The 57671-nt window shown below is 57.3% G+C and carries 57 protein-coding genes, 1 rRNA gene and 1 pseudogene; 29 read left to right on the top strand and 30 right to left on the bottom strand.

Annotated elements, in window-relative coordinates:
• Nucleotides 1-23 precede the first annotated feature (23 nt).
• The 15 genes from HF027_RS13755 to HF027_RS13685 all read right to left on the bottom strand — a co-directional run bounded on the left by HF027_RS13755 (nt 24) and on the right by HF027_RS13685 (nt 13604).
• On the bottom strand, nt 24-605 hold the full coding sequence (locus HF027_RS13755) for a hypothetical protein (RefSeq protein WP_168016607.1): 582 nt from the start codon (nt 603-605) through the stop codon (nt 24-26).
• Nucleotides 606-1146: 541 nt separating this feature from the next.
• Complete coding sequence (locus HF027_RS13750; protein ID WP_168016605.1) at nt 1147-1362, bottom strand: hypothetical protein; 216 nt, start codon at nt 1360-1362, stop codon at nt 1147-1149.
• 1 nt (nt 1363) lies between these two features.
• Nucleotides 1364-3241, bottom strand: coding sequence for a tape measure protein (locus HF027_RS13745; protein ID WP_168016603.1), 1878 nt, complete (start codon nt 3239-3241; stop codon nt 1364-1366).
• 18 nt (nt 3242-3259) lie between these two features.
• The gene (locus HF027_RS13740; RefSeq protein WP_168016601.1) at nt 3260-3652 is read right to left on the bottom strand and encodes a hypothetical protein; all 393 of its coding nucleotides are present in this window, start codon (nt 3650-3652) and stop codon (nt 3260-3262) included.
• A 12-nt stretch (nt 3653-3664) separates the two neighbouring features.
• Complete coding sequence (locus HF027_RS13735; RefSeq protein WP_168016599.1) at nt 3665-5197, bottom strand: terminase large subunit domain-containing protein; 1533 nt, start codon at nt 5195-5197, stop codon at nt 3665-3667.
• Between the two features lie 99 nt (nt 5198-5296).
• Nucleotides 5297-6307, bottom strand: coding sequence for a major capsid protein (locus tag HF027_RS13730; RefSeq protein ID WP_168016597.1), 1011 nt, complete (start codon nt 6305-6307; stop codon nt 5297-5299).
• 30 nt (nt 6308-6337) lie between these two features.
• On the bottom strand, nt 6338-6667 hold the full coding sequence (locus HF027_RS13725; RefSeq protein WP_168016595.1) for a hypothetical protein: 330 nt from the start codon (nt 6665-6667) through the stop codon (nt 6338-6340).
• Between the two features lie 5 nt (nt 6668-6672).
• Complete coding sequence (locus tag HF027_RS13720) at nt 6673-7038, bottom strand: hypothetical protein (RefSeq protein WP_168016593.1); 366 nt, start codon at nt 7036-7038, stop codon at nt 6673-6675.
• A 15-nt stretch (nt 7039-7053) separates the two neighbouring features.
• A complete protein-coding gene (locus tag HF027_RS13715) occupies nt 7054-7392 on the bottom strand; it encodes a hypothetical protein (RefSeq protein WP_168016591.1) in 339 nt (112 codons plus the stop codon).
• On the bottom strand, nt 7382-8701 hold the full coding sequence (locus HF027_RS13710) for a phage portal protein family protein (protein WP_168016589.1): 1320 nt from the start codon (nt 8699-8701) through the stop codon (nt 7382-7384). Before HF027_RS13710 ends, HF027_RS13715 begins: the two co-directional genes overlap by 11 nt.
• Nucleotides 8702-8978: 277 nt before the next feature.
• Entirely contained in the window at nt 8979-9338 is a 360-nt protein-coding gene (locus tag HF027_RS13705; RefSeq protein ID WP_168016587.1) for a hypothetical protein, read from the bottom strand.
• 615 nt (nt 9339-9953) lie between these two features.
• Entirely contained in the window at nt 9954-10157 is a 204-nt protein-coding gene (locus tag HF027_RS13700; protein WP_168016585.1) for a hypothetical protein, read from the bottom strand.
• A 49-nt stretch (nt 10158-10206) separates the two neighbouring features.
• Nucleotides 10207-11010 (bottom strand): hypothetical protein, encoded by an 804-nt coding sequence (locus HF027_RS13695; protein WP_168016583.1) that lies wholly within the window; start codon nt 11008-11010, stop codon nt 10207-10209.
• A gap of 161 nt (nt 11011-11171) precedes the next feature.
• Entirely contained in the window at nt 11172-11678 is a 507-nt protein-coding gene (locus HF027_RS13690) for a hypothetical protein (protein ID WP_168016581.1), read from the bottom strand.
• A gap of 663 nt (nt 11679-12341) precedes the next feature.
• Complete coding sequence (locus tag HF027_RS13685) at nt 12342-13604, bottom strand: site-specific integrase (RefSeq protein ID WP_168016579.1); 1263 nt, start codon at nt 13602-13604, stop codon at nt 12342-12344.
• 99 nt (nt 13605-13703) lie between these two features.
• Here HF027_RS13685 and HF027_RS15650 point away from each other — a divergent pair.
• Nucleotides 13704-13823, top strand: a pseudogene (locus HF027_RS15650) (nucleoid-associated protein YejK); the annotation flags it as partial.
• Between the two features lie 88 nt (nt 13824-13911).
• Here the strand turns inward: HF027_RS15650 and trxC are convergent.
• Nucleotides 13912-14370, bottom strand: a complete 459-nt coding sequence (gene trxC / locus HF027_RS13675) for a thioredoxin TrxC (RefSeq protein ID WP_168016577.1) — start codon at nt 14368-14370, stop codon at nt 13912-13914.
• Between the two features lie 151 nt (nt 14371-14521).
• Between trxC and HF027_RS13670 the strand changes: the two genes are divergently transcribed.
• From HF027_RS13670 to HF027_RS13620, 11 genes are all read left to right on the top strand, one after another.
• On the top strand, nt 14522-16309 hold the full coding sequence (locus HF027_RS13670) for an ABC transporter transmembrane domain-containing protein (protein ID WP_168016575.1): 1788 nt from the start codon (nt 14522-14524) through the stop codon (nt 16307-16309).
• A gap of 144 nt (nt 16310-16453) precedes the next feature.
• Nucleotides 16454-17236, top strand: coding sequence for a diguanylate cyclase (locus tag HF027_RS13665; RefSeq protein ID WP_168016573.1), 783 nt, complete (start codon nt 16454-16456; stop codon nt 17234-17236).
• A gap of 194 nt (nt 17237-17430) precedes the next feature.
• The gene (locus HF027_RS13660) at nt 17431-18342 is read left to right on the top strand and encodes an N-acetylmuramoyl-L-alanine amidase (RefSeq protein ID WP_168016571.1); all 912 of its coding nucleotides are present in this window, start codon (nt 17431-17433) and stop codon (nt 18340-18342) included.
• Nucleotides 18343-18394: 52 nt separating this feature from the next.
• Nucleotides 18395-18991 carry a GNAT family N-acetyltransferase gene (locus HF027_RS13655; RefSeq protein ID WP_168016569.1) on the top strand — a complete coding sequence of 199 codons (597 nt, stop codon included), beginning with the start codon at nt 18395-18397 and terminating at the stop codon, nt 18989-18991.
• The gene (locus tag HF027_RS13650) at nt 18988-19896 is read left to right on the top strand and encodes a carbon-nitrogen hydrolase family protein (RefSeq protein ID WP_168016567.1); all 909 of its coding nucleotides are present in this window, start codon (nt 18988-18990) and stop codon (nt 19894-19896) included. Before HF027_RS13655 ends, HF027_RS13650 begins: the two co-directional genes overlap by 4 nt.
• Nucleotides 19897-20019: 123 nt before the next feature.
• Nucleotides 20020-21738 carry a proline--tRNA ligase gene (locus tag HF027_RS13645; RefSeq protein ID WP_168016565.1) on the top strand — a complete coding sequence of 573 codons (1719 nt, stop codon included), beginning with the start codon at nt 20020-20022 and terminating at the stop codon, nt 21736-21738.
• A 34-nt stretch (nt 21739-21772) separates the two neighbouring features.
• The gene (locus HF027_RS13640; RefSeq protein ID WP_245184829.1) at nt 21773-22345 is read left to right on the top strand and encodes a transglycosylase SLT domain-containing protein; all 573 of its coding nucleotides are present in this window, start codon (nt 21773-21775) and stop codon (nt 22343-22345) included.
• A 190-nt stretch (nt 22346-22535) separates the two neighbouring features.
• Nucleotides 22536-23156: a cupredoxin domain-containing protein gene (locus HF027_RS13635; RefSeq protein WP_245184818.1), complete on the top strand. Its 621-nt coding sequence runs from the start codon at nt 22536-22538 to the stop codon at nt 23154-23156.
• 7 nt (nt 23157-23163) lie between these two features.
• On the top strand, nt 23164-25479 hold the full coding sequence (locus tag HF027_RS13630; protein ID WP_168016561.1) for a bifunctional diguanylate cyclase/phosphodiesterase: 2316 nt from the start codon (nt 23164-23166) through the stop codon (nt 25477-25479).
• Nucleotides 25480-25496: 17 nt separating this feature from the next.
• The gene (locus HF027_RS13625; protein WP_168016559.1) at nt 25497-26423 is read left to right on the top strand and encodes a DUF3034 family protein; all 927 of its coding nucleotides are present in this window, start codon (nt 25497-25499) and stop codon (nt 26421-26423) included.
• Between the two features lie 107 nt (nt 26424-26530).
• Nucleotides 26531-27022 (top strand): group I truncated hemoglobin, encoded by a 492-nt coding sequence (locus tag HF027_RS13620; RefSeq protein ID WP_168016557.1) that lies wholly within the window; start codon nt 26531-26533, stop codon nt 27020-27022.
• Nucleotides 27023-27254: 232 nt separating this feature from the next.
• Here HF027_RS13620 and ccoM read toward each other — a convergent pair whose 3' ends face one another.
• The 3 genes from ccoM to rfaH form a co-directional block, all read right to left on the bottom strand.
• Nucleotides 27255-27377 (bottom strand): cytochrome c oxidase subunit CcoM, encoded by a 123-nt coding sequence (gene ccoM / locus HF027_RS15775; RefSeq protein ID WP_280730186.1) that lies wholly within the window; start codon nt 27375-27377, stop codon nt 27255-27257.
• A gap of 187 nt (nt 27378-27564) precedes the next feature.
• Entirely contained in the window at nt 27565-28071 is a 507-nt protein-coding gene (locus HF027_RS13615; protein ID WP_168016555.1) for an FKBP-type peptidyl-prolyl cis-trans isomerase, read from the bottom strand.
• Between the two features lie 39 nt (nt 28072-28110).
• Nucleotides 28111-28653 carry a transcription/translation regulatory transformer protein RfaH gene (rfaH, locus tag HF027_RS13610; RefSeq protein ID WP_168016553.1) on the bottom strand — a complete coding sequence of 181 codons (543 nt, stop codon included), beginning with the start codon at nt 28651-28653 and terminating at the stop codon, nt 28111-28113.
• A 252-nt stretch (nt 28654-28905) separates the two neighbouring features.
• Here rfaH and HF027_RS13605 point away from each other — a divergent pair, with 252 nt between their 5' ends.
• A complete protein-coding gene (locus HF027_RS13605) occupies nt 28906-30273 on the top strand; it encodes an AmpG family muropeptide MFS transporter (RefSeq protein WP_168016551.1) in 1368 nt (455 codons plus the stop codon).
• 123 nt (nt 30274-30396) lie between these two features.
• On the opposite strand, the gene HF027_RS13600 is transcribed toward HF027_RS13605, so the two are convergent.
• Nucleotides 30397-32223, bottom strand: a complete 1827-nt coding sequence (locus tag HF027_RS13600) for an SEC-C domain-containing protein (RefSeq protein WP_168016549.1) — start codon at nt 32221-32223, stop codon at nt 30397-30399.
• A 141-nt stretch (nt 32224-32364) separates the two neighbouring features.
• Nucleotides 32365-33261, bottom strand: coding sequence for a homocysteine S-methyltransferase family protein (locus HF027_RS13595; RefSeq protein ID WP_168016547.1), 897 nt, complete (start codon nt 33259-33261; stop codon nt 32365-32367).
• Between the two features lie 255 nt (nt 33262-33516).
• On the opposite strand from HF027_RS13595, the gene HF027_RS13590 reads away from it, so the two are divergent.
• The gene (locus HF027_RS13590) at nt 33517-35454 is read left to right on the top strand and encodes a hypothetical protein (protein ID WP_245184804.1); all 1938 of its coding nucleotides are present in this window, start codon (nt 33517-33519) and stop codon (nt 35452-35454) included.
• A gap of 31 nt (nt 35455-35485) precedes the next feature.
• Here the strand turns inward: HF027_RS13590 and HF027_RS13585 are convergent, their stop codons facing one another.
• Nucleotides 35486-36733, bottom strand: coding sequence for an ABC1 kinase family protein (locus tag HF027_RS13585; protein WP_168016543.1), 1248 nt, complete (start codon nt 36731-36733; stop codon nt 35486-35488).
• A gap of 135 nt (nt 36734-36868) precedes the next feature.
• Between HF027_RS13585 and HF027_RS13580 the strand changes: the two genes are divergently transcribed.
• Together HF027_RS13580 and HF027_RS13575 are read left to right on the top strand one after the other, a co-directional pair.
• Nucleotides 36869-38911: a DNA topoisomerase III gene (locus tag HF027_RS13580; RefSeq protein WP_168016541.1), complete on the top strand. Its 2043-nt coding sequence runs from the start codon at nt 36869-36871 to the stop codon at nt 38909-38911.
• Nucleotides 38908-39882, top strand: coding sequence for a ketopantoate reductase family protein (locus HF027_RS13575; protein WP_168016539.1), 975 nt, complete (start codon nt 38908-38910; stop codon nt 39880-39882). Before HF027_RS13580 ends, HF027_RS13575 begins: the two co-directional genes overlap by 4 nt.
• A gap of 34 nt (nt 39883-39916) precedes the next feature.
• On the opposite strand, the gene HF027_RS13570 is transcribed toward HF027_RS13575, so the two are convergent.
• A complete protein-coding gene (locus HF027_RS13570) occupies nt 39917-40810 on the bottom strand; it encodes a prenyltransferase (protein WP_168016537.1) in 894 nt (297 codons plus the stop codon).
• Nucleotides 40811-41303: 493 nt separating this feature from the next.
• Between HF027_RS13570 and HF027_RS13565 the strand changes: the two genes are divergently transcribed.
• From HF027_RS13565 to slyA, 6 genes are all read left to right on the top strand, one after another.
• Nucleotides 41304-41786, top strand: a complete 483-nt coding sequence (locus tag HF027_RS13565) for a DUF411 domain-containing protein (RefSeq protein WP_342448745.1) — start codon at nt 41304-41306, stop codon at nt 41784-41786.
• A gap of 350 nt (nt 41787-42136) precedes the next feature.
• Complete coding sequence (locus HF027_RS13560; RefSeq protein ID WP_136254251.1) at nt 42137-42745, top strand: CBS domain-containing protein; 609 nt, start codon at nt 42137-42139, stop codon at nt 42743-42745.
• Nucleotides 42746-42851: 106 nt separating this feature from the next.
• A complete protein-coding gene (locus HF027_RS13555; protein ID WP_168016535.1) occupies nt 42852-43835 on the top strand; it encodes a cation diffusion facilitator family transporter in 984 nt (327 codons plus the stop codon).
• Nucleotides 43836-43901: 66 nt separating this feature from the next.
• Nucleotides 43902-44300 carry a fluoride efflux transporter CrcB gene (crcB, locus tag HF027_RS13550; protein WP_168016533.1) on the top strand — a complete coding sequence of 133 codons (399 nt, stop codon included), beginning with the start codon at nt 43902-43904 and terminating at the stop codon, nt 44298-44300.
• A 197-nt stretch (nt 44301-44497) separates the two neighbouring features.
• Nucleotides 44498-45688, top strand: coding sequence for a DUF5924 family protein (locus HF027_RS13545; protein WP_168016531.1), 1191 nt, complete (start codon nt 44498-44500; stop codon nt 45686-45688).
• 83 nt (nt 45689-45771) lie between these two features.
• On the top strand, nt 45772-46218 hold the full coding sequence (gene slyA, locus HF027_RS13540) for a transcriptional regulator SlyA (protein ID WP_136254247.1): 447 nt from the start codon (nt 45772-45774) through the stop codon (nt 46216-46218).
• Nucleotides 46219-46245: 27 nt separating this feature from the next.
• On the opposite strand, the gene HF027_RS13535 is transcribed toward slyA, so the two are convergent.
• Entirely contained in the window at nt 46246-46788 is a 543-nt protein-coding gene (locus tag HF027_RS13535) for a preprotein translocase subunit YajC (protein WP_168016529.1), read from the bottom strand.
• A 204-nt stretch (nt 46789-46992) separates the two neighbouring features.
• On the opposite strand from HF027_RS13535, the gene HF027_RS13530 reads away from it, so the two are divergent.
• Nucleotides 46993-47445, top strand: coding sequence for a universal stress protein (locus HF027_RS13530; protein ID WP_168016527.1), 453 nt, complete (start codon nt 46993-46995; stop codon nt 47443-47445).
• A 93-nt stretch (nt 47446-47538) separates the two neighbouring features.
• Here HF027_RS13530 and HF027_RS13525 read toward each other — a convergent pair whose 3' ends face one another.
• On the bottom strand, nt 47539-49497 hold the full coding sequence (locus HF027_RS13525) for an ATP-binding cassette domain-containing protein (RefSeq protein WP_168016526.1): 1959 nt from the start codon (nt 49495-49497) through the stop codon (nt 47539-47541).
• Nucleotides 49498-49693: 196 nt separating this feature from the next.
• Between HF027_RS13525 and HF027_RS13520 the strand changes: the two genes are divergently transcribed.
• Together HF027_RS13520 and HF027_RS13515 are read left to right on the top strand one after the other, a co-directional pair.
• Nucleotides 49694-50557, top strand: a complete 864-nt coding sequence (locus HF027_RS13520) for a TatD family hydrolase (RefSeq protein WP_245184803.1) — start codon at nt 49694-49696, stop codon at nt 50555-50557.
• A gap of 1 nt (nt 50558) precedes the next feature.
• Entirely contained in the window at nt 50559-51086 is a 528-nt protein-coding gene (locus HF027_RS13515; RefSeq protein WP_168016525.1) for a hypothetical protein, read from the top strand.
• Between the two features lie 33 nt (nt 51087-51119).
• Here the strand turns inward: HF027_RS13515 and HF027_RS13510 are convergent, their stop codons facing one another.
• Complete coding sequence (locus HF027_RS13510; RefSeq protein WP_168016524.1) at nt 51120-51686, bottom strand: elongation factor P hydroxylase; 567 nt, start codon at nt 51684-51686, stop codon at nt 51120-51122.
• A 183-nt stretch (nt 51687-51869) separates the two neighbouring features.
• Here HF027_RS13510 and HF027_RS13505 point away from each other — a divergent pair, with 183 nt between their 5' ends.
• The 3 genes from HF027_RS13505 to HF027_RS13495 all read left to right on the top strand — a co-directional run bounded on the left by HF027_RS13505 (nt 51870) and on the right by HF027_RS13495 (nt 55128).
• Nucleotides 51870-53264, top strand: coding sequence for an MATE family efflux transporter (locus tag HF027_RS13505; RefSeq protein WP_245184836.1), 1395 nt, complete (start codon nt 51870-51872; stop codon nt 53262-53264).
• An 82-nt stretch (nt 53265-53346) separates the two neighbouring features.
• On the top strand, nt 53347-54354 hold the full coding sequence (locus tag HF027_RS13500) for a DUF3080 family protein (RefSeq protein WP_245184802.1): 1008 nt from the start codon (nt 53347-53349) through the stop codon (nt 54352-54354).
• Nucleotides 54355-54441: 87 nt separating this feature from the next.
• Nucleotides 54442-55128 carry a hypothetical protein gene (locus tag HF027_RS13495; RefSeq protein ID WP_168016521.1) on the top strand — a complete coding sequence of 229 codons (687 nt, stop codon included), beginning with the start codon at nt 54442-54444 and terminating at the stop codon, nt 55126-55128.
• Nucleotides 55129-55167: 39 nt separating this feature from the next.
• Here HF027_RS13495 and tusA read toward each other — a convergent pair whose 3' ends face one another.
• A complete protein-coding gene (gene tusA / locus HF027_RS13490; protein WP_168016520.1) occupies nt 55168-55419 on the bottom strand; it encodes a sulfurtransferase TusA in 252 nt (83 codons plus the stop codon).
• A gap of 57 nt (nt 55420-55476) precedes the next feature.
• Here tusA and HF027_RS13485 point away from each other — a divergent pair, with 57 nt between their 5' ends.
• Nucleotides 55477-55761 (top strand): antibiotic biosynthesis monooxygenase family protein, encoded by a 285-nt coding sequence (locus HF027_RS13485; RefSeq protein WP_168016519.1) that lies wholly within the window; start codon nt 55477-55479, stop codon nt 55759-55761.
• A 71-nt stretch (nt 55762-55832) separates the two neighbouring features.
• Here HF027_RS13485 and rlmM read toward each other — a convergent pair whose 3' ends face one another.
• The 3 genes from rlmM to rrf form a co-directional block, all read right to left on the bottom strand.
• Nucleotides 55833-56900, bottom strand: a complete 1068-nt coding sequence (gene rlmM / locus HF027_RS13480) for a 23S rRNA (cytidine(2498)-2'-O)-methyltransferase RlmM (RefSeq protein ID WP_168016518.1) — start codon at nt 56898-56900, stop codon at nt 55833-55835.
• Between the two features lie 81 nt (nt 56901-56981).
• A complete protein-coding gene (locus tag HF027_RS13475; RefSeq protein ID WP_168016517.1) occupies nt 56982-57419 on the bottom strand; it encodes a DUF2721 domain-containing protein in 438 nt (145 codons plus the stop codon).
• 157 nt (nt 57420-57576) lie between these two features.
• Nucleotides 57577-57671: ribosomal RNA gene (rrf, locus tag HF027_RS13470) — 5S ribosomal RNA — on the bottom strand; the annotation flags it as partial.

The raw sequence follows: 57671 nt of genomic DNA, 5'->3' as shown, positions 1-57671 counted from the left end.
TCCTCTACGCATATACCCCCCTATTATTTTTTTAAGGCATCGCTCAAACTACGGTAACGCAGGATTTGGAATAGTGCTTGCCGAGCAAAATCATCAAAGCAAGGAAGAGGATCGGGCTTCTTATTTCTCATAATGAACCCGTTGTTATAATTGGAGCCCCCTCTACCTTTCATCAGAATAGGCATTAGCTCATCTGTTTTAGCCTCAACATATGCCAACCATGCCGTTTCCGCACTAGCATCAGCATAACCGTCAAATAAAACCTCACGCCTCTTTTTTAGAGAAACCAAAGCGTCATATACATTATCTGGATAATCACGCACCAATAGGTAATTAAAATCCATTGACACCCAATAATAAGCTATAGCCTTTTGAAAAGACTCTTCTGAGCAATCTTCGGCCAAACAGTCAGCAAACTTTAAAAAAGCCTCAGGCAAACCTATCTCTTTGTCATCACCTGAAACTATCAAAAAGAAATTATTGAGATTGGCCTTCATCTCCAAGGCCTCAACAACCTTTAAATAAACCCCCCTTACCTGATTATACTTTTCATCTCTAGTATAATGGCCAACCATCTGACTAATTTTTAATTCTTGATAAGTCACTGCTAAACCTCCGTATTTATACATGAAAACTACAGCATAGCAGAAAACCCTAATGATGCTTTGCAGTGATTAAACGATCTATTCAAGACATTAGGAGGGACTACCCCGCACGATGCCCCCTATCAAAACTAATTTCCATAATCTATATATATTGACAACTCTAAAAACCTATGAAGGAAAGCTCTCAACTACCGTTGAAAGTGACGCTAAAAAACTCAAGATAAGAACTAATAATCATGAATTTCAAACAGCAGTATGAAGATTTGATAGGTTACTGGCAGTGATTCACCAAGATATAGGCATGAAATATTCATTGTAATTATTGATAGATAATCGAAGCTGGATTACTTGAGACTATAGAGATTGAAGGATTTATGAAGGGAATTAGCAGGACTTTTTGAGGGGCAAACCCAACAGCATTATATAGTCACCTTCCATGGCACTATGTAAAACTATCCTTATTTACTATACAACGAGACTATGCAGCACTCACCAATAAACTACCAACTACAAAGGTGGTCAATAATCAACCAACAGGTAGTTATTCATCAAGGTAGTCAGTGCTGATATTAGAATGGACTTCCAAGGCTGTAACACGCTTCTTAAGGTATTCAATATCTTGTTCAATCACCAATTGATCGCTTTGTTTCCAATGAGTCACTAGAACAGGTTCTTCCTTGGGTTCTTCAAGATATACATGGCTTACAAAAGAAACGCTAAGAATGAGTAACAATGCAAGGGTAATCTTTTGAATCATTTCACTTCTCCCCAGCACTGTCGTTCATACTTGCACTACGCAACATGCCATTAATATGATCTTCAATCGCTCCAAGGATTTCATCAGGCTGCTTTGAACCATCAATATTAAAGGTCATTGTATTATTCTGATTAACAGTCGTGTAAGGCTGTCCGTTCCTATTGGTGACTGGCCCGAAAGGCAATGCTGTAGGATCACTAATACCACCTTGAGAGTTCAGGAGCGGTGCAATAGCTTCCCTGTTCACTCTATTGATGGATTCATTAACGCCACCTAGCAACGCCTGTACACCACTAATATCTACTGTAGGCGTATGGATACGATTACTTTGGAAGTTAACAGAGGATAGTTCCATGGCTTTGGGAAGGAGGATGTTCACCTTACTGATAACAGCATTGATAAAGGTTTCTGCAATCCGTTCAAACTGGTTCACTAGCATGGTGCTAATTCCTGAAAGCTTATCTCTCCAAGAGCTATCACTTCTGATTAGATCAATCGTATCGGCTACGTCATTGATAAACTCTGCAAGGTTATTCAGAACATACGCCAGAGTAACGACACCAGTAGAGACTTTCACACCATCCATAGAATCAAAGACGTTACCGATGCTACCAAGGACATTACCAAACGCGCTTAGAGACTCCCTTGTAGGCTTTGAAATTCCTTTGAAGGCTTCGCCTATCTCCTCAAAGATTGGTGATGCTGCCTTAAGCATTTCTTGAAGACCTTGATAGAAGTCTTTGAAGTAAGCATTGATACCAGATTGGTTAGCAACAATGTTAGCAAAGGTGGCATTGTTCACTGCCCTATTCTGCTCTGCCTGGGTAGACTGTCTACGCTGTTCCAGGGCACCACCGACATTGGCTCTATTCATAAATAGCGTACCAAGTGCAGGAAGGATGTTCTCTGCTTGGATACCCTCTTGAGAGCCCTGACGCTTCATGAACTCTTCAAGGGAAATCCCCATAGCATCAGCCAGAAGGTTTCTTGAGATACCCCGCTCTGCCAACTGGTTCAATTCATCGCCTTGTACCCTACCAGCAGCAGCGATTTGTCCGATAGCAAGTTGGATACCTGCCAAGTCATGTTGATTCAGACCCATAGCAGTACCGTAAGCCTGAAGACCCGTGTAAATCTTCATAGCCTCATCTTCGATAGCACTACCCTTCAGGTTATTGGCAAGGGACTTGTAACCTTCTGCCAGTGGCATGAACCTTTGCCCGAAGTAGTTAGCCATGCTGGCGAGTTCTCTAAGCCTTTCATTAGCTGCCTGAGTCGATCCCTCCAAAGCTGTGAAGCCTGATCTCACGCTTTCAAAACGCTGATACTGTTGGTTCGACATGAAGGAACCGCCAGCAAGGGCAGCAGCACCCATGGCAGCGGGATGAACAAGCCTTGAGGCAATACCAGCGGTAGCACCTGCCTTGTAATGACCACCAGCAGAAACGCCACCAGAGCCTTTAACAGGCTGATTAAGAGCCCTTGCTGTAGATTGAACTCTACCTAGAGTGCTACGCGAATGCTCCTTATTGATCCCACGGATATGCCTTTTCTGCTCTGAATACTGGTGGGTAATCTCCCTAAGCATTCGAGAACGGCGCTCATGAGAGATATTGCCACGATGGAATTCTTGGTTAATGCGCCGATAATCATTACGCATCTGCCAAAGCTGACCACGGTGCTTGTTTACTCTTTTCTCGATGGCACTGAAGCCTTGAAGGGTACTCTTATTGTTGCTCTGAAGCTGCTTTTGAAACCTCCTACCAGACTCATTAAGATTGCGGTTAACTTGCTGTAGTTTCTTTTCATATTGACGGAGCTTTTTGAAATCTACGCGAAACCCAAGCTCGCTATAGAGAGAACCTATTTTAATACTCACATTAATTACCTCTTATTATTATGGAAAAGTGGGCTCTGTAATATCCGGCTCTGTACCAGCCGCATACTTCACAGCCAACATCTTCATATGCTTTGGGCCACGCCCCGGACTTGTAAAATCCATGTCTCCTTGAATCTGATAAAAGTCACCATCGTAGAAGATGATAATTTCAGCATCCTCGGGAGGAGTCTCAGGGAAGTCCAAAGGAGGTCTAAAGTAAATCTTCTTATAACCCTTGGTGTAATAGGTGGTGGATTCACTGAAGGTCAGCATCTCACCATCTTTGAAAGGCTGGATATTTACCTTTTTAAAGAGAGGATCAGTAACGATTTCTTCATAACGACCGTTTACATAACCACCATAGGAAGCATAGAAAGCCACCATGGTTCTATAGAATGACTTATTTGGCATTGTATTTATTCCTTATGAAAGAAGGGTTTTACCAAAGAGATTGTTAAGGCGAGGATTGCTCTTGGATAGCTTGATGGTAGGAATGAGGCGACCGTTTACGAGTGTTTCCCAAGCATCGGCCAAAGTATCCATAACATCATCATGGTGGCCGTTATTCTTATCACCATCGAAGTTCTCAAGCTCTGCATAATTGGAATCTGAGAAAGCCCCTTTGACGATGAAGACGTTTCCAGACTGGCAAGCAATAAGAAAGTTCTCAGCCCTTGCAAGCTTGCTCTTTCGTGCCTTGGTGATGATCGGCTTATTGCCTTGTGAAAGAAGCTTGGTACGTTTCTGTTCAGCAACCGATTTCCCCGCAGCACCGGAATCTTGAGGAATGGTTGTATATACTTCCTGACCATCCTCACGGGCTGTCTTCATCATCAGGTTATCTACCAGTGCAGAACGTTCCCGTATTGACTTCATGCCAAGTATATAAAAGCTGCCTGTCTCCCTGTCGTATGAGCAAAGTGTTCCCCTTGTCCAATCAGGATCAGCGTACCTACCACCCTTCTCAGGATCAGGCTTTGACGCTGCTAAATCCCAGCTTCTAACAGTGGGCAAACCTAAAGGGACTTCTGAAGGCTCGATCTCTTTAATATCTTCACGATTGAAATGCCCTGCCCCGCTATTTGAAGCAAACCAGTTGCCAAGCAACAAACGTTCCCTTTCAAGGCGTTTCATGTTCTCAAGCTTGAAGATGTATTCAGGCTGATCTTTCACCACTGCCGGATTGTCATAGACGTTTGCAGCATAATATACGAAGGAATAAGCACCCTTAGCAGCGTTCTTACCGTATACCTCTTCAATCTCTTTACGGGATTTAAAGAACTGAAATTCGCCTTGAATCTGTAGGAGGTAGGTAGTCACACCATCCATCTCAGGATTCGGGAGACCATCCTCTAAGAGATAACCACCATCAACAAGCCACTTACAAAGCGGAGAATTCCTGTCAGGGTTACAGGTCATTCTAAGTTGTTTCCTTTTAGATCCCTTACCACGAAGCCTTGAAGTGATATACCAAATATCATCAATGTTCTTAATCTGTGCTGCTTCATCAATCAAGGCCGAATGAATCTGTGAACCTTGAAAGTCATTCTGATTAGCCTTGAGGTAATGACATTTAACGAATGAACCGTTAGGGAAGCGCCATTGATTGTTAACCTGATTGGAGGATGCCCCGACATTATCAAACATGCGGCACCCCTCTTCCCAGATTGAGCCAGGGGCTTTGATCTGAACAAGGGATTCACGAAGAAGAAGACTGTTGTAATTCTTGTCTTCTATACAGTCGATCATTAGTTTTAAAAGTGATAGGTGCGACTTTCCAGAGGATGCAGCACCACCCCATAGGATTATGTCGTTGGTTTCATCCTGAAGATAAAGCTCTTGCTTCTTACTCAGTGGAGCGAATATCTCAACCTCTTCAAAAAGGGTTTCTTGATCGTGATGGAAGGTGAAATCTCTTTCCTTGGCATTCCCCCTATTCTGCTTTGTAGCTGCCATTTATTATCTCCTGCTTTATTTTTGGCAATAAAAAAGGCTGACCAGCGATTGCCAGCCAGCCCTCTATAGGTGCTTAATAGTATTTAGTAAGCCTTATATTTACGGGGTGAAATCAACTTTGATCGAGCTTGCCACGCTTTCGAGGATCGGCAGGCTGTTGGTTTCAGTCTCAACAGAGATAAAACGATCACGGTCATCACGAACCTGACGAGAGAAAGCACGCTGACCACCTTGAGACAGGCCGGTAAGGGTGTTCTCAGGACCGAAGAACATACGACCAAGGCGAGAGCGCGGAACAAACAGACCTTCACCAGCAGCGAGGATAGAATCGCTAGAACCGTCCGGCAGGGTAAAGCTATCGGAATAGTTAACGATGGTGGTGCTTCCGAAATTGAAGGCTTGATAGCCTGCCGCAACCTCACCGATTTCACCCAGCAGCGGATTAGTACCGCCCCAAGCGTTCATCTGCATAGCACGTTCAAAGTCAGGATTTCCAAGCAGCCATTCATACAGGTCATCACCTGCGAACAGAACGAAACCACGAGCAGAACCGCTCACAAGGCCGCTCTTGGCTTCTCGCTGCATCTGACGGAACAGTGCCAGGGTATCCCCATCGGCAGCATGGGCAAGGGTCTTGGTGCCCTGAGAAACGCCAAGCTCTGAGGTAAGGTCATAGGTGCCGAAATTGGAGGTAACAAGCTGAGCATTGAACAACATCTTGGCTTGTTGGTACTCATGGTGATAATCAACCATCTCTGAATGATCACCCAGCACTTCCGCAACGGCAGCGGCAACGGTCTTTTCAGACTCAGAATCAAATGCACGGATACCGCCAAGCTGATCACGGGTGATGGTATCTTCCATCGGATAATGGGGAATCTTCAGAACGTGCTGATCAAAAGATTTATCATCAGAGGTGTTCTTGTCAGCGGTACTACGCTTCTTGTCGTTCAGAACCTTCAGCGCCCCTTCACGAACGTCGAAGGTAATATAGTCGCTATTCACGGTACGGGTTTGGAAGAAGCCCATAGAGCCGATCAGGGAAGGTTTGGCGGGAATCTTGTTGATCGCGTCTGTGCGATCCATAATCTTGTCGTTATCTACCAGCATGATATTTTATCCTTATATTGTTATGAATTGTTACTTGTTCACTACCACGATGCCCACGCCTTCAAGCCAACCTTGAACGTCAGCCTGTACAGCATCGTTGTAATTGAGTTTTTGATGATCGACGCTTGAAGGATTGCCACGGGTCATCACACGAACTGGGCCAGCGGTCCCATCGGTCTCTTCAGCCAGGATGCCGATTACCTCTGTTGAGGTACTGGATACTTGAGCAGAGGCACTTTCCAGAATATCGCCAGCAGAACCAGCAACAGTAACGTTCACTGCATCAAACTGAATATCGTAGTCGTTGGCATGTACCAGGAAGGTATCGCCCTTCGGGCCAATAGTGTTAATTTTAGTCATTGGAATTACTCTCCATATCGTTCATTTAGAATTGTCATCAGATAGTCTTCACCATCATTTTCTTCAGCTTCATTTTCTGAAGGCTTTACTTCGATCTCTGATTCCTGCTTGAAATACTCTTGGGAATCATTGACCGCATTTAATTCATGTTCCTTAGCCTCGATGATTTCCATTACGTCTTTGAACTCTGGAACCTCATAGAGCTTTCGGAAGATGTGAATATATTCAGCAACAAGGTCGTCGTCATACAGAAAGCTTTTCAGTTTCTCGTTAAGCTCTTTCTCTGAAATAACTTCCTTATTCTCTTCCTCTTTCGGTGCTTCTTTTTCTTTAGGCTTACGAGCTTGCCTAAGCTTCTCAAAAATGCCCATCAGACCCCCTATTTATTAGTTGAAAATCTTGTCAAGGTCGTTCCAATCCTTACGGTCAGTGTTCAGGATGATTGGAATAGCCGTATATTTTTGAGCGTTTCTTCTATTGATAAGCTCTTGAAGACGATTCTCTAGCTGCTCAACACTTGCCCTCGTCTCACTGGCATCACCGATTTCCCAGCGTGAAGGCTGTAAAGCAACCTGATTAATGATCACCTCAAGGGCTGCAATAGAAGCATCTAGAACGTTGTTGCCATTTTCTGTAAGAAGGAAGGTAATAACAGAGTCTTCAAGGTATTGCTCATCAGTATCCGTATCACCGATGTTAAGCCTTACTTGTTCTTCAGGTGTCATTGTTAGCGCCCTCCTGTTGCTGTTGTTCTCGAATGCTCCTTACAACATCCCCTGTGACGCCACTACCAGCAGCAGCAGAAGGAGCGTTAACCTTTTCAAGAATCCAACGATTGAGTTCACCAGTAGGCTCCACAAAGCCAGACATACCAAGTGCCTTCATACCTTCAACGAACTCTTCAAAGGAAGGCTCTGAAATGTCTTCAAAGAGGATTTCAGGGAGGCGTTCATCAGTAAGGCCATTGAGGCTAAAAGCAAGCTTCACAGCCTTCATAAATTCCGCTGCAATGATGCTATGGACACCACGAAGGAAGTTCTCTAGAAGGACAGATTTCGTTGAGCTAAGGCCATATGAACCGGAACCTGAATTATCTTGCCCCAAGGAAAGCACGCTTGCCTGCAAACATTGGAATAGCTCGCGATTGCAACGGCTGATAGAGGTCTCTAGATCATAGCCCTGACGGTCAACACCCTTGATAGGCTCAACGTTAAAGAGTTTGCTATTACCATCTGTCGTGTCGCTGGGCAGGCATACGAAGGAAGACCTGCCCTGTCCCATCAATTCTGCCTGTTTGATAAGATTGTCTACCAGGATGGCTTGATCGCTCTGAGGTTCTGAGAAGTACGCTTGTAGGTACTCTTGCGGGATTTCAACCTTCATGACGCCAGCGAGGCTTTTACTGGCGCCCACCAAGCCAAGCTCTCGATATGTACTCTTCTCACGCCATGTTGAATAACATCCCCGAAGCAAGGACTTCCCAAGGGGGTTGTCCGGGTCAGCTTGGAACTGAAAAGCAAGCACCTTTGAACCATCAACCTCTTTCGGGGCGGTTGCTAAATTCTGAATCAGACCATCGTTATCAGGAGTGTTTAGAACAAGCTTCTTCAGCTCACCACGGTCGTACAAATACTTATTGACTGACTGAAGACTGATAGGTGAAAGGGTCTTGAATACCTGATAGCCGTTCTTTCGCTCAAAGGTGACTTCCTGAAGGCTTGTACCGTACTCCACCAAGGACAATATATTGTTCATCGTCCTGTTGAAGTTGTAAGGCTCAAGGTTCTTCAGGGATTTGTTTAGGGCCTCTACTACTTCCTTCTCTTTCTTGGTTGCTCTGATATGAGGCTTCAGGTAGAAAGGTCGATTCAGCACAGATTTGATAAATGATACTGAGCCACTGATAACGCTGTCTTCAAGCATGGATCGGTAGGTTTTGAACTGATTTTCAATTCTTAGATCATCTTTCCCCATCGCTTGAATGCTGTTATGAATCTCGACAGGGTAAGAATATTGTTTTGAATACTTTGTCATGAACTATCTTCCTTTTCGTATTTTTGTAAGTTATTAGTAAGCTGCTTTCTCCACCTATCGAACGGCATTCCCCAAGCACCACCGTGGTTGATATACTTTTGGCTGTGTTTATAGAGGTATAAAAGGTCATCAGGATGATTCTCTATCATGTACCTGAGGTAATCCCGAAGGTCTTCAGAAACGGGATCAGTAAGGATGCGGTTCTTAAATACGTGGGGAGGGATTTCCGAAAGCTTGCTATAAGGCTTGTTAGGTGGTCTTCCTCGCTTCTGTGTCATTAGAAAACGCTCTCCCTGTCATTGTTAAAATCTTCCTCGATGGCTTGAATCATAAGCCGAATACCTTTAGCGAGTTTTTCGTTATAGAGATCAGAGAGGCTGTAATACATGAGAGCTTGGCGCATGGATTGGCAGTAATACGCTTGCCAGTGCTTGTGAGCCAAGTAAGGACAATCAAAAGGCTGCTCAAAGCGTGGTTCGTTATATTCCCCATGAAAAATTACAGCGTAATAAGTACCGTTGTCCTCATATACTCCCATTGGAAGGGATTCGTCTTTGTAAATATCGAATGCGTTATTCAGATAGCCAGGAACCTGAGTAGGAAGCTCTTCATAGCTGAATTTGGGAAGTGCTGTCATGATCACCCCTCCCCTTTGTATCGCATTGATTGGCAATTTACGCAGTTGCAAGACTGAACATAGCGGACTGGCTTTTTATAACCGCATCCTTTACAGGGTTTCTCACCGATATAGAAAGACAACCCCAGTTGCAGGCTCTGTTGGCGAGTGATATAGATATTTCTTTTCGCATCGTTGGCAGCGTTTTTAGGCATAACATAGTTCTCCATTGGTTATTAGATTTATTGTGATGGGGTAAACCCATCCAGATTGGCTCTTAAAAAGTGGTGCCCTACGTCTGGAGGAACGATCATCGGAACACCACCATGCCTACTCAACGACCGCTGCCTAAGGCGATGTGAGTTCTTTTAAGGCTATAAAGCCTATCTGGATAGATTCTTTAATAAGGAAGAGATGGGCAACATACATCCTAACCAAGCTCACTACCTAAAAGGAAAAGGTAATGTCGGAGACGCACGAAAGGATTACTTAAATATATTGCCCAGCAGAAATGCTAACCTGCCCATTCTTATGGGGTTAACACTTCGCCCCAAGAACCGTTCTGGCTTTTAATTAAAAGATTCTTGGTATTGAAAGAAGGCACCATTTACAATAGCCCGCTCTCTCAAATTCTTTTTAACCGCCAATCAAGCGATTCATAATTATCTTTTTAGCTTTCGCCCCACCATGTTCTGAGTAAAGGTCGTATACATCTGGGACATTTTTTAACTGTGGATTAAGTCTTATCCATTTAAGAAAGTTCTGTTTCTTTTTGTTCCGCTGATACCATCCGGCTCTATATTCTTTCCTATACTTCTCGTATGCTTCTTCTGAATTCATGAGTGCCCCCACTTCTAAGTCAATTTTAATGAGGGCTACTAACCCCCTTTTATGTATTATCCAAATACTTGTTTACTCTGATAGAACCACCATGGTTAGCCTCGACAATCTCTCGGATCTGTTTTTTGCTTCTCATGCCGCCTTTGATAAGGTTTGCAGATAATTCTATAGCTTTGTCATAAATAATCAGGTCTTCATTATCAAGAACGTCTCGAATACCCTTACCGAATTCTTCTCTCCACCACGAAGCACCCTTACCACTCAGAACCTCGGGGACCATGTTCCTAATGTCTTTTTGGGCCTTCTCGGCACGATCTCTGTTGCCGCCATCGCCAGATACCACGGCACGGTAAATGGCTTTATCATGGGCAGAAAGACTTTCAGAGCGGATAACACGAACCTTCCAAAGCTTCATGACGATCTTTTCAACATCAAGGAAGTACTCTCGAATTTGATCCCCTTCTTTGGTGTTAGCCTGCATTGCTAGTTTTGCAGCAACACGCCTTGAGAGTAGGTAATTATTTCTGGGGCGACCTTTTGTCTCTTCAAAGAATATTTCAATCTGACCTTTAGCGCTTTTTTCCGCGAAAGTATTTTCATCAAGTTCAGGCTTAATATAGCTTTCCGCCCAATCCCTAAACCTCTTATACGGCCTCCCGATCTTCACCCAAAGCCTACGGGCATCAATCTGAGGATTTGTATCGTCATCACCCTGGACTTTAAGAACACGACGAGTGTTGATTATACGTTCCGCTTGCTCATAAGTGAGGTCGCATATCTCAACGAGGTTCTTTGTAGAAACATTTTCAAGGTTAAGTTTAAGACTACGGCCATTTTGTGCTTTCTTTGTCATTGTGTACTACTCCTATTTTTGAACGCACTCTAAGAGGCACATCCAGATCACCGACAAAACTCCCGTACACATGGGCAGTGCTGGCAAATAGAATGCGCTCAAAGATAAGCATTTTGTTTTATAATTACAGTCTGTGCTGACTGGACTTACTTAGGGAGGGGTTATGCTGGTTCTTCGCAACCTGAACCTATTGCAGCCGCTAGAGCTTTAATTAAAGACTCTTCGCGGTCTTGATAATTACCTGTGATCTCACCAGTCTTAGGATCAATATGAGCTACTAAGCTATCTTCAAATCGCTTATGCTCTACAGCTTTTTCATGTGATCCAGTTTCATACATCAATACAGCAAATCTTAGCTTGTCACGTCTTGTTGACCAGACAAGAGCTGGGTTGATCATCAACCGCTTAACACCATGAATATCGAAGACATCCTTTACCACACCTTCTCTCTTGAGCTTCGATAGGTGTCTACTGGTGTTCCCTTGATCCCAACCATTTTCTTTTATGATGCTTGATAGACTTACTTGTAAGCAGTTATCGTTTTTATCTACTGATTGCAACAATTCCACTAGTAGATTACCTGCCCCTTTAGGCATACCGATAATAAAGCGGAGTAAATCATCATCCATAGTCCGATAACTGACACTTTGCTTTCCTTTCCAATTCAATTTTGACACCTCCTGTTAGGCCACTGTTTTCTCCATATGTAATTTTTTACATGTATAAATTTAGCTGAAACCCGCATGACACGGGGCTTTCAGAGGTTTAAGGCTTCAAACAGCCTCTTTTATAAAAGAGCTGATCTTTAAGATTGCGTACAAACTATTTTGTTAGACACCTCCTTTGATAACATTTATCATTCCCAGTGGGCTGGACACAGAAAATCCCGGACCTTGATCTTAAACAGACCAATCCGGTGATGAGGCTTAATAATAAATTCCTGTACTCTATGGTCTTATTTGAACATGATTTGCTTGATTTGTCAAGTCTTATTTATCTTTACTGCTTTTAGATAAAAGAATAGCTTATATTAATATTATACCACTCTAATTCCTTACCTGTCAATACTTAATTATCTTTATCATGTGATAAAGGTTCTCAACAACATTGGTGGATACTGCTTAATGTTTTGTAACTTACTTGCTGTAAGCAATTCCTTACAAAGAAGATAAGCACAGTACACCAGCAACACTGAAAAGAAGGGAGGGGATTATATCATCCATCCCTCCCCACTCGAAAATAACCTTTCAAGCTCTAAAGCATCATGTTAACTATCGTGTCTAGCGACAGCATCTTAACAGCACCTTTAGAATAACCTCTACCTATCGTGTTCAATCATCAAGCACTGAAGGTATTTTCTTAACAGTCTCTACCAGAGACAAAGGTGATAGGGATTTCCCATATCTATCTAGTGATATGGTGCCTGTAGAGTGCCCTAGTAGTGCTGAGATAAGATGAGATTCTACACCTTCTTGTTTCAAAGCATTAGCACCAGTATGCCTAAACGAGTGCATTGAAAGGTTTCTACCATTGCTTATACCAAGCTTTCTAAGCGTCTTAGTAAACCAAGATGATACTTGTGTACCATAACCATGCCCTTCCGTGTAATTGAGCATGGGGAATATATGACCCTCTTGTTGATTCACATATTCGATAAACCCCAGCTTTATCAAGTCTTCGTGTAGAGGCATCAACCTTTCACTATTAAGATTCTTGATCCTTTGATACTTGTTGCCTGCACGAATATGAATACACCAAACACCATCAACTTGATAGATGTCATTTTTGTATAGCTGTGCAACCTCATTAAGCCTTGCTGAAGTATAATATGCCAAGTAGGTTAACCAATATCTATCAGCACGTATTAGGTTCTTGGACTCATCCCTGTACTTCCTATCACCTACATCAAGATCACCTTCAACGTAAGAGAATATCTTGTGTAGATCATCAGGGTTGAATACATCCCTATAAGATGACTTTAACCTTTTCTGGTGTATCCGTGTTTTCCTGAAGGGATTGTTTTCAATATACCCTTCTTTGATAGCGTAATTGAATACAGCAATGTACATCGCCATGTAGTTATTGAATGTGATGGTGGATATTGTTTCACCAACCTTGTTGAGCCTAATGATTTGCTTAACAGATAGCCCCTTCGATAGCTGCCTCTGAAACCTTTTTGGTAGCTTTAACAGAGTATCCCCCAAGAGACGTACATCGTCCCTCGTGTAACTGTCTACCGGCTTGTCTCCAATAGTTTTAAATAGCAAATTAAGGACAGGATCTTTCCCTTCTACAGTCCTTCCTTGGTATCCCATCAGAGTCAGATTGCGCTTATACGCCTTAAAAATCCCACTTAAAAGGGGCTTCTGAGACGCTTTTACAGGTGGTTGGTGCTCTCCCCTTGGCATGGCTGCACAGGATAGGTACTGCATAGCCTCCATGTACGCTTCTGGAAGCTTTCTGTTGGCGTCCCTCTTCGATTTCGTACTGAGGGATCGTCTGTACTCCTTCCTGCCGAATTGGGCTTGCTGAGCCTTGTTAAGAACAATTCTCAAGTAAAAGGTGTTGTTACGATCCTGCATCAGATAGGCCATTTTGCCCGTCTCCTTGTACCACCTAGCGAGGTTTTTGGTAGCTAAGGAACAGGAAAAACCATATCTAACAGTACCTTATTGAAATCTTGCTGAGCCTAACTGTCGATCAGCTTCGACTCGCACCTGCTGGGCTCAAGCGTCGAGTATGACGGCGAGCAGGACCGATTGATCATCAAGAAGGTGCCGACGGGGCTACGCGACCAGCTCAAGAAGAGCTAGCTACGCCCGCTCTTCGCCATGGCGCCATCGATGGCAGGGGCTGGCACAACTCTCAGCTCCTTATAGAGGGCCCGGCACTAGGCCCCTCTTACAGCAAGTGCGGCGCCAGCCATTGCTTGAGCTGGGGCCCCTGCATGACGCCTGCCTGACGTGCCACTTCCTTGCCGCCACGAAATACCGCAAGAGTTGGGATGCTGCGAATGTTAAATCGCCCTGCCAGTGCCTGCTCGGCTTCAGTATCCAGCTTGGCGAAGCGGATACGCGGCTCCAGTTCACCGGCCAGCTGGGCAAAGACCGGCGCCATTGCCTTGCATGGCCCGCACCAGGCGGCCCAGAAATCCACTACCACCGGCAAATCACCGCGATTGACCAAGGCATGGAAGTTGGCGGCATTCAGCTCAATGGGCGCACCGGTGAACAGTGCTTGCTTGCACTTACCGCAGCGTCCCTGGGCCAGCCGGTGCTGAGCGACCCGATTCACGGCGGCGCAATGGGGACAGGCCAGCGTCAGGCTGTCAGTGTCTTTGTCAGTTGATGAGTCGGCCATGAGTTCTCCGGAAATCGATACGGCATTGAATTGTCCGTGTTGGATCAATCGCTCGTAATATGGCGAAACGGCCTGCCACCTTCAAGAAAAGGAGGCGAGTTGCCTGTCCGTTGTCCCACCCACTGTCGCGCAGAGGTACTGACGCTTGTCCATGACATCACGCCCCAATCCCCGCATTCTGCTGCGACTGCTATCGTTGCTGCGCCCTTACCGCATCCGACTGCTCCTGGCGGCAGCCGCGCTACTGGTGGCCTCGGGGAGCGTGCTGATGATCGGTCAGGGACTCAAGATGGTGATCGATCAAGGCTTTATCGCCGAAGATGCCGCGAGCCTCAACCAGGCCCTGCTGGGGTTGCTGGTCATCGTGGCGCTGCTTGCCGGGGCATCGGCGCTTCGCTATTACCTGGTCACCTGGATCGGCGAGCGGCTAGCGGGAGACCTGCGTCGCCAGGTCTTTGATCATCTACTGACCCTGGAACCCGCCTTTTTTGAGCAGGGATCAGCCACTGCCGGGGGGCTCGGGCATGGCGGTGCCGGCGAGATCCAGTCACGGCTAACGGCTGACACCAGTGTGCTGCAGAGCCTGTTCGGCTCATCGCTATCGGTTGCATTGCGCAACCTGCTGATGCTGATCGGCGCGATCGTGATGATGGTGGCGACCCAACCCTGGTTGTCAGCACTGGTGCTGCTGGGTATTCCCGCAACGCTATTGCCGATCCTTTGGTATGGCCGCCGCGTGCGGCGTCTGTCGCGCTCGAGCCAGGATCGGGTCGCCGAGCTTGGCCGCTATGCCGGCGAGTCGCTAAACGGCATCCGCACCCTGCAGGCATTCGGGCACGAGCCCATCGACCGGCACCACTATGGCATTCGCGTAGAGAACGCCTTTGACACTGCCATCGACCGTACCCGGCAGCGAGCCTGGCTGACCGGCATCGCCATGCTGGTGGTGTTCACCGCCGTGGGGTTCATGCTGTGGCAAGGGGGGCATGCCGTACTGGCCGGCGATATGAGCGCCGGTGAGCTGTCGGCATTTGTCTTCTATGCGGTGCTGGCCGCCGGTGGCGTGGCCGCACTGGCCGAAGTCGCAGGCGACGTTCAGCGAGCTGCTGGCGCCGCCGAACGACTATTGGAACTGCTCGATGCTCGCCCCGCCATTACCCCACCGGCAACCCCGCGCGCTCTGCCCACCCAAGTCGAGGGCGCCATCGGTATCGAAAGCGTCTGTTTTGCGTACCCAAACCGCCCCGACGTGCCGGCGCTCGACGGTATCGATCTGCATATCCGCCCCGGTGAGCGGGTGGCGCTGGTCGGCCCCTCCGGGGCTGGCAAGAGCACGTTGCTGCACCTGCTGCTGCGTTTCTACGATCCCCAGGCGGGTCGCCTCACGCTGGATGGCATCGACCTGCGCGAACTCGACCCGCGGGCACTGCGCGCCCAGCTCGGCCTGGTCTCCCAGGAGCCGGTACTGTTCTCCGGCTCCGCCGCCGACAACATCCGCTACGGCAACCCCGAGGCAAGCCTCGATGAGGTGCGTGAAGCAGCAAGGGATGCCAACGCCCTTCCCTTCATCGAGGCCCTGCCCCAGGGTTTTGACACGCCTCTGGGGCCCGGCGGTGTACAACTCTCCGGCGGCCAGCGTCAGCGCCTGGCCATCGCTCGCGCCCTGCTGCGTGACCCGCGAGTGCTATTGCTCGATGAAGCCACCAGTGCACTGGATGCCGAAAGCGAGCGCGTGGTGCAGGAGGCGCTGGATCGCCTGATGCGCGGGCGTACGAGCCTGGTAATCGCTCATCGCCTGGCCACCGTCATCGCCGCCGACCGCCTCTTGGTCTTCGACCAGGGGAAAGTGGTGGCATCAGGACGTCATGCCGACTTGCTGAAAGAAAGCGCGCTCTATCGTCAGTTGGCGAGTCTGCAGTTCACGTCGGATGTCACTTGACCTGCCCCTCATTCATCAAAACCGCCGCACCTTATGCGAAAGCATGACTAAAGGTATGAGTATCGATGCCGATCATTTATTCATGTCGGGGCTTCCCCCTCATCGACATCGTCCCCATTTCCGATCAAGGACAAGCCGACACTCATGCCTACCCTGCTATTCCTGCCCTTGGTGGCCGGTCTCTTTTCGGTCACCACTTGGTGGTGGGTTGAGCGATGCTATCGTCGTCCACTCAAGCAACTGATCGCAGACCTGGATGACGTCGCTACCCCGATTTACGGTGAGCGCACGGCGAATAGCCCGATCATCAAGGGAAGACTGACGGAGCGCCTGGCCGAGCGAATCGACCTTCTCCACGACACCAACCGACAGCTACAGGAGCAGGCGATCAAGGACCCGCTCACCGGCCTTGGCAATCGGCGCCTACTCGAACAGCGCCTCGACATTGCCCTACCTCTCAGCCGCCGCTGGATGCATGCCGTTTCGGCGATGATGATCGACGTTGATCACTTCAAGGATTACAACGATCTTTACGGTCACCAGGCAGGCGACGACTGTCTGGTCGAAATTGCTAACGTGCTGCGGGATACCTTCCGGCGCGACACCGATATCGTGGTACGCCTGGGCGGTGAGGAGTTTCTGGTGGTACTGCTCGATACCGGCGAAGATGAGGCCATGCGCCTCGCCGAGGCCATGCGCGGAATGCTGCAGGCGGTAGGTATTGAGCACCAGGCCTCGGACACCGCCGATGTGGTTACCGTCAGCATCGGCGTCGCGATCACGCCTTCGGGTGTACCGGTCAGCCTCGACGACATCATTGCCACCGCCGATGCCGGCCTTTACGCCTGCAAGGAAGCGGGCCGTAACCGAGTCCTCAGCCGTGCCGTGAGCCGGACCGATACGCTTAAGAACAATGCAATCGCCTGACCACACATCTCGGGATAAACGTTGCCGCAGTGCTCGTCTTGTCCACTTCACTGCAGACTATCATGATGGCGCAGCATCGATTGCCACCCTGCTGGCCTTCCTCGCGTGCAGTCGTGACGAAAGACGCTGAGCCTGCTGAGGCCATCTCATAATCGCAGGCAATACTTCCCTCCGCTGAGCTGGGCCAATTCCTCATGGGCAGACTCGTTGTCATCCTGATACTAGCGCTGAGTCTTGGCGGCTGCGCGGGTCAAGCATTGGAGCGGCGAGACGGCTATAGCGTCGATCATCGCCACACCGCGACATCCCATTCAAGCCGCGTGCGTCATCTGGTTATTCATTACACCGATGCCGGTGAGGCCGAATCGCTCAGGGCCTTAACCGGACCAAGGGTCAGCAGCCATTACCTGATTCCCCAACCAGAGGGCGGCGGCCTAGCGCCGGTCTATCAGCTCGTCAGTGAGACACGACGCGCCTGGCATGCGGGCGCCAGCAGTTGGAACGGACGAGAGAATATCAATGACACCTCCATTGGTATCGAAATCGTCAATACGGGCCCGAATGGCCGCTTTGCCGACCTTGAGGCTGGCGAACCTCTCGGGTGGGCGCCCTTTCACAACGATCAGATCACCACCTTGATCGCCCTGGCCAAGGACATCGTATCCCGCCACGGCATCACCCCTACCGCCGTGGTCAGTCATGCCGAAATCGCTCCGACCCGCAAGATCGACCCAGGACCAGCCTTTCCCTGGCAGCGGCTTCACCAGGCAGGTATCGGTCCGTGGCCGGACGTCGATCGCGTGGCCTGCTATCGCCAGCGATTCGAGACCTCCCCACCCTCGAGAGCTCATCTGAAAAGAGCACTCACCGCCTGGGGGTTTGCCATCACAACGAACGGCATCATCGATGAGGCCACTCGGGGCGCACTTCGCGCTTTTCAGATGCGCTATCGCCCTTCCCACTATCGGGGCTTGCCGGACACTGAAACTGCGGCCCGTCTGTGGGCCCTGCTTGAGGAATATCGCCCCGAGCGCTTGCCCTTGTTATCGTCTAAAAACATCATCACTTCGCCACCCAAATGCAACACTGCGTTTGGCGAACCGTGACGCGCCTGCTAGGGTCGCATCATCCTCATCGGCCGACGAGACGACTTCTTCCATGAACGATATCACCCTGACTACTTGCCAGGGGCAGAGCATCTCGCCCTACCTTGAAGATTTGGCCCGGCTGCGCATACGGGTCTTCCGTGACTTCCCGTATCTTTATGATGGCGACTTCGAGTACGAAGCCGAGTACCTGTCGCGCTATGCCGAGTGCCCTCAGAGTCTGTTCGTGCTGGCCTTCGACGGTGAAACACTCGTCGGTGCTGCCACCGCCATGCCTCTTTCTGCCGAAATGGATGAGTTCCGCGCGCCCTTCATTGAGGCTGACTACCCACTCGACAGCATCTTCTACTATGGCGAATCGGTGCTGCTTGCCGACTACCGCGGGCTCGGGATCGGCAAGGCCTTCATGGAGGCTCGCGAAGACCACGCCTTGCGTCAGGGATTCACCACGGTCGCCTTCTGCGCTGTCGAACGCGAGGCCAACCACCCGCTTCAGCCCGCCGACTATCGCCCGCTGCATGAGTTCTGGCAGGGCCGCGGCTACCAGCGGATACCCTCGCTTTCCACCACCTTCGCCTGGAAAGACATCGACGAGGCCGAGGAAACGCACAAGACCCTGGTGTTCTGGGTGAAGGAACTAGCGGCATGAGCCCGGGTTCCGCCACGGTAAACGTCGCCAGTGCTCAGTATCCCATCGATGCCTTTCACGACCTGGCCGAATTCCGCGCCAAGGCTGGGCGCTGGGTACATGACGCGGCGAGCCGTGGAGCTCAGCTGATGGTGTTTCCCGAATATGGCGGCATGGAACTGACCTCGCTGCTACCCGAAGCGATGCGAGATGACCTGGATAGCCAGCTGCATGGCCTGCAGCCCCTGCGTGAGGCGGCACTGAGTACGTGGCAGGGGCTGGCACAGAGTCACGCTGTGACCCTGCTTGCGCCTTCCATGCCCTGGCAGTGCGACGATGGGCGATTCGTCAATCGTGCCTGGCTGATCGGTCCTGACGGTACCATGAGCTATCAGGACAAGATGATCATGACCCGGTTCGAGAATGACCAGTGGGGCGTGTCGCCGGGAGAAGGACTCAAGGTGTTCGACACACCAGTCGGACGTCTGGGGGTACTGATTTGTTATGACAGCGAGTTCCCGCTACTCGCCCGCAGACTGGTCGAGGCCGGTGCCGAGTTGCTGCTGGTGCCCAGCTGCACCGACACTCAGGCTGGGTATCACCGGGTTCAGCTTTCCTCCCAGGCACGTGCCATCGAACAGCAGGTCGCGGTATTGCATGCCCCGACCATAGGCGAGGCCCTATGGTCACCCGCCGTGGACATCAATATCGGGCGCGCCGCTATCTATACGCCTTGTGATCATGGATTCCCCGCCGATGGCGTGCTGACAAAGGCCAAAGACGCCACGCCAGGCTGGCAGTTCGCTCGGCTTGATATTGCACGCATCAACGCCCTGCGCGAATCCGGCCAGGTCAATAACCATGCTGACTGGGCCCTGCAGTCCTGCCCACCCGCCGCCGCTATTGAAACCGTCACGCTAGGCTGAGCGACAAGGGCGACTGCCTTTTGCCGCCACCCGGGCTTCACCGTACAATGCGGCTATACCTGCCCGCCGGCTCGAAGCCGGCCGGTGCCCAGACGTTCAAGACTCGAAGGATACGCCGGACCCATGCGCGCCAGCCAACTGTTGCTCTCCACGCTCAAGGAAACACCCGCCGACGCTGATGTCATCAGCCATCAGTTGATGCTGCGCGCGGGCATGATTCGCCGCCTGACCTCGGGACTCTACACCTGGCTGCCGATCGGCCTGCGCACGCTGCGCAAGGTCGAACGAGTGGTCCGCGAAGAGATGGATCGTTCCGCTGCCCAGGAAGTGCTGATGCCGGCGGTACAGCCCGCTGAACTCTGGCAGGAGTCCGGACGCTGGGATCAGTACGGCCCGGAACTGCTGCGCATCAAGGATCGCCACGAACGTGATTACTGCGTGGGGCCGACCCATGAGGAAGTGATTACCGATCTGGTACGCAAGGAAATCGCAAGCTACAAGCAGCTGCCGGCCAACTTCTACCAGATCCAGACCAAGTTTCGCGATGAGATCCGCCCGCGCTTCGGTGTGATGCGCTCGCGGGAGTTCATCATGAAGGATGCGTACTCCTTCCATATCGATGAGGACTCCCTCAAGGAGACCTACCAGGCAATGTATGACGCCTATGTGCGTATCTTTACCCGCCTGGGGCTGGATTTCCGTCCGGTCATCGCCGACAACGGCTCCATTGGTGGTACCGGCTCTCACGAGTTCCACGTGCTGGCCGACTCCGGCGAAGACGACATCGTCTTCTCCACCGGCTCGGATTATGCGGCCAACATCGAGAAGGCCGAGGCCCTGGCAGCGCCGCTTGGCAGCGAGGCCAAAGCGCCCGCGCCGAGTGAAGAACTACGCTTGGTGGACACTCCGGAGACCAAGACCATTGCGGCCCTGGTCCAGAAACATGGGCTTGCCATCGAGAAGACCATCAAGACACTGATGGTTCAGGCCGAAGCCGGTGGCCTGATCGCCTTGCTGGTACGGGGCGATCACGAGCTCAACGAGGTAAAGGCCGAGAACCTGGCCGAGGTCAAGACACCGCTTACCATGGCGACAGAAGATGAGATCCGCGCCGTTGCCGGTGCAGGCCCCGGTTCGCTCGGCCCGCTCAATCTCGATATGCCGGTGATCATTGATCGCAGCGTGGCACTGATGAGCGACTTCGGCGCCGGCGCCAACATCGACGACAAGCACTACTTCGGCATCAACTGGGAACGCGACCTGGCGCTACCCAAGGTTGCCGACATCCGCAACGTGGTCGATGGCGACCCCTCGCCGGACGGTCAGGGAGAATTGGCCATCAAGCGTGGCATTGAAGTCGGTCATGTGTTCCAGCTGGGTACCAAGTACTCCGAGGCCATGAATGCCACCGTGCTGGGCGACGATGGCCGCGCCGTAAACCCCTGGATGGGCTGTTACGGTATCGGCGTGACGCGCGTGGTAGCCGCGGCTATCGAACAGAACCATGACGATGCCGGCATCATCTGGCCGGATGCTCTGGCGCCCTTCGAGGTCGCCATGGTGCCGATGAACGCGCACAAGTCCGAGCGCGTTCGCGAAACGGCCGAACGCCTATACCATGAGCTCAAGGCTCAAGGCATCGACGTGCTGCTCGACGACCGGGATATCCGCCCGGGGGTCAAGTTCGCCGACCAGGAGTTGATCGGCATTCCGCATCGCCTGGTGATCGGTGATCGCAGCCTCGACAAGGGCGAGCTTGAATACAAGGGACGCCGCGATGACGAGGCCACCATGGTACCTGCCGACACCATTATCGATTTCCTGCGTGCCCGCATCGGCTAAGCCTCACCGTCAACGCATCAGGCGACGGGCAGTGATGCTGAGCATCATGCTCGTTGGCGCGATGCTGCTACCCACTGACGCCATGGCCCGAACCTCGCCTGGTTCGGGCTATTCAGCCCCCCTTCACCAAACCCTTGAAGGCGTGCTCGATACGCCAAGAGCTGCCATCGATTTCTGGGCAGATCGCCAGTGGCGATCTGCCATGGCAGCACCACTATCCCGCTTCGTAGAAGACCCCGAACGTCGCGCCCTGCTGCTGGACACCATCCAGCAGGAGGCACGACTGGCAGGGCTTGCCCCTGGCATCGTGATGGCTGTCATCCAGGTCGAAAGCGCCTTTCAGGCCAATGCCGTCTCCAGCGCCGGCGCTCAAGGCCTGATGCAGGTGATGCCTTTCTGGGTCGAGGCCCTTGGTCGACCCGATGATGATTTATTTGATCCCCTTCTCAACCTCCGCTACGGGTGTACCATTCTTGCTCACTACCTGGCGGTAGAGGGTGGCGACCTGATCCGAGCTCTCGCCCGCTACAATGGCAGTCGTGGCGAGACGTGGTATCCCGAGCGGGTCATGCGCACCTGGCGACAGCGTTGGTGGATAGCCCCTTGATATGCCCCATGGTTCTCAGTATTAGTGCAATAGCGCTACTAAACGTTGCCACTCGCGCTGATCCGCTCATTGCCGATGGTTCATGTAATGCAATGTTCTGGCTGCCCGCGTGAAACCCGCGAAATAAGGATCTCTAGTGCCCCGCCTTGCTAATGTTTTGTTGTGTTCGCTAGTAGTGGCTTCTACTCTCTTGAACAGTCTTGTTGCCCAGGCCGCGCTCATTACCGTCACCAATGCGGCAACCGGCGCGCCCCTGGCTGATGCGGTCGTCGAGGTCAGCGTCGCTGACGGCGCGCAGCCAGACGCCACCTCATCGGTCGAGGTATTTCAACGCAACGCGACCTTCCACCCACATGTCAGCGCCGTACCGGTAGGCACCCGCGTCACTTTTCCCAATCGCGATACCTCCCGTCACCATGTCTATTCCTTCTCGCCCACCGGCGTCTTCGATCTCAACCTGTACCGGCAAGAAACACCGCCGCCCGTCCACTTCAACAAAGCCGGCGTGGCCGTGATTGGGTGTAATATCCACGACGACATGCAAGCCTTCATTGTCATCAGTAACGCAGGGTACCGGGGAGTCACCGATCAGAACGGTAAGGTGAACCTTGAACAACTACCGCCTGGCGAGCACCGCTTGAGGGTATGGCATACTCGCCTGGAGGCATCCCATCAGCAATGGTGGGACGCCCCTGACCCGATCAGCGCCGACGATCAGCGAGCGGTTTCCCTGACGCTGACAGTCCCTCCCGAACCTGCCTCCCAACCATCATCATTGCAGCAGCGTTTCAATCGCGCCATGACCGAGTGAGGCAAGCATGAGCTTTCGTTCCCGACTATTGATCACCATGCTGTCGGTGGTGATTCTCGCTCAGGTAGTCACGGCCGTGGCGACCCTGAGTGCGATCCGGTCCGATATCATGGCCTCAGGTGAGCGTGACCTGGATGTCGGCCTGAGTGTACTGCGCGAGGTGCTTGATGCCCGCGGGCAGCGGCTGCGAGATACTGTCGATATCCTGACCGATGACTTTGGCTTCAAGAGCGCCGTGGCGACCCAGGACACCGCCACACTCGAATCGGTGCTGATCAACCATGGCAGCCGCGCCGAGGCGGATATGGTGCTGCTTGCCGACCCCAATGGACGCCTGCTGGCCAGCAGCCACCATGAAACCGGCAGCCAACTGCCGTTCGAAGGGTTATGGAGCGAAGCTCAGAACAATCAGGGCAGCGTCGAGGTCGTGCTTCAGGACGGCGTGCCCTATCAATTCGTCCTGCTACCGGTGCGGGCTCCCAACCTGATCGGCTGGGCAGGCATGGGCTTTCGCCTGGATGACCAGCTTGCCCAAGAGATCGACAACCTCACCCAGCTGCCTGTCACCTTCATTGGCCACCCACTGGACCAAGCCAATGCCGGCTATGTCGCCACCTCTCGTACTGACCTGCCAGCGGGTGAAGTCACGCAACTCCTGACAACCCTCGGTAGTATGGGCAATGTCAAAGACCTGGATGCCAATGCCGACCACTTGACTCGTGCTCGCTTGCTGCGTCGCACCAGTGAAGATGAGGCCTTCGCCCTTATTCAGGCGTCTCGCAAGAGCTTGCTGGCACCTTATCGTGATATTCAGTGGCAACTGCTGATCCTGTTCGCCGCTACGCTAACCCTGACGGCCCTGGTCGCAGCCTTGAGTGCGAGAAGCATCAGCCGACCGCTTCGCCGACTCGCCAAAGCCGCCAGACGCATCGGCCAGGGTGAGCGCATTACGGATCTAGACATCCATCAAGGCGGTGAAATGCGTGTGCTGGCGGATACGCTGCTGACCATGCAAGAGGATATCGCGCAGCGCGAGGAGATCCTGCTGCATCAATCTCGGCATGATCCCTTGACTGATCTGCCCAATCGCACCTCCGCACAGCACGATGTGCAGCGCGATATTGCCGAGGCTCGCGAATTCACCCTACTGCGCCTGGCGATCGCTGACTTCCGACGCATCAATGACACCTTCGGCTACGCCCTTGGCGATCAAGTGTTGATCACGCTTTCACAACGCTTGCTGCAGTTACCCTCACCGGCCGCTCAGGTCTATCGCATGGGGGGTGACGAATTCATGATGCGCCTGAATGCCCCCGCCTGCCCCATCGACTGGCTCGACACCATTCAGCAGACGCTATCGGAACCGATCGACCTGGATGGTTCACCGATCATTGTGCGGTTGTCGTTTGGCGAGGTTCGTTATCCTGAAGATGGCGACACCTCGCATCTGCTGCTTCGCCGTTCTGATGTGGCGCTGGATATTGCCCGCCGCCATCATCATGCCCATCAGCGCTATATCGTGGGTCAGGACGAGCGACATCTTCGCCAGCTGACGCTGATCCGCGACCTGCATAACGCGGTCGAGCAGGACCAACTGACAATGGTCTATCAGCCCAAGGTCATGGCCCAGAACGGCGCCATCGTCCAGTTCGAGGCGCTGATGCGCTGGCAGCATCCCACGCTCGGCTTCGTTCCACCCGACGAGTTCATCGCACTGGCCGAACGGTCCGGCAATATCCGCCTGCTCAGTGCCTGGATGATCGACACCGTATGCGCCCAACTGCAGGAGTGGCAGTCCAAGGGGCTGGACCTGCGTGTCGCCATCAACCTGTCTGCTGACGATGTCATGGACGAGACCCTGGCGACCCGACTTAAAACGAGTCTCGTCCAACATGATCTGGGACCCGATCAGCTGGGGCTTGAAGTCACCGAAAGCGCGATCATCAAGGACCCGGAACTCGCCACGCGGCACCTGGAAGAACTGCGCGTGGCCGGATTGACGCTGGCCATCGACGACTTCGGTACCGGCTATTCATCACTGGCTCAGCTCAAGCGACTGCCTGTTCAGGAGCTCAAGATCGATAAGTCCTTCATTCTGCGGCTGGATACGTCTCCTGATGACGAGGTCATCGTGCGCTCGACCATTGAGCTTGGTAAGAACCTTGGCCTCAAGGTCGTCGCCGAGGGCGTCGAGACCGAGGAAAGCCGTGCCATGTTGCAAGGCTTCGGCTGCCACTACCTCCAAGGCTATCTGATCGCCCGACCTCTTCCAGCGGCCGAGGTTTCGGCCTGGGTCGAGCAGTACCGTATTCAGCAGACATAGACACAAGGAACTCAAGGATGGGGCGATCCCGCACTCAGGTACGCTCGCGACGCTTGCCGGGTAACCAGCGGCAGCGTGCAAAGCACAAACGTTCAACGTTGTCTTGTATCCCGGCGAGCCTTGCCGTTTTGGTCCTTGCCGCATTGCTAAGTGCCCCCACGGCTCAAGCCGGCAGTCGCCTGCTCGCCACTGGCGGTGTGACACAGATTGAAGGCGCCGCCGGTGGCGGAGTCTCCCCCTGGGCGGTGCTTGCCGGTACCGCAAGTGAAGGCGAAGTCTCAACGACGGCCAGCATCACCCAGGCACGGGTCGACGACTATTCCTTGGCAATGGCCGGCGTTGCGGGCAACTTTCATAACCGCCTGGAAGTGTCGCTCGCCCGTCAGCGCCTTGATCTGGACACCCTTGGCGGTCGCCTTGAGCAGGACATCCTGGGCGCCAAGCTTCGCCTCTACGGTGACCCGCTATATGACACCTGGGGCACCTGGAGCCTCGGGGTTCAGCGCAAGCGTATGGTCGACGGTGACCTGGCCAAGGCCCTTGGCGCCAGGGACACGCAGGGCACCGACATCTATCTTGCCACCAGCAAGCTCTGGTTTGCGGCGATTGGGGGGCGCAACCTGCTGACCAACCTGACCCTGCGTTCGACGCGCGCCAATCAAGGGGGACTCTTAGGTTTCGGCGGCGATGAACAATCAGGCCGCTCGCTGGTCGTGGAGGGGTCGCTGGGACTGATGCTCACGCCCAGCTGGATCGTCGGGGTCGAGTATCGTCAGAAGCCGGATAATCTGAGTGTCGCCGCCGAAAGCCACTGGCGTGATGTCTATGTGGCGCATTTCTTCAACAAGCACGTCTCACTGACCGGTGCCTGGCTCGATCTTGGCGATATTGCCGGCCTTGCCGACCAGCAAGGCGGCTATCTCTCGCTGCAGGTGGCGTTATGACCACATCTTCTCTCATCGCACTTGGGGCTTCTCGTGGTGCCGCCTTACGCCACACTTTCTTGCGCAAAACCTCTTGCCCCGTGACGCTCAAATCGTTCGCTTCGTCTATGGCCCTTGCCATCGGGCTTTCAGTGCTGGGCGGCTGTGCCAACGCTACCTCTCCCCACAAGGTGGATGCAAGGCATGAGCGCGCTATCACGGCGGAGGCAGGGACTGAGGCTGAAGTACGCCGCGGTGACACAACGCTGTATACGGCGCTTGGCGGAAAGCCCGTCATCGACGACGTGGTCAATGACTTTCTCTACCGGATTGCCGATGACGAACGTATCCGTCACTTCTTCGTCAATACGGACATCGATCACTTCCAAGTCACTTTTGCCACTCAGCTGTGCGACATCAGTAACGGCCCTTGCGACTATCAAGGCCCTTCCATGGCTCGAGCGCATCAGCACATGGGACTCACCGAGGTGCATTTCAATGCCATGGTCGAACACCTGCGCGCCGCCCTGATAGAACAGGGCGTGTCGGCCGGTCCGCGTAACCAATTACTCGGTCGCCTCGCCCGCCTGCATGATGCGGTCATGCTGCGCCAGCCGTAAGATGGAAAACAAGCATGCACGCGTGCCCCTTCCCGTGCCTGCATCAGCTGCATGGATCAGTTGCATGGATCAGCTGCATGGATCAGCTGCATGGATCAGCTGCATGGATCAGCTGCATGTATCAGGTACGGGCACAAAAAAGCCGGCCCGAAGGCCGGCTACTGGAGGCAATACCTCCTTCCCCTGACGACTCATGTCGCGGCGCCCGAATCCCCTTACCGGAATCCTTGCTTCAGTGCCGATGCTTGTCCTTGCGCCGGTGATCGCGAATCACAAAACCGACCCAGCCGATCATGAAGACGATCATCAGCCCAACGGTCCCCAGTCCGAAAACGACTGTTTCATCCCAGTACATGGCCCTTCTCCTGCCGCGACGTGATGGTGTCACTCTAGCGAGCCGGGACAGACAGGGGGTTGACGTGGATCAACTTTCCACCAGCGCTCTGATATAGCGTCATCAAGGATTGATCTACATCAGCTATCGCGCGCTCAAGCCCCCGCCTGACTCTCGAGTATTGAGGCTCGTGGAGCACAGCCGCGGGTCAAAGCACCTTGCGATCCTCGACCTTGGTATGATCGGTGCCTTCTGGCAGCGGATGCCCCTTGGCGAGTTCGGCTCGCGTCGCCTCGCGTACCGATAGCACCTCTAGGTCATAGGTGAGCGTCTCACCGGCCAGCGGGTGGTTGGTATCGACGGTCACCTGGGTAGCGCCCACGTCAAGCACGGTAACCACCTGAGGCCCATCCTCGCCCGGGGTCTGAAAGCGCATGCCCGGCGCCAGGTCGGCCACCGGGAAGGAACCACGGCCAACCTTCTGGACCTTGGCCTCGTCGCGCTGGCCATAGGCCTCATCCGGGCCAAGGGTCACCGTCAGGGTGTCGCCGGCGGCATGGCCTGCCAGGGCATGCTCGAGGCCGGGCACGATATTGACATGGCCGTGCAGGTAGTCGAGAGGCGTGTCACGGGCACGGGAGTCATCGAGTACCGTGCCAGCGGCATCCAAAAGACGATAATGCAGGCTGATGACCCGGTGAGGGGCAATTTGCATGAGGAATACTCCTTGAAAACGGATCACGCCGCCCGGCGGTTATTGGGGGCGACGTAGCTGGGCGACGGGGATCTCCAGACGCTGCTGCTTGTGCAGCATGTTGAGCAGCACGATGGCACGCTCCTCGCCTCTTTGGGATTCGAAGACGGCCTTGAGATCCTGAAAGGGGCCCTCGGTGATTTCAACGCTCTCGCCGGCGCGAAAATAGACGTTAGCCGTCTCGTCGTCTGGCGCCGTGCTGGCATTCTGCCTCAGCATCTCAATCAGGCTGTCAGCCACTGCCACCGGCTCTTCGCCGAAGGTCAGCAACTTAAGCACGCCTCGGGTCGAGCGGATCGGCCGCCAGTTGCTGGCGATGCGGTCCAGACGAATGAACAGGTAATAGGGAAACAGCGGTTCGGCGACCCAGGTAAGCTTGCCGCGGCGTTTCTTCTGCACCTCGAGCACGGGATGAAAAACATCAAACGCCTGATTGGCGAGGTGTTCGGCAGCACGGAATGACTCCCCTCCCTTGCACTGGATCACATACCAGCGCGCAACGGCATCGGCGTCAGGCCCCTGCTCCTCGATGGCATCACTCATAAGCCTCCCTTCTCCTTGTACGCATCCTTGGCAGCGACTGGCGCACTTGTCACACTTGCCGGACTCATCGCTCTCGTCACACTGGCATCCTGGGTCTCATGGACAAAGATATCGTGCCCAGCGGCATGATATCGCCGCCCATAGACAACGATAAGTATTTGATTTTTCATAGCGTCATACGACGTGGTTCGAGCTCATTCTAGCATCGACCTCCGACCGCGTGTACGACCCACCCTGATCCGGAGTGTTTCGATGCCCTCGTTATCCCCACGCCGTAGCTGGCGCGACGCCTTGGCGGTTTACCTGCGCGCGCCGGTCATCACCATGCTGTTCCTGGGGTTTTCCGCCGGCCTGCCATTCCTGCTGGTGTTCTCTACGCTGTCGGCCTGGATGCGCAGCGATGGTGTCGAGGTGGCAGCCATCGGCTTCTTCGCCTGGATCGGCATCCTCTATTCGATCAAGTTCTTCTGGGCGCCGGTGGTCGATCGCCTGGCGCTGCCAGGGTTGACCCGCTGGCTCGGCCAGCGCCGTGGCTGGATGTTGCTGGCCCAGGTGATGATCGCCGCGGGACTCGTGGGCCTTTCAAGCCTGGCCCCGAAGGATGATCTTGTGCTGGTGGCGGCTTTTGCTCTGTTGGTGGCGTTTGGCTCCGCCACTCAGGACATCGCGATCGACGCCTTTCGCATCGAATCCGCCCCCGAGGACGTGCAGGCCGCCATGGCCTCGACCTATATCATCGGCTACCGGGGAGGGCTGATCGCCGCCGGTGCAGGGGCCCTTTACGTCGCCTCGCTGATGTCCTGGCAGATGGCCTATCTCGCCATGGCCGCACTGGTCGGTGTCGGCATGCTGACCGTGCTGGTTCGCCCGGAGCCAGAAAGGTCGTCACTTTCCGTTCAGCTGATCCACGAGCCCCGGGTACGGGCTTTTCTGAGGATGACCCGTGGCCGTCCCCGCGCCCTGCGCCGGCTGGGTGCCTGGGTTATCGGCGCAGTGGTCTGCCCCTTCACCGACTTCTTTGCGCGCCATGGGCGCCAGGCCCTGTGGCTTTTGGTGTTCGTCGGGGTTTTTCGCATCAGCGATCTGGCGATGGCATCGATGGCCAACCCCCTCTATATCGATCTGGGCTTCTCGCTGGCGACCATTGCCAATGTCACCAACGTTTTCGGCATTGCGATGAGCATCGGCGGCGGGATTCTCGGTGGGCTCCTGGTGGTGCGCTATGGCATCGGGCCAATATTGGTCCTTGGCGCCGTGGCGGCGGCCGTGACCAACCTGCTGTTCGCCTCGCTGGCCCTGGCAGGCGACAGTCTGGCGATGCTGGTCACCACCATCACGGCTGACAATCTCGCCAATGGGCTGGCCAGCGCCGTCTTCATTGCCTTCCTGTCGAGCCTGACCTCGCGGGCCTACACGGCCACGCAATATGCACTCTTCTCGTCACTGATGACCCTGCCCGGCAAGTTCCTGAGCGGCTTCGGCGGCATGGTGGTCACCTCCGAGGGCTATCCGACCTTCTTCGTGGTGGCATCGATCCTGGGCCTTCCGGCGATCCTGCTGGCCCTGTGGATCTACCGTCGGTCATCACTGTTCACGCAGCCGGTACCCAGCGGTCACTGATGCGCATCGGGCCGCGATAGGAATCGCGGCCCGATGCAGGATCGAATATACACCCGTCTTGCTGACAAGGGCGCTGTGACTCAGAGAGTCAGGTAATCAAGGGCCAGCCAAAAGATGCTGGCCTCATGGTTTGCTCCCCTGCCACTGTGCCTCGAGCCATTCCAGCGCCCCTTGTGTGTTTGACCATTGGTCGCGCATCAAGGTGCGATATTGCCAGGCCTCGGCGCGACTGCCAGGCTCCGGGGCGTCTGCCTGACGTCCTCGCACTTCGCGCCCTTGAGGGTCACAGAGCATCGCCAGCACGTGGGGGTTGAGCTCGCGCACTTCCTTCAACGCCTCGCTTGCCTCATCAAAGCGCTCGAGACGATAAAGCGCCAGCACCCGGCCCATCAGCACACCCAGCAAAGGCGGCGTCTCGTTTGCCTGCAGGCTGACCTCGAGGGCCCGTTTGTTGCGATTCTCGCGCAGCAGCTGATCGAGCACGAGTTCACGCAGCCCCAGAGAATCCTGAGCGTCAAGCGTCAGCAGCCGCTCGGCGAGTTCACGGGACCGCTCACGGGCACCGCGCTCCATCCCCACCACCAGGGCAAGACCGGTGCGCAAAAGCACCGCATTATCGGCGGCGTCCCATTCGAAGTCGCCCTCCCCTTCGCTCTCGAGCTGGGTCAACCAGCGCTCGAGGCGAACCGCCAACGGCTCGAAGAGGCTCGGCGCCATCCAGGGCAGGCTGCCAAAGCGGCTGGTCAGCGCCAGGGTCAGCGACTGCACGACCTGTGGTGAGTCGAGCCACTCAGGATGCGCGCACAGCTCACCTAGCCACTCGCTGGCATGGGGCCAGGGGTCATCCACGAATCCCAGTGCAGCCTCTTCATCGACCAGCACTTGGAAGTGCTGCTGCCAGGCCGCAAACAGCGTGTCCTGACGAGCCGTGGTATGAAACTCGAGGCCGTTCTCGTTGGTCCGCGTGAACTCGAGGAGCGGAGCCGTCGGCAGCGACTCCAGCAACGCCTGAAGAGATGCCAGCGGGTCAGCCAGGTCTTCCTCGGAATTGACCATCTGCTCGGCAAGAGTGGCGCCGGGATTGTCGGCCAGATCGCCCAGGAACTCGAGCTGTTCGGCATCCAGATCGCCTCGACGCGACAGGCGGCGGAACCAGAAACGCGCCCGTTCGGCGGCTTCCTCCACATTGCCTTCATGAAGCAGCAGCATGGCTTCGATATAGGCCAGGGTCGGCGAATCAGGAAGCGCCTGCTGCGCCCGCACAAAGGCTTCCCGGGCGCTTGCCAGGTCATCATCGTCGAGATACATCAGGCATAATCGCTCAAGTGCCACGCCGCGAAGAAAGAGCGGGCCTCGATCGAGCACTTCATCAAGCAGGGCGGTGCGCTTGTGGTGGAACCCCCGCTCCTGATAGAGATCGATCAGTAACTCAAATGCCGGTTCGGCTTGCTCAGGCAGCCGTTCCCAATCGGCCGTCTTGAACAGCGCCTCGAGAATCTGCTGCGCACGACCGCGCTGACCACCCTCGGCGGCAATCAATCCGGCCTCGAGCAATGCCTGGGCCGGCGCGCGACCGCTGCCAAGCGCCGCCTTCAGGGTGTCGCCCTTCCATTCGCGAAGCGACAACATCCACATCAGGTGACTCGGCACCGGCCCGGGAAAGCTCACGGCCCCACAGCACTGCTTGGTCTTGAGCCCAGAGTCGCACCAGCAGGGTTCGTTGCGCTCCGGGCGCGCCAAGGGTTCACAGGCAAAATCCAGCCGCTCCAGCGGGGTCTGCGACCAGAGTTCAGGGCCTAGCGCCTGGGCCAGGGAGAGCTTGCCGCCGACCAGGGCCGGGCCATCTTCGCGCACCCAGGCCATGAAGGACGGGTAATGTTCGTTGTTGCGAATCGCCGTCAGTGCGCCGGAAGCGAAGCCCAGCAATTGTTCTACCCATACCGCCAGCATGTCTTCTCCCTTCACCGAGGCTTTGCGCAGGATAGACCCGCGCTGAGAGCCAGCATGCTATCACGCCGTCCCTGGCCCCTCATCATTGTCGATCCGGCGCGCCTTTCCTACCGCGTCTCACCCTCTGCGTGAGCACGTGGCTCAAGGCCGCACCAGCGTATGTCTGTGCTCGCCAAGCACGTCGGCAAGACGCGCGATATGCGAAGGCCCCACTTCACAGCAGCCACCGATGATGTCGATGCCAGCCTCGACCCAGCGAGTCGCTGTTTCGGTAAAGGCCTGTGGATCCAGGTCGTGGCGGACCTCGAGAGAGCTGACGGTCCCCCCGGGGGCCAGCCCTTCGATGGAGGTGAAACCATTGGGGTAGGCACCGGTCATCCCGGAGAACCCCATGAGGACATCGAGACTGGCTTCGATGGTCTCGGGTTTGCTGCAGTTGATCAGCAATGCCTGCACGCCGAGCGCCTCTGCAAGCGCTACCGCTTCTGACAACGGCTCCTGGCTACGTAGCCGATCAGGATGCGCATCGTCGAGTGTTACAGCGACCCACACCGGCAGCCCCGTTTCCGAGGCGGCCGTGGCCGCCGTGCGCATCTCATCCAATGAGGCCATCGCCTCGCAGAGCCACAGATCGACGCCCTCACCCGCCGCCACGATGCGACGATAGCTCGCCAGTGCTGCCTCGCCTGTCGGGGACTGATCGGGACGGTAGCTGGCCACCAGCGGCGGCAGACAGCCGGCAATCGCGACGTCTTCACCACAGACCGTCACGGCCTGCTGGGCAAGCTCGAGAGCCCGCCGGTGCAGCATCTCAAGCGACGATGGCTGACCGTCACGGGTCAGGCGTTCCGGCGTTGCGGTATACGTCGCAAGCGTAATCACCCGAGAACCCGCGCGGATAAAATCCTCATGCAAGCCCTGAACCACATCAGGGTACTCGCTGAGTATGTGGGTGGACCAAAGCGGGGTGGGCGGCTCGCCAGCACGACGCACGAGTTCCTGGCCCATGCCGCCGTCCAACACTACGATCGATGACATTTCTTGACTCCTGACTCGCATAGCTATTCGTATTGCATCTCGCTGCCACCTACGACAGATGATCCCAGCACGCGTGCAACGCACCATCAAGGCTATAACCTTGATTGTGGCGGGGTACGTGGCGGGGTACTCAGCGATAAACGGGGAAAGATTCTAGCATGCCCATGAAAGGGCTGTTGCGCTTGAGTGCGGGGTGCTACTGTGCCGCCCGCCGACTAGCCTAGACCTCCCCGTTTGATGCCCATGAGGGCTGCCGTGTTCGTACCCATTCCCTTTCGCCGACGTCGCAAGGACACCTCGCACGAGACATCTCGAGTCCGCCTCGAGCGCGAGGGCCGAGACGATATCGAGCGCATCACGCGTGCCGTGGAGAAGGTTCCCTGGTCGGTCAGCCTGTTGCAGATCCTGTGGACCGCCGGCCCGGTAACGCTGCTCGGCGCCTGGGGTGGCTATCTGCTCGGCTACGGTCGAGCGCCTACCGCCGATAACTACATCTTCTTCATCAGCTACACCGTGATCACCGGGGCAACTGGCATCATCGCCAACCTGGTACATCAGTTCACCGGGGCACGGCACGCCGAGAAGACGACGGCCAAGATCGAACGCGTCATCAAAGCCTTGCCGGATCTGCTGTTGACTACCCGCGATCTGATTGTCGAGAGCCTTGAAGGCGATGCCCGGCGTCGCGAGGCCGCCGCCATGTTGCTGCGCAAGCAGGACCTTTCACCGGAGGGGGTCGAATTGGCGGCCCTGGAGCTGCTGGATGATCGCGATAGTGCCCGCATCATCAGCCAGATCGACATCTATCGCCGAGTCGGCATGCATGCGCGCATCCGCGACATGGTGGCGCTCTATGGTGACACGCTGGAGCCACAGTTCCAGGAACTTGCCTCGCTGGTCCCCGAGGCCACCGACCTATTACGCGACCGTTTCACCGGCCAGGCGCCAACGCTGAAGATCGGGGTCTCACGCGATGAGAATTTCATTGAACGCGTGCTGGCAGCCATCGAGCAGGACGATGAGCTCTTGATGACGCTGCAGGATGTCGAGGAGATGCTGATCCTGGCCTTCGAGCTGATCAGCGGTCGCCAGATTCCCATGCTGACCTTCGAGTACAAGGGTCGCTGGAGACTGGCTCAGGCCTTTGATGCCTTGGAGCAGGCCCGCGCTCGCTACCGCATCACCCAAGCCACTGGCCATTCACGCCTCAAGGCACTCTCGGCCTATCTCGCCGAGCAGTCAGGCACGCTCGTCGAAGATTCGGCGTCCGGGTTACGCGCCGAGGTGCTGGTCGACCGCTCGCGCAACGCCATGGATGCGCTCGCCGAGGAGATTCAGCACTTGGCCAAAGCGGTACGAAGCGGTCAGAGCCAGCACCGTCGCGCCCTGGATCACAAGGCCGAGATGTTGGCCAACGCCATACGCCTGCTCAAACGGGTATCGGAAGCCTATGAGCAGGTAGGCCGCCAGCATGCTCAGTTACTCAAGATGGTCGAACGCTGGGAACAGATCAGCCATGCCAAGGACAGCGCCGGGGCACGCCTGCAACTGGGGCCGGGGCGCCGGGGCCTGCGCATCCGTGAGCATGTCATCGAACTCGATGACGAAGCCAAGGCCAAGGTCTGCAAGCGGCTAGACAAACACCTGGGCAGCAACGAATTCGACCAGTATCGCCGTGCGCCCCAGGGTATCGACCGAGAGCGACGTTTGTCCGTCGGCGTCGAGGTCTCCAAGCGCCTGGCGGTCGAAATCGCGCTCGCCCTGGAACCCCATATCCACCTGTCGCGACCGGCGGTGCAGCGCGCCATCAACAGCACCAATGCGGCGGATTTCGGCCAGCTTGAACCCAATTTCTCGGCGGCATTCAAGGCCGCGATGGGCGCGGCCATGGTCAAGGAGATAGAGGTCGACCTGTCACGGCCCGCCGAACAGCTGGCGCTGGCATTGGTGCGCCACTATCACGTCGAACTTGAGCCCGCGGCCATCAATTTTCTGGTCGAGCAATATGGGGCTCGGGAGGCCACGCTGAACATGCTGTCCAACTACCATGCCAATCATGGCGGCACGGACACGCCGAATGTCAGCTACCTGAGCCAGCGCCCACCCATCGTCGGCAAACCCGACCGGGATTGGTACCGCGCCCTGGTGAAAGCACGCCGAGCGCTGGGCATGAAAGGCGGTGAACGACGCTGAGGTGAGCGTCTTTCCATGCCAAGACATAGAATCAGCCTTGGCGCGCCCACTCCAGCAGCGGGCGAGCTCGCTCGGCCATGTTCAATCGAGCCTGAAGCCGCACCAGATTCCAGTAATGGCCGTTAAGGGTGCGCGACAACAGTAGCGTATCCGCTGGCGGCTGCAGGCGATCCATGGCCGCCCATACCCGCGGACTCAGCTCGCGCAAGCGCCGGTGCACCCGCACGTCGCCCAGGTCCTGTTCGCCTGGTGCGAACAAGGGGGCCACGGCCGCGGCGCTATCGCGATACAGGCTCAGCGGGGCCCCCTCGCCCTGGCGGCCGCCCATCGCCAGTAGTGCCGCATCCATGGCCATCGGATCCTCCTCGAGGGTGGCATCGAGTAGCTTAAGCATCTGCCGCAACCGCGCCTCAGGCACAGGGATCACCGCCCCCAGGTCGTAAATGATCAGGCGACCCTCGTCGTCTGCGGCGAAGTTGCCGGCGTGCGGGTCGGCATGCAACTCGCCGAAGGTAAAGAGCTCTTCGGTGATCCAATCGGCTAAACGCACCGCCAATGCCTGGCGCCGGGCATCCTCCACCTGATCCATTTCGCGTAACGGCGTGCCCGTCACGTAGTCCATGGCCAGCACTCGGGACGTGCAAAGGGCCTCGATCGGTGCCGGAATCACAATGCCATCGTTATCCGCATAGCGCGTGCGGTAGCGCGCCAGGGACGCCGCCTCGGCCCGGTAATCGAGCTCACCCCGCAGACTCTCGGCCAGTTCCTCGAAGAGCGCATCCAGGCGCGCCTGGGGCACCTTGAACCAGCGGCCCAGCCGCATCAGTCTGCGTACCTGGGCCAGGTCACTTTCCAGCACATCAGCGAGCCCCGGATACTGGATCTTGAGCACGACTGTATGGCCGTCATGCGTGGTCGCCCGATGCACCTGGCCCATCGAGGCACTGGCGAAGGGGCGTTCCTCGATCTGTGAAAACGTCGCCTTAAGATCACCATATTCGTCTTCAAGCGTGGTGCGAATCTTCTCCCAGGGCATCGGTTCCGCCTGGCGCTGCAGTCGAGCCAGCTCATCGGCCAGATCCGCAGGAAGCAGGTCGTCCCACTGAGACACGACCTGGGCAAGCTTCATCGCCGGGCCCTTGAGCTCGGAAAGGCCTTCAAAGAGCGCTTCGCCGAGCGAGCGCCAGTCGGTTTCGCCACCTAGGCGCGTCTTGAGCATCGCGCCCCCGGTGCGGGCGCCGAGGCCAAGAAGACGTCGTGTTCTGCCACGCTCACGCATAATGATACAAACCTTGTACGCATTTCATGTCAGGTTACACCTAGCGGGCAAGACTGGATACTGGAAGAATGTCCATTACTCTGGCAGTGCGACACGGTCGCTATTACCTCCATCCGCCACGCTCACGAGACCCCTATGCGCCTGATCATCGCGGAGAAACCCAGCCTTGCCCGCGCCATCGCCGAGGCCCTGCCCGGCTCGGCTCGGCGCAGTGATGGCGCCCTGACGGTCGGTGACACCACGGTGACTTGGTGTCTGGGGCATTTGCTCGAACAGGCGCCACCGGACGCCTACGACCCGGCCCTCAAGCAATGGCGCCTCGATCACCTGCCGATCCTCCCCGATCCCTGGCGCCTGATGCCTCGGCCCAAGGCGCGTGGCCAACTCGCAGTGGTTCGCCGGCTGCTCAAGGAGGCCGATAGCGTCGTGCATGCTGGCGACCCGGACCGCGAAGGGCAACTGCTGGTCCAGGAGGTACTCGACTATCTGAAATGGCGGGGACCGGTATCACGGCTGCTGGTCAACGACCTCAACCGCCCGGCAGTGGTCAAGGCACTCGGACAACTCGCCGACAACGCCGACTTCCAGGCCCTCTTCCGGGCCGCCGAGACCCGTTCGCGAGCCGACTGGCTTTACGGTATCAACCTGACCCGCGCCTGGACCCTGACCGGGCGCCAGGCGGGCCACGATGGCGTGCTGTCGGTGGGCCGGGTGCAGACGCCGGTGCTGGGGCTGGTGGTTCGCCGCGACGCCGAGATCGCCGCCTTCACACCGCGGCCCTTCCATGTGCTGTGGGTCGACCTGGCCGTCGAACACGGCGGCCTGCGGGCCTGGTGGCAACCAGGCGAGCATCATCCGCTGGATGATCAGGGACGCCTGCTCGAGCGGGCCCCCGCCGAGGCGCTGGCCGCGGGTCTGCCCGACAGCCAGGGCAAGCTCACCTCGCTTAAAGCCAAGAAGAGTCGCCAGGCCGCCCCACTGCCTTATTCGCTGTCGGCGCTGCAGGTAGACGCGGCGCGGCGCTACAAGCTCTCGGCCAAGGCGGTGCTCGATACCTGCCAGAGCCTCTACGAGCGCCACAAGCTGATCACCTACCCGCGCTCGGACTGCCGCTACCTGCCCGCCGCGCACCATGGCCCGTCGCGGCAGTCGCTGACCAGCGCCTGTCAGGGCGATGCCACCCTGGGGCCCTGGCTCGCCGGCGCCGATTTCTCCCTGCGCTCCAAGGCCTTCAACGACGCCAAGGTCAGCGCGCACCACGCCCTCTCGCCCACCGGTACCCGGCCGGACTTCTCGCGATTGTCGGCGACCGAGGCCAACGTCTTTCGGCTGATCGCCCGCAACGTGCTAGCGCAGTTCTATCCGCCGCTCGAAACCCGCGAGGTCAAGGCCGAGTTCACTATCCTCAAGGAACGCTTTCGTGCCCAGGGTCGGGAGATCCTCGCCCCGGGCTGGAAGCCGCTGTTCACCACTCGCGACGAGGCACCGCCGCTGCCGCCGCTGAAGGAGGGCGAGTCAGCCCGGGTACAGGAGGTCGGCGTCGAGGATCGTGAGACTCGTCCCCCAGAGCCCTTCAACGATGCCAGCCTGATCAAGGCGATGATGAACATCGCCCGCTACGTGGACGACCCGGCGGTCAAGCGCACCCTGCGCGACTCCGATGGCCTGGGCACCGAGGCGACGCGCGCCGGCATTATCGAGACCCTGCTCGATCGCGGCTATCTGGTGCGAAAGCAACAGGCCCTGCGCGCCACCCAGACCGGTCATGCACTGATCAACGCGCTGCCCGAAGCGGTCAGCCGCGCCGAGCGAACCGCCCTGTGGGAACAGCGCCTGACCGATATCGCCGAGGCCGGAAGCGACCCATCGCCTTTCCTCGCCGGTCTGGTCGAAGACCTGCGCGGGCTGCTCGGCGCGGCCGATGCCGGGCGTATGCGCCAGGCCTTGAGCAACGCTCGCGACGTGGCCCCCGCCGCACCGAGCGCGACCACGTCGCGGCGCAAGCCACGCGGGCAAGGCGCGAGCAAAGGCTCCACGACCAAGCGCGCCTCCGCCAAGCGCACATCGACCAAGGGCACATCATCCCAAGGCACCTCCAGCAAGCCGACCGGCAGCACTGGCGCCGCGAGCAAGACAGGTCGTTCGACGCGATGCGGCAAGAAGACGGACGACGCATGAGCCCGACAACGCAAAACACCTCTCACCAGCGCCACGCCCACCAGCAAGACCGGCCAGCACAAGGTCACTGGATCCTCGGCCCGGGTGCCGTAGGGCGACTCTTGGCCATGCGACTGGCGGGTTCGGTGCCGGTGACCCTGATCGGTCGGCGCCAGCCGCCGCTGCGTCTGACCCTGACCACACCCGAAGGCGAACACGTGACTCGCGACCTGGCGGGTGCCACCCTCGAGAGCCTGCCAACGACACCGCCCACGACGCTCCATCTGACCACCAAGGCGTACGGCGCCGAGGCGGCCATCGCGGCGCTGGCCGGCCGACTGCCGGCCGACACGCCACTGGTGCTGTGGCAAAACGGCTTCGACGTTCAGGAGACTCTGACCCGAACCTGGTCCGGGCCGGTGCTCTGTGCCAGCACCACCGAGGGCGCCTTCGTGGACGATACGCCGACCGCCGCTGGCGGCATGGATCAGGGCATCGTCCACGCCGGCCACGGCCGCACCGTGATCGGTCACCTCGACGGCGCCTACCCGGCGCTTGCCGTGTCGCTGGCCGATACCCTTAGTGCGGCCGGGCTGCCCTGTGAGGCGGTCGAGGACATCCGCGTCAGGCTATGGCACAAGCTTGTGGTCAATGCCGCCATCAATCCGCTGGTGGCGCGCTTTAAGATCCGCAACGGCCAGCTCAGGGATCGTCCCTTCCGACCAATGGTCGAGGCACTGGTGGCGGAGCTCGCCGCGATCATGGCCGCCGAGAGCATTCCCTCGCCCGTCAGTGGCTGGTCCGCTCGGGTATGGGGCGTGGTGGAAAACACTGCCAACAATCGCGCCTCGATGTTGCAGGACGTACTCGCGGAGCGACCCACCGAGATTGATGCCATCCTCGGGCCGTTGATGGAGGCTGCCCGACGGCATGGGCTGCCCGTCCCGACCCTGGCGGCGAACTACCTCGCCATGTGCCCTCCCGCCTCCTGAGCGGCGCCAACAGGCGGTGAGGGGATCGCGCTTTTCACCTCAGGCCTAGTGCTACCCCGAGCAATGCCAGGGTGCCAAGCAGGGCCGCCACATTGACGCCCAGCACCCTGGGCAGAGCCGCCGAGTCGTCCAGGGCTGCGGGCAACCGCCTTGCCACCCATAAGGCGGCAGGCAACGGCAGCATCGCCAGCCAGGCGCTACCGGGCAACCAGTTCATCAGGATGCCAAGCGCCAGCAACAGATAGCCGCCCACCAGCAACCTCGCTACCCACCGGGCCCCCGCGCCGAGCCCCAGCACGATAGGCAAATGGCGGCGCCCGACTCGGCGGTCCGCCTCCACATCGGGCAACTGGTTGATCAACAGCAGTTCGCTGACCAGCAGCAGGACAATGGTCGCCGTCACCAGCGCCGTCGCATCCACGACACCGCCCAGTGCCAGTAGGGCCCCCAGCACCATCAACGGCCCAAAGCCGAACCCCGGTGCCAGCAGGCACCACCAGGGAAGACGGGTAATCCAGCGGGTATAGCCGATCACCAGCGCCAGCCCGGCCACACCGATGATCAGGATCGGCCAGCCCCTTTGCCACAGGAAGTAAATCCCGATCATCACCGTCCCAAACAAGGCGACCATGGCCCACCACCAAACCAGGGACGCCGCACCGGGCTCAGCCGGCAGCGCTCCGCTACCACCCGAGAACGGCGTGCGGGCGGTGATCAGATCAAGGCCTGAGCGGAAATCGTCGAACTCGTTGAGCAGGTTCACCCCTGCATGGGCCAACAGGCCCCCGAGCACCACCAGGCCAACCTCATGACGCTGCACTCCCCCTTGCTGCTGCCAGGCCATGGCAATGCCCAGCAGGACGCACAAGGGGGCGAGTACCAGGAAATTGGGCCGCGAGGCACGGATGATGGCACGGCTGAACGACATCTACCCTCTCCAGTTGGAATCGATGGTTACGCAGGGCCCCGGCGCCATGTTTTATTCGCGCCGGGCCCTGAGTGTCACTTGCCCTGCCCTAGTTTCGCCGATCATCCCGAGCATTCGCATGCCATTTCAGACCGGACAGGCGAATTCCCCCCGCTTCTTGCGCTGGATCAAGGCCATTCTCGCCGCTCGGTTTTAGCCTTCCATCGTCAAGGTTAACGCCATACGGGGCAGGAGACCTGGGCCACAGGACGATTTCCCCTGCAGCTGTCGGCAGGTGGCGAGGGAGTCGCTGGCATGGATCGCCCAGGGCAACGGCACGATCGAGAATAAACCATAACGCAACAACGTTATGTTCGATGAGTTGATCATGACTGACAGAATGGCGAGGTGACCCCCGGCCACATTTGAATGTGACTTGACCCTTGGGTAAGACATTGGCTTTACGCTATAAGAATGAACGGAATGAATTTTCCAGGAGGGTTCCGCCCTGACCATGAGCAGCCGCCCCACCACCACCCCGAGAGGTCATGTCGCCATGCAAGCTCAAGTGAAAGCACTGTATCTCGCCGGCAGCCTTCTGCTGGGCGCCAGCACCGCACACGCCGCCCTGCCGGATAGCGCCCGACTCTTCAAGAACCCGTCCTGTGGTTGCTGCGAAACCTATGCCCGCCATCTAGAGGCGAGCGGCATCAATGTCGAGGTCATCGACGACGAGCCCATGGGCCAGATCAAGCATGCGGCTGGCATTCCCTACGGCCAGGGATCCTGTCATACCGTCATGATGGACGGTTACGTCATCGAAGGGCATGTTCCCGTCGCAGCCCTCGAGAGGCTCTTCGAGCAGCGCCCCGAGATCGACGGCATAGGGCTTGCCGGCATGCCCCAGGGAACACCGGGCATGCCGGGGCCGCAGCTGGCACCCTATGAGGTGTATCAATTCACTGACGGGCAGGCTACGCCGTTCATGACTCTTTAACCGGACTCGCCGTGAGTACGACGTAAACCAGTCCATCCAACCGGCGGGACAATTGCACAGTCTCGTCCCGCCAGGCCGCCTTCAGCATCCCCTCGTCGACACGCCTTGCCTTCCGGCATCACCGGCTCATGCCCATCTTTTGACTCAGGGCTTTCTTGCTAAAGAAGCCTTGAGGCGGGACGGCCGTCGTCCAACGGGCAGAGCACAAGGCCGGGACGTCCAACTCCGTCGAGGGTCAATATTGACAGCGGGGCTTAAGAAAGCCTTAAGATAATTATTGTAAGCTTGCTAAATGGATAGCCCCGTTGTTCATTGCCTTGAGCACCGATTTCAAAGAAAGGAGCGCCCTCATGCCGGATATGTCGCACCCAACCCTGTCGCTCGAGTCTCTTGCCGGTGACCTGCCGATTGCCGATCCCGCGGTGCCACTGTCACACCTGACGATTGATAGTCCAGCCAGCTCCCTGCTCACCGACTTCACCCAGGTGCGGGCACGCACGATCGGCACTGAGACACCCGCCGAAGAAGCCCGTCTCATCATGCAGGCCAGCGGCGTGCGTCTACTGCTGGTGGCCGACGCGGATGGACGCTGCCAGGGCATCGTCACCGCCAAGGAACTCTTGGGCGGGCGCCGGACGACCCAGGCCATGCAGACCCACCAGATTGCCCGCGCCGACGTGACCGTGGGCATGGTGCAGTCTTCCTGCTCGACGCTGCATGCGCTGCCGCTGTCACGCCTGTCGCATCTGACTATCGGCAAGCTAGTCCAGGCGCTGCAGGCTCATGGCGACCAGCATTTGCTGATCGTCGACCATGACGAACAGCAGCAGCCCCGGCTGCGCGGCCTGATCTCGGCCTCAGACGCCGGACGTGCCTTAGGCATCGAACTGGGACAACTGCTCAGAGAACCGCATAGCTTCGCCGATATCTGTCGCGTCATGCTCGGTCACGAGCTGTGAAGCGCCGACACTGAAGGGGTTCATAGCCTATTAGACCGTGATAGCCTAATGGACATTGACACATGCTGGCCCCGAGCCGGCATGGCCACACCACACAAGGCGCTTCATGGCACACGATCATGCTCATGGCCATCACCATGGTCATCATCACAGCGATAGCGAAACCCGGCTCCTATGGGCGCTAGTGTTGACTGGCACCTTCATGATCGCCGAAGTGATCGGCGGGATACTCTCGGGCTCGCTGGCACTGTTGGCTGATGCTGCCCATATGCTGACCGACAGTGCCGCTTTGGGGCTGGCATGGTTTGCCGCTCGATTGAGCAAACGCCCCTCTGACGGACGCCGCACCTTTGGCTACCACCGCGTGCAGGTGCTTGCTGCCTTCGTCAACGGCCTGGCGCTGATCGGCCTGGTGATCTGGATCGGGGTAGAGGCCGTCGGCCGGCTGGTCAACCCGGTGGATATTCAGGCCAATACCATGATGCTGGTCGCAGCCCTCGGCTTGGCGGTCAATTTGGTGGTATTCGCCATCCTGCATCTTGGTGATCGCGACAATCTCAATATTCGTGGAGCGGCCCTGCACGTGCTAGGGGATTTGCTCGGCTCCGTGGCCGCCATCATCGCCGGCGCCGTGATCATGGCCACCGGATGGATGCCGATAGATCCCCTCCTGTCGGTGTTGATTGCGGCACTGATACTTCGCAGCGCCTGGACACTAACGCGAGAATCCGCTCATATACTGCTCGAAGGCACACCGGAAGGCCTCGACGTGGACCAGCTCGAGCAGGATATCCCGCATCAGGTCATGGCGATCTCCGAGGTACACCATGTACATGCCTGGTCGCTCACCCCGGCCCGACCGATGGTCTCTCTGCACGCCACCTTGGTTGAGGGCATGGATCGACAGGAGGCCCTGATTGCCATCAAGGCGCGGCTGCATGAGCGCTTCGGTATCAGCCATGCCACCATACAAATCGAGGCACCAGACCACTGCCTGGACGCCCGAGATGCGGATGGCTGCGGAGAGTCGGAAACAGCCGCTCATCAACAGCCAGCCCATTGCCATGCAGACCCTCACACGCACGGGTAACGCAGGCCTGGCTTTACACGCGATGCCACTCAACCGAGCCTCTTAAAACAGTGCACAAGGATTACCATGTGGCTCTCGATTCTCGCCGTTAGCGGCGGTGCGGCACTGGGCGCCAACGCCCGCTGGCTGCTGGGGTTATGGCTTAATCATTATTACCCCGCCCTTCCACTGGGCACCCTGGTGGCCAACACGCTCGGCGGCTATCTGATTGGCCTCTTCGTGGCGTTATTCAGCGAACACCCCCAGCTTTCACCGGAATGGCGACTCTTTCTCGTCACCGGCCTGTTCGGGGCCCTGACCACCTTTTCTTCCTTTACCGCGGAAATACTGGCCAACCTTCAGGCGGGTCGCCCGGGCCTCGCGCTGGCTGGCATCGCCCTTCATCTCGGTGGCTCACTGCTTTTCGCCTGGCTGGGCATGTTGACCGTCACCCTGGCGCGCAATCTGATAGGGGCCATGCCCTGACGCTGGAAACGGACGCCATCAGATCCTCCGCTCCGGCCTGTCGCTTGATTGCGACTCCCGGCACCCGGTTGTGACTGGTAGGATTGCAGCCTTGCTCCAACTGAACCGGTCCCTTTATGAGCTCCGAACGGCCCTCAATGGATAAGCCTTCTACTGGGGCTTCTTCCGAGCCGAATGCATCAGAACCATCACCGCAAATGCCGAACGCCGAGGCCCAAGCGCCTGCCCAACAGCACACGGCAAGCTCACGGCTGGTTGATGTTCAAGCGCGTATCACGGGCCTCAGCCAACGCCTGAGGCCCTATGTCTGGCTATGGCCACCCGTCGCGTTCAGTGCCGGTGTAGCCAGCTTCTTCCTGGTGGATCGCCAGCAATGGCTAGGCGGTGCATTGGCGCTGGCGATGCTGATGGCCTGGCTGCTGCTGCTTTCGGAAAGCCTGATCCAGAGACGACTGGCCAACCACGGTTATCCTCATCTGCCGCGGGGCGTGACGACCTTCATCGCCCAGATGATTCATCAGGAGACGCTGTTCTTCAGCCTGCCCTTCCTGTTGGCGACCACCGTCTGGTCCAGCGGGCAGGCCGTATTCACGGTGCTCTTCATGGGTCTTGCCCTGCTGTCGGTGCTCGACCCACTTTACTTCCGCCTCGCGGAACGGCACCGCTGGTTATATTTCGCCTTCCACGCACTGTGTGTGTTCGTGGTGGTGTTGGTCACGTTGCCGATCATGCTGCATCTGACGACCGGCGAGAGCCTGGCTATCGCACTGGCCGTGATGGTGATATTCGCAGTGCCGAGCCTGGTGAATCTATTACGCCCGAAGCGAGCCAGCAGCTGGATCGCGATGATCGGCCTGGCCATGCTGCTGGCGGGTGCCGGCTGGGCCGTGCGGGGCTGGATTCCCCCGGCCAACCTCTGGTTGACCGGCTACGCCCTGTCACCCGGGTTCGTGGTATCGAACCGGAACCCCAGCGGCGAGATGGCCTTGACCAGCAAGGCGGTGGCATCCCGCGGGCTCTACGCTTACACCGCCATTCGCGCGCCACGCGGCCTGAGTGAGACGGTCTATCACGAATGGCGACATGACGGCGAGCTGATCGATCGAATTCCGCTGGAGATACGAGGCGGACGCGCCCAGGGATATCGAGCCTGGACACATAAACAGAATTTCCCAGCAAATCCCGCAGGCGACTGGCGGGTAGATGTCATGACGCCATCCGGTCAACGGATTGGTGTCGTGCGTTTCACTGTGGGCGAAGCCCCTGATGATGTGCAGGTAGTCGATGGTACTATTCATATACCGCGAGGGTTGCCCGGCCTTGACTGGCGCCAACTGATCCCCGACCAGAAAAGCGACACTGGTGGCACCCTGCTTGAAGACAAGTGATCAATTTTTCACCAGACAAGGGGTTGCATTGCCCAGGGTGAGCTCGGACAATGAAACTATTAGCTGGCGAACATAGGGCTACAATGGAAAAAAATATTGGATTCAAGCTGGCACGCCTGCCAAGACTCTGGCGAGCCATACTCGACCAGCGCCTGGCGCCACTTGGGCTAACACAGACCCGCTGGGTCACTCTTTATCACCTTTGGCGGCTGGGCGATGGACAGCCACAGTGCGATCTGGCCCGGGCAATTGGCGTAGAAGCGCCCTCTTTGGTGCGCACCCTGGATCAGCTTGCCCAACAAGGCCTGATTGAGCGTTGCCCCTGTGATCATGATCGCCGCGCCAAACGTATCTTCCTGACGAAAGATGCCGCCCCTCTCCTCGAGGAGATCGACAGCGTCGTGGAAAAGGCACGGGTCGAGATGCTTGACGGGTTGAGCCATGAGGACATCGAACAATTCGATGCCCTGCTTTCGCGCATCGAAGATAACGGGCTGAGGATTCAGTCTCGGGATGAGGTCACGGCCTAAGCCAGATCTGCCCCCTGGCTGATAGCGTCATCGACGCGCCTGTTCCCGCATTTCACGAACGCCAAGCTTGCGGGGCGCCGGTTCATCCGGTCGCCCGGCAAGATGCTGGTGAAGGTTCGAAAGATTGTCCCGGTGGTGCTCGAAGGCGTCTGCACCGAGCGACTCCCCCCACCACAACGTCAGCGCATCGCGGCTCGACTCAACGACTTGGGCATCCGCCGGCAGTGCACCAAGGGTTGCCTCAAGCATTGCCAGGGCCTCACCAGGTAGAGGCCGAAGCGGCTCAATGCGCCAGCGCCAACCATTCATGAAAGGCTTGAGGGCATCGCTTGCCACCGCCTCACGCACCAGCACGAAGCGTGGCCCGGGGTACTCACCGGGATACATCCAGCGATAGCTCGCCATCTGCCCACCCTCGTGCAGCGGCGAATCGCCCAGCTTTACCTTGACCCCGGCGTTGGTCATTGCCTTCCGCAAGCGGCCCATGCGTTGCTGCTGGGGACTGGGTCGCAACCACATCATTGGTGACAGCATCAGCCCTATCACCAGGGCAATAATCAACCAAACCATGTCTACCTCTATCTATGCAGGACGCGACCGAGCCCGAACGACGAAACGCCGAGCGATAAGATGAAATAACCACCAAAGGGGCATCTCGATCGACCCAAAATGATTCACTTGAATGTGCTAAAAGATTGATATAAATCGTTGTATCGAGCCAGTGCCACGCCTAGAGTTGGGGTAGGCCCATCTACTTTCCACCGGGAGGCTCACATGAGCAACGAGTATCGTCATATCCTGGTCGCCGTTGATCTGACCAAGGATTCTCACAAGGTACTGGAACGAGCGCTGCCGATTGCTGATCGCAACAAGGCCAAGCTATCCATCATGCATACCCTGGAACCGCTGGGCTTTGCCTACGGCGGTGATATTCCGATGGACCTGACCAGTATTCAGGACCAGCTAGACGAACACGCCAAACAGCGCTTGGCCGAAATTGCCGATCCGAAAGAGGTCGCCAAGGCGGACCAGCACGTGGTGGTCGGCATGCCCGACACTGAAATTCATCGCTTTGCCGAGGAGCATGATGTCGACCTCATCGTTGTCGGCTCACACGGTCGTCATGGCTTCGCGCTTCTGCTGGGCTCTACGTCCACTGGCGTCCTGCACGGTGCAAAATGTGATGTGCTGGCAGTGCGCGTTGGCGAAGATGACAGCAAGGAATAACGCCTCAGTGCCGCTTGACTGACACCTGACATCACCTAGATCCACACCCAATAGCGGCGCCCAATCGGGCGCCGCTATTGCGTCAGCCTATGCTCAGGCCTCGCCAGCCGCCATCGCCTCGAGTTCCATCCAACGCTCCATGGCCTCATCAAGCTCACGCTGCTTGGTAGAAAGCGCGTCCAGCGTCGCGGTGACCTGCGCCGCTTCCTGCTGATAAAAGCTCGGATCTCCGGTTCTGGCTTCGAATTCCGCGACCTCGCTCTCCAGGCGTTCGATCAATGCCGGTAGTTGATCCAACTCTCGCTGCACCTTGTAGGAGAGCTTGACCCGCTTGGACTCGGTTGGCGTGGCGTTCGACTCATTGGCGGAGGGCGCCGGCTCGCCACGCGCTGCCTTGGCTTCGCTGGGCGATTCGACCTTCGCCCGGCCCGCCGCATTGGCCGCATCAAAGTCCCATGGCGCGGGAGGCAGTTTGCCGCCCTGGCGCACCCAGTCGCTGTAGCCGCCAACGTACTCGCGCACGATGCCGTCACCTTCGAACGCCAACACGCCGGTCACGACGTTATCCATGAAGGCCCTGTCGTGAGACACGAGCAACAGGGTGCCATCGAAGTCGAGCAATAACTCTTCGAGCAGTTCCAGAGTCTCGACATCCAGGTCGTTGGTCGGCTCATCGAGTACCAGCACGTTAGCCGGCTGGGTGAACAGCTTGGCAAGCAACAGGCGGTTCGATTCGCCGCCCGATAGGGCCTTGACCGGCTGACGGGCACGCTCCGGGGTAAACAGGAAGTCCTGGAGATAGCTGATCACGTGACGATCACGGCCACCGACAGAGACCCTATCGCTGCCCTGAGCCACGTTGTCGTAGACGGTCTTCTCTGGCTCCAGCCCGGCACGCAGCTGGTCAAAGTAGGCCACCTGCATCTTGGTGCCCAGCTTGACCGTGCCTTCCTGGGGCTCGAGTTCACCCAGCAAAATCTTGAGCAGCGTGGTCTTGCCGGCACCGTTACGACCGATCAGGCCGATCCGGTCGCCGCGCTGGATCTCAAGGCTCAGGTCACGAACCACGTAGTCGCTGCCGAAGGCCTGACTGACGCCCTTGAGCTCCACCACCTGCTTACCACTGCGCTCGCCGGTGTCTACCGAGAGATTCGCCTTGCCCTGACGCTCGCGACGCTGGCCGCGCTCTCGGCGCATCTGTTCAAGCGCCCGAACGCGCCCCTCGTTGCGCGTACGGCGCGCCTTGATGCCCTGACGGATCCAGGACTCTTCCTGGGCAAGCTTCTTGTCGAATTCGGCGTTTTCACGAGCCTCGACTTCCAGTTCATGCGTCTTCTGTTCCTGATACTTGGCGTAGTCTCCCGGGTAGCGACCCAGGCGCCCGCGATCCAGCTCGAGAATATTCGTGGCCAGGCGCGACAGGAAGGCGCGGTCATGGGTAATGAACAGCACGGCGCCGTTGAAGGAAGTGAGCTGCTCCTCAAGCCAGGCGATGGTGTCCAGATCCAGGTGGTTGGTGGGCTCGTCGAGCAGCAGGAGATCAGGCTCGGCAACCAGTGCCCTGGCCAGGGCGACACGCCGCCGCCAGCCGCCGGAGAGTGCCTCCATGGCGTCGTCGGCCGGCAGACCCAAGCGAGTCAACACGGTATCGATGCGCTGATGGAAGGACCAGCCGTCGATCGACTCAATCTGAGTCTGCAGACGCTCCATGCGCGCCATATCAGGATCCGGATCCATGATTAGGTGATGATACTCGGCGAGCAGCGAACCGGCTTCTGGCAAGCCCTGGGCAACGACATCGAAGATGGTCTCGCCCGAGGCATTCGGCAGGTCCTGCTCGAGCACGCCGATTTTCAGTCCCGGCGCCCGCCATAGGCTGCCGCCGTCGGCCAACACCTCGCCCGAGATCAGCTTGAGCAGAGTCGACTTACCGGTGCCGTTACGGCCCACCAACGCCAGGCGCTCACCGCGCTCCAGCACCAGATCGGCGCCGTTGAGAAGTACCTGAGGCCCGTAGGCCAGTTGCAGCTGTTCTAGACGTAGCAGGGTCACGCACTTACCTCTTGGTGTTCGTCATTCGGCATGCCGCATAAGCACGCACTAGTATTGCTAGTGTAACGCGGACAGTACCCATTCGTCGGCCCTTGCGTTCCCCTGCCATGAGACTCACCGGCATCCCTTGTCATACGTGACCATGTTGCCACCGGACGGGTATAATGCTTGCCCATTTTTCGATAGGAAATACCTCTTGGCCGACTCCACCGCCACCTTCGACGACGTATTGCCCGAGGCACTGCGCTTTCGCTCCCCGGCCCCGCTGGTGGACATCGGCGCCAACCTGACTCACGACAGCTTCGGTCGCGACCTCGACGCGGTAATTCAACGCGCGCGAGCCGCACATGTCGACACCCTGATTCTCACCGGCACTGACCGCGAGCATGCCGAGCAAGCCGTGGCACTGGCCCGCCAGCATCCCGGACTCTATGCCACTGCCGGCATCCATCCCCACGATGCCAGTAGCTGGACCCCCGAGCTCGCCCGCGCCATGGCAGCGCTGCACCAAGAACCAGAGGTGGTAGCGGTCGGCGAATGCGGCCTCGACTTCAACCGCAACTTCTCTACGCCTGCTGATCAGGAGCGCGCCTTCGAGGCGCAGCTGGGGCTCGCTGCCGAATCCGGCTTGCCGCTTTTCGTCCACGAGCGCGATGCCGGCCGGCGCATGCAGGAGATACTTCATGCCTGGCGTGATGATCTCAGCCAGGTGGTGGTGCACTGCTTCACCGGCGAGCGCGAGACGCTATATGGCTATCGAGACCTGGATCTTCACATCGGCCTCACGGGCTGGCTTTGCGATGAGCGGCGTGGCCATCATCTGCGCGATCTGGTTCGCGAGATTCCGCTCGATCGACTGATGGTCGAGACCGACTGCCCCTATCTCGTGCCGCGCAATCTACCGGCCAAGCTCAAGGGGCGTCGTCACGAGCCGGCTTTGCTGCCGTGGATTGTGCGCGAGATTGCCCACTGGCGCGGCATCGATGAACAAACACTGGCCGAGGCGACGACCGCCACGGCCCGCACCTTCTTCCGACTACCTGCTGACAAGGATTCCTGACATGGCCGATGTTCCGGGCTTTATTGCCGTCGAGACCGGTGAAGAAGGCGGTCTGCCGCTGGCGATCGCCTGGTCACTGAGCGACGGACGTATCAAACACACCCTGATCCAGCCCGATAGCGACTGGCTTGATGACGACATGGTCGCGCTTGGCGACTATAGCCAGGAGGAGCTTGAGAGCCTGGGGGTCAGTGCACTTGATGTGATCCGCGAACTCGAGACCGATCATTTCAATGCCACGCTGTACACGGCAGGTGTCAGCGATGACGAAGCGGCGCTGTCGCGGCTGTTCGAGACCTTTGGCCTCGACCCCTTCGTCGAGATGGCCCCCGCCGAATCGCTCTATCCCGACCTCTCCCCCGGAGAATGGCCCCGGGAACGCGGCATGCTGTTTGCCGAACAGGGCCTGGAGCCCATGCGCCCTGAGCAGGAGGTCGAGGTCATGCTGATGCTGCATCGTCGACTCATGCTGGGCGATGACACCGCCTTCGGCCACGACGGCAGCCACGATATCGACCTGGAGGACTGAGCCCGCCTCCCGGCCAGCACCATGGCGCGACCCTCAGGCCGGGGCAGGCTCAAGGGCTGCGCCGAGCCGACGTCGCCCACTGGCGATCGCCAACGTCAGCGGCTGGCCCTCGAGGTAGAAGGCGGCCAGGGCATCGCGAAAGGCTCGGGCACGCCGAGGCAACCCCTCGGCGTCGACCCGGGCCGCCCGCGCCTCGACACGCGCGCGGAACCCCTCCCGGTCGACCGTCACTTCCCCCAGATTGTCGACGCTGACGTTGAAGGGCAGTCCACAGGCCCGCGAGAACAAAAGTTCCAGCGCCTGGGGCGCCACTTCCACCGCCTCGAAGGCTTGCTGCTGCGCGGCATCGCGGCCGTCCGGCAGGTACCAGTAGCCATAGTCCTCAAGCTTGCGGCGCCGTGCACCCGCAATGCACCAGTGGCTAACCTCGTGAAGCACGCTTGCAAAGAAGCCACGCGCGAAGATCACGCGATGATGATCGCAGTCGGCATCCGCAGGCAGGTAAAGCGGCTCATCGCCGCCACGCACCAGGCGGGTCTGGTAGCTGGGGTAAAAGAGGCCATCGAACAGGGCGATGACATCCTCTAGGCGATGGGGCACAGCAACTCCGGTTGGCGAAACGACGAAGCGCAGTATAAGGGCCTGGTGGCCAAGCGAAAACCACTGCCGATTGCTAGACTACGGCTCCGCCCCAGGAAGGGCCCAACAGCCATGATTGAAAAGGAGTTGTCGTTGTCCTCTCCCACCTCGCTATCCCGGTGGTACACACAGACACGCCTGTTGATGGGCCTGGCCTTGCCGATCTGTGGTGCGCAACTCGCCCAGGCCGGCATGAGCACCGTCGATGTGATCATGACCGGCCGGCTCAGTGCGACAGACCTGGCCGCCGTCTCGGTGGGCTCGAGCCTGTGGCTGCCGCTGATGCTGTTCATGGCCGGCACCTTGATGGGGCTGACGCCTATCGTCGCGCAGCTGCTTGGTGCAGAACGCACCGAGACCATCCGTTCCCGTGTCCATCAGGGGCTGTGGGTCGCGCTGGCGATGGGACTGATCGTTGCCGTATTGCTGCATCAGGCCGTGATGCCGGTCTTCCAGTGGATGAACGTGCCTCCGGCGGTCGCCGACCGCTCCTCGGCCTATCTGGCTGCCGTGGCCTTCGGCATGCCCGGCTCGGCACTTTTCATGGCGCTGCGGGCCTTCTCCGATGGCATGAATCATACCCGGCCGGCACTTTGGTTCAGCCTGCTGGGGCTCGCCGTCAACATTCCCTTCAATTATGTGCTGATCCACGGGGGACCGGGGCTGGTCGGGCTGTTTGGTGACCACCTGCCGACGCCCCTCGAGAACCTCCCGGCGCTGGGTGCGTTGGGCTGCGGTATCGCCACGGCGATCTCAATGTGGGCCATGACATTGGCCATGCTGCTCTACACCCGTCAGAGTCGCGCCTATGGATCGGTGGGGCTGTGGCAGTCGCTGGCACGGCCGCGTCTCGACCAGATCCGTGAACTGCTGGTCGTCGGCGTTCCAATCGGGGTGTCGATCTTCGTCGAGGTGACACTCTTCACCTTGATCGCACTGTTCATCGCCAGTCTCGGTGAAGTCATCGTTTCGGCTCATCAGATAGCCCTCAACGTCACCTCGCTGCTGTTCATGCTGCCGCTGTCACTGGGCATGGCGCTGACGGTACGCGTCGGCAATACCCTGGGGGCCGGCCACCTGACCACGGCCCGCTTCGTGGCCTGGCACGGCATCGCCCTGAGCCTCGTGATCGCCCTGTTCAACGACCTGATCCTGTGGTTCGCCGCCCGCCCCGTGCTGGCCCTGTACACTCACAACCCTGAGGTGCAGCGCGTTGCCCTGTCGCTTATCGGCCTGGCAATGATCTATCAGATTTCCGACTCCCTGCAGGTGAACATGGCCGGCGCACTGCGAGGCTACAAGGACACTCGCATCATCATGATCATCACGCTGATCGCCTATTGGCTGGTCGGGCTTGGTGGGGGACATTTGCTGGGTATTGGGGCACTGCCCGGTCTTGAAACCCCGCTCGGCGTTCATGGCTACTGGATCGGCCTGGTGGCTGGCCTGACGGTAGCGGCAGTACTACTGGGCTTGAGACTCCAGACAATCAGCAAGGCGGTAAGCAATGGAGCGCGCACGATTCAGTCAAGCGAGTGACCACAGAGAAAGACGTAAAGCATGGGGCTTCAGCAAGAAGCATGTAACCTGCCCTTTCATATGGCTCGGACTATTGGTTGCTTTGGGGCTTTCGCTCACCGGCTGCGAGCGTGGCAAGGAGACTGATGCACTCTTCACAACATACCAGCAACGTCTCGCGGCCGCTCTGGACGCTACCCCACCGACGCCGGGCACTCCCAACAACATTCCAGCTTTTCCCGACGCTGATGATCGCCTGTTCGAGATTCCCGACATCAGAGAGGGCATGCTCGATATCTATGCGCTTCGTGAGTGCCGAATAGGCGTGCTGGTCGCCAACCGTAATAACCAACTTGGCAAGGTAGCTGCCCCCAGCCAACGCTGGCTATATGAGCTCAAGCTATGGCGTCGCCTCGAGGCCTGCGCTCATTCGGACGTGGCGCAGCAGTTGGATGACGAAGACCGCCAGCGCCTGGAACGACTGACCCGCACCAAGGCCGAGCGGATGCCGATGGCAAGCTGGAATGCCCTCTTCTCATCTGAGGAGTGGGTCGGCAGCTTTTCCCGAGCGAGTGGCCCACTGCCTCCGGATTCGCTCACCATCCCCACTGAAGCCCTGGCGGCACTGCGCTACCTGCGCACCATGACCACCCGGCAGCTCGATACTGACTGGCAACCCGATTCCACCATTCTTGAGCAACACCTAAAGACATTGCGCGAGGCCCCTCTGACTGCTCAGGTATTACGCAGCCTGCAGCTGGCAAGCCTGCGACTCGAAGAAGCCAATCGCCTGTATGCTACCGCTGAGGCAACAACCTCTTGCCCACTGGTAGACGTCGGCCGCCTGGATACCGTCAAAGACTATGTCGAAAATGAGCTAAGCCCTTACCTGGAAGGGTTGAACCGGCTGGCCGGCACCTGGCTAGGTGCCGTAGAGGCCCTACTCAACGCACAGCAGGTGGCCCGCGAAGCGATCACTGAATACCGCCATAGGTGGCTGTCATTGAACAACCCCACAGCTCCCTGGCAACGCTATCTCAACGCCCGGGATACCCATCGTCAGCACTGGTTACGCCTATTACGCCTCTGCAGCAATGAAAAGACGACATAGGGAAGGCTTAACTTTCATACACCGATTGTGCTAATAGTAAAGCTAGGCCAGTTAAATGCCGTGATGACGCGCTTAAGGAGGGTTGTGATGGGAATTCCGATGTCCCGCCCCGCTCAGGTCATCGACCTGGATACCATGCGAAAGCGGCAACGCGCCAAAAAACGGCTAGTCCGGTTATCTCCGGAGCTGGATGGGTTGGAAATGCTCTACCAACTGGCTTCTGACCCGGATACGTTTTACAGCATGCCGCTTCTTGCTTGGGGCATGCGCGAGGATGGGGAAGTCGTCGGCCTGGTGCCATGGATGGAGGCCCTGACGCCCTGCCACCAGCTGGATGATCCTCAATGCGGTAATTTCGTAGGGTACCGAGACCCGGAAACCGATGAGGTCTTCCAAAGTGCCCCTGACCACAAGGTTTACGAACTGGAGCATGCCGCTGCCTATTTCGACTACGAGGAAACATTCGAGTCGACCTTGATCCAGCAGCTTCCGGACACCCTAGGCACTCACGCCCTGTGCATGGATGGCGAAGATGAGCCCTGGCAACTCAAGCAGGTATTTGGCTGGCGGCTCTACAACAGTGGCGAAATCGAAGCCTTGCTAGTAGACGAGCATCTCATAGAGTCGACCCCAGTGGTGGCGGGAGACGCCTGCCTGTATGCCGGCCATAGCCGCCACCAAGTGGTGTACTTCTTCCAGAGGGTTATCGCCAACCGGATCAAGCAAGAAGATCCAGCGACCCTGGAGGCACTGGCATTGATGGTGAGTCATTGATCGCCAATGAGGCGGATAGCGACGAGTTAAACTTGACTATCAGCCGAGGCGAATCAGATATAGATACGTCTGTTCGCTCTCGTGCTGATAGATAAGCTCGTGGCCCAGAAAACTGCAGAACTTCGGGATGTCCCGGGTCGTTGCCGGATCGGTGGCGATCACCTTGAGAATCTCGCCCTGACTCATGTCACGCACCTTGTTGTGCATCATCATGATAGGCTCTGGGCAATAAAGGCCACTGGTGTCCATTTCAACGGTGTGATCAGGCAGGTTGTCAGGGTAATCGGGCATTGGCTACTCACTTGGGGGCCAGGTGAAAGATTACGTTGAAGGAGATGGATCAGTACCATGATAAAAGTACTCATCAGGCGCCGCATCATGCCTGGACTCGAGGAAGAATACGACCTGGCGGCGCGCAGTGCCATGCGAGCGTCAATCAACGCCAACGGGTTCATTGCCGGCGAAAGCCTGTGCGAACGACATTATCCCGAGCGACGCCTTCTGATTACTCAATGGCGTGATCTCGCCGCCTGGAAAACGTGGTACCGGAGTACCGAACGCGAGCAGGTCATGCAACACGTCTTGCCCCTGCTTGTCGAGGACGAAGAGATCAGTCTCTTTGAGCACTGCTGAATATTGCTACTCTAGATCACCATTCCAAGGATGGGCTCTCTTGGGGCCCATCACCGTCATTGTACGCCTGCTTAGTGCTTCAGGCGTACATGGACGGTAACCTCTTCTCGGTCATGATATAAATGGTGACAGCGGATATCGGCTGCTACACCGGCCTGCCTGAGCTGTTCGTCCAGTCGTGACAGACACCGTGAAACCTCGGCCCAGCGCTGTTTCATCGGTAGCTTGAGATTGAAGACTGCCTCGCGACACCAACGTTTGACCAGCCAGCGCTCCACCATCTGTATCACACGAATCGGCTTGTCGACGATATCGCAGACCAGCCAGTCAAGGCGATTGGGGGGTGTCCAGGTAAAGCCGTCTTCGCGAAGGTGATCGACTTGTCCGGTCGCCATCAGCCCCTTGTCCATCGGGCCGTTATCGATCGCATAGACGTACATACCCTGCTGCACCAGCTGCCAGGTCCAGCCACCGGGCGCCGCGCCGAGGTCGGCGGCCTGCATTCCCTCCCCTAGCCGTGTTTGCCATTCCTCTCGCGGAACAAAGACATGCCAAGCTTCCTCAAGCTTGAGGGTCGAACGGCTTGGCGCATCCTTGGGAGAACGCAGCCGCAGGATACCGCCCAGCCGCTCGCTGCGATTGCCGGGAAAGCTCATGCCTATCTGCACACTATCGCCCGCTGTCCAATAGAGATGCAGGCGCCGACCACCAGCCTTGCGCCGCAGTGCCCCCCGCTTCTTCAAGATGGACTCGAGAGGCCGCGTAAGCGCCTTGATCAAGCCGCTCAGCGCCTTGCCGTCATTGGTGTCCGGGGTCTCCTGCCAAAGGCTCTCGAAGCTCCACCCACTGGCTACCACCTGCTCGATGATAGGCGTCAGGCGATCGTCTCGGGACAGACCATCGAGGGCAGGAAGAGCAATCAAACTCTGGCGAGCAAACACCAGGGACTCAAGAGGCAGTTCTCGATGCAACGTATTAGCCGGTTCGTCCCCGGTGAGCATGAAGCGCACGAACCCGCTGTTCGGCGTTGCCTGAGGGTAACCTGACCAGCCCATGTGAGCGGTCTTGTCGGCAACCTCGGCGCTGAGATCATTCTCGAAGCCCGGACGGCAATAGAGCAGCAACTGCTGGGAAATCATGTGGCCTCCTGTGAAGGGGCGCTAGTCTAGCCGTCGTCTGCTTCTGCCACAAGCTGATCACCCGACCTGAGATCCCCCACATCAACGACTAGCGGCACTCGACTCCTTGTCGCTCAGACGCGATTTATTACGCTCCAGGGCCTCAATGTCCTGCAACTGCACGTTGAGAGCGTTGGTTGAAATCATCACTTCCCAGAGCGAGAAGACCAACGATACCGATAGACTGATCAGGCTGATGCCGAACAGCACCATGCCGAACAGCTCAAGAGACAAGAAGAGCGCAAACATCGAAAGCGTACACAGCAAGAAGCTGAACACCCCCGCCATCTGCATGCGTTTGGTCAGGGTGATGCGTTGACGCAACAACAGAATTTGCCGCGCTGCCACGTCATGATGCGAATTTCGCTCCTGTTCTGCCAGCTTACGAATCAGCTGGGCCAGGCTCAGGAAACGATTCGTATAAGCGAGCAGCAACAGGGAGATAGCGGGAAACAGTAAGGCCGGAGTGGTCAACGTCAAGGTACTCTCCAAATGCGATTCTTACCAAATTCGGGTCCTTGGCCACAGGAGGCGCACAAGGCTTTAGACTTTGGTCGCATTATACGCGAGTTAGAGATTTATTTGTCGACATAAAAAAACCCCGGCCTGTAAGGGCCGGGGTTTCTTCAGTGTAAGTGCCTGACGATGACCTACTCTCGCATGGAGAGACTCCACACTACCATCGGCGCTAAGCGGTTTCACTTCCGAGTTCGGCATGGGATCGGGTGGTTC

The organism is Halomonas salinarum (assembly GCF_012062845.1).
In the GTDB taxonomy this organism is placed as follows: domain Bacteria; phylum Pseudomonadota; class Gammaproteobacteria; order Pseudomonadales; family Halomonadaceae; genus Onishia; species Onishia salinarum.
This window is presented reverse-complemented; position numbering and strand designations above follow the sequence as displayed.

Coding starts and splice junctions, on each gene's coding strand:
- HF027_RS13645 (WP_168016565.1), top strand. CDS start 20,020: ATGCGCGCCAGCCAACTGTTGCTCTCCACGCTCAAGGAAACACCCGCC.
- HF027_RS13570 (WP_168016537.1), bottom strand. CDS start 40,810: ATGTCGTTCAGCCGTGCCATCATCCGTGCCTCGCGGCCCAATTTCCTG.
- HF027_RS13580 (WP_168016541.1), top strand. CDS start 36,869: ATGCGCCTGATCATCGCGGAGAAACCCAGCCTTGCCCGCGCCATCGCC.
- HF027_RS13640 (WP_245184829.1), top strand. CDS start 21,773: ATGCTGAGCATCATGCTCGTTGGCGCGATGCTGCTACCCACTGACGCC.
- HF027_RS13730 (WP_168016597.1), bottom strand. CDS start 6,307: ATGCTGGTAGATAACGACAAGATTATGGATCGCACAGACGCGATCAAC.
- HF027_RS13750 (WP_168016605.1), bottom strand. CDS start 1,362: ATGATTCAAAAGATTACCCTTGCATTGTTACTCATTCTTAGCGTTTCT.
- rlmM (WP_168016518.1), bottom strand. CDS start 56,900: ATGATTTCCCAGCAGTTGCTGCTCTATTGCCGTCCGGGCTTCGAGAAT.
- slyA (WP_136254247.1), top strand. CDS start 45,772: ATGGAAAAAAATATTGGATTCAAGCTGGCACGCCTGCCAAGACTCTGG.
- HF027_RS13605 (WP_168016551.1), top strand. CDS start 28,906: ATGCCCTCGTTATCCCCACGCCGTAGCTGGCGCGACGCCTTGGCGGTT.
- HF027_RS13615 (WP_168016555.1), bottom strand. CDS start 28,071: ATGCAAATTGCCCCTCACCGGGTCATCAGCCTGCATTATCGTCTTTTG.
- HF027_RS13700 (WP_168016585.1), bottom strand. CDS start 10,157: ATGAATTCAGAAGAAGCATACGAGAAGTATAGGAAAGAATATAGAGCC.
- trxC (WP_168016577.1), bottom strand. CDS start 14,370: ATGGCCGACTCATCAACTGACAAAGACACTGACAGCCTGACGCTGGCC.
- HF027_RS13530 (WP_168016527.1), top strand. CDS start 46,993: ATGAGCAACGAGTATCGTCATATCCTGGTCGCCGTTGATCTGACCAAG.
- HF027_RS13720 (WP_168016593.1), bottom strand. CDS start 7,038: ATGGGCATTTTTGAGAAGCTTAGGCAAGCTCGTAAGCCTAAAGAAAAA.
- HF027_RS13725 (WP_168016595.1), bottom strand. CDS start 6,667: ATGACTAAAATTAACACTATTGGCCCGAAGGGCGATACCTTCCTGGTA.
- HF027_RS13505 (WP_245184836.1), top strand. CDS start 51,870: ATGGGCCTGGCCTTGCCGATCTGTGGTGCGCAACTCGCCCAGGCCGGC.
- HF027_RS13620 (WP_168016557.1), top strand. CDS start 26,531: ATGGCCCTTGCCATCGGGCTTTCAGTGCTGGGCGGCTGTGCCAACGCT.
- HF027_RS13735 (WP_168016599.1), bottom strand. CDS start 5,197: ATGGCAGCTACAAAGCAGAATAGGGGGAATGCCAAGGAAAGAGATTTC.
- HF027_RS13710 (WP_168016589.1), bottom strand. CDS start 8,701: ATGACAAAGTATTCAAAACAATATTCTTACCCTGTCGAGATTCATAAC.
- crcB (WP_168016533.1), top strand. CDS start 43,902: ATGTGGCTCTCGATTCTCGCCGTTAGCGGCGGTGCGGCACTGGGCGCC.
- HF027_RS13485 (WP_168016519.1), top strand. CDS start 55,477: ATGATAAAAGTACTCATCAGGCGCCGCATCATGCCTGGACTCGAGGAA.
- HF027_RS13565 (WP_342448745.1), top strand. CDS start 41,304: ATGAGCAGCCGCCCCACCACCACCCCGAGAGGTCATGTCGCCATGCAA.
- HF027_RS13660 (WP_168016571.1), top strand. CDS start 17,431: ATGGGCAGACTCGTTGTCATCCTGATACTAGCGCTGAGTCTTGGCGGC.
- HF027_RS13695 (WP_168016583.1), bottom strand. CDS start 11,010: ATGACAAAGAAAGCACAAAATGGCCGTAGTCTTAAACTTAACCTTGAA.
- HF027_RS13665 (WP_168016573.1), top strand. CDS start 16,454: ATGCCTACCCTGCTATTCCTGCCCTTGGTGGCCGGTCTCTTTTCGGTC.
- HF027_RS13630 (WP_168016561.1), top strand. CDS start 23,164: ATGAGCTTTCGTTCCCGACTATTGATCACCATGCTGTCGGTGGTGATT.
- HF027_RS13685 (WP_168016579.1), bottom strand. CDS start 13,604: ATGGCCTATCTGATGCAGGATCGTAACAACACCTTTTACTTGAGAATT.
- tusA (WP_168016520.1), bottom strand. CDS start 55,419: ATGCCCGATTACCCTGACAACCTGCCTGATCACACCGTTGAAATGGAC.
- HF027_RS13655 (WP_168016569.1), top strand. CDS start 18,395: ATGAACGATATCACCCTGACTACTTGCCAGGGGCAGAGCATCTCGCCC.
- HF027_RS13595 (WP_168016547.1), bottom strand. CDS start 33,261: ATGTCATCGATCGTAGTGTTGGACGGCGGCATGGGCCAGGAACTCGTG.
- HF027_RS13705 (WP_168016587.1), bottom strand. CDS start 9,338: ATGACAGCACTTCCCAAATTCAGCTATGAAGAGCTTCCTACTCAGGTT.
- HF027_RS13600 (WP_168016549.1), bottom strand. CDS start 32,223: ATGCTGGCGGTATGGGTAGAACAATTGCTGGGCTTCGCTTCCGGCGCA.
- HF027_RS13555 (WP_168016535.1), top strand. CDS start 42,852: ATGGCACACGATCATGCTCATGGCCATCACCATGGTCATCATCACAGC.
- rfaH (WP_168016553.1), bottom strand. CDS start 28,653: ATGAGTGATGCCATCGAGGAGCAGGGGCCTGACGCCGATGCCGTTGCG.
- HF027_RS13560 (WP_136254251.1), top strand. CDS start 42,137: ATGCCGGATATGTCGCACCCAACCCTGTCGCTCGAGTCTCTTGCCGGT.
- HF027_RS13740 (WP_168016601.1), bottom strand. CDS start 3,652: ATGCCAAATAAGTCATTCTATAGAACCATGGTGGCTTTCTATGCTTCC.
- HF027_RS13625 (WP_168016559.1), top strand. CDS start 25,497: ATGGGGCGATCCCGCACTCAGGTACGCTCGCGACGCTTGCCGGGTAAC.
- HF027_RS13535 (WP_168016529.1), bottom strand. CDS start 46,788: ATGGTTTGGTTGATTATTGCCCTGGTGATAGGGCTGATGCTGTCACCA.
- HF027_RS13650 (WP_168016567.1), top strand. CDS start 18,988: ATGAGCCCGGGTTCCGCCACGGTAAACGTCGCCAGTGCTCAGTATCCC.
- HF027_RS13495 (WP_168016521.1), top strand. CDS start 54,442: ATGGGAATTCCGATGTCCCGCCCCGCTCAGGTCATCGACCTGGATACC.
- HF027_RS13715 (WP_168016591.1), bottom strand. CDS start 7,392: ATGACACCTGAAGAACAAGTAAGGCTTAACATCGGTGATACGGATACT.
- HF027_RS13515 (WP_168016525.1), top strand. CDS start 50,559: ATGGCCGATGTTCCGGGCTTTATTGCCGTCGAGACCGGTGAAGAAGGC.
- HF027_RS13545 (WP_168016531.1), top strand. CDS start 44,498: ATGCCGAACGCCGAGGCCCAAGCGCCTGCCCAACAGCACACGGCAAGC.
- HF027_RS13585 (WP_168016543.1), bottom strand. CDS start 36,733: ATGCGTGAGCGTGGCAGAACACGACGTCTTCTTGGCCTCGGCGCCCGC.
- ccoM (WP_280730186.1), bottom strand. CDS start 27,377: ATGTACTGGGATGAAACAGTCGTTTTCGGACTGGGGACCGTTGGGCTG.
- HF027_RS13670 (WP_168016575.1), top strand. CDS start 14,522: ATGACATCACGCCCCAATCCCCGCATTCTGCTGCGACTGCTATCGTTG.
- HF027_RS13575 (WP_168016539.1), top strand. CDS start 38,908: ATGAGCCCGACAACGCAAAACACCTCTCACCAGCGCCACGCCCACCAG.